The sequence below is a fragment of the Micromonospora sp. R311 genome (assembly GCF_056780015.1).
This window is the reverse complement of the sequence record NZ_JBSWCE010000024.1, coordinates 1-56,241: the sequence shown is the minus strand read 5'-3', so window position 1 is coordinate 56,241 and position 56,241 is coordinate 1. Positions and strand designations below refer to the sequence as shown.

The following is a 56,241-nucleotide window of genomic DNA, read 5'->3' as shown; positions in this document are numbered from 1 at the left end:
CAGGTGCGGCAGGACGGCCTGGCTGACCCAGAGCGCGCCGAAGAAGTTGAGGTCCAGCTGGGCGCGGGCCTGCTCCTCGGTGAACTCCTCCACCATGCCGGCGAAGAGTGCCCCGGCGTTGTTCACGACGATGTCGAGCCGGCCGAAGTGCCGAACCGCCTCGGAGACGGCGTCGAAGACCGCCGAGCGGTCGGTGACGTCGAGGCGCAGTGCCAGCAGGCGGTCCGGGTGCCGGGCGGCGAGGTCGTCGAGGGGCGAGACGTCGCGGGCCGCGCCGACCACCCGGTCGCCGGCGGCGAGCGCCGCCTCGGTGAACGCGCGGCCGAGGCCACGGCTGGCGCCGGTGATGAACCAGACCCGGGATGCGGCGGTGCCTGAGGCCTCCATGGGGGACTCCCTCCATTACGAGACGAACCGTCTCGTCTCGATTGTGAGGACGACGATACCCTGCCGCGCCGCATTGTCAAGACGGACCGTCTCGTCTCTCTTCCTGCTAGATTCGGTCCGTGCCCACGCAGAAGGTCGCTCCCGACGCCAGCCGTCGCAGCCAGGCGGCGCGGCGCGCCATCCTCGCCGCCGCCCTCGACCTCGTCAGCGAGCTGGGGTACGCGAAGCTCAGCATCGAGGGCATCGCCTCCGCCGCCGGCGTGGGCAAGCAGACGATCTACCGCTGGTGGCCGTCGAAGGGGGCCCTGCTCTTCGACGCCTTCCTCGCGCTCACCACCGAGGGGCAGGACGGCGGCGGGGCCCTACCCGACACCGGCGACCTGGCAGCCGATCTGAAGGCGGTGCTGCGGGCCACCGTCGAGGAACTCAACGACCCCCGCTACGACCAGCCCATGCGTGCCCTGCACACGGAGATCGTCCACGATCCCGCCCTGGCCGCCGCGTACGCGGAGCGGCTCGACGGGCCCGTGCGGGAGTTGAAGAAGGAGCGCCTGCGCGCCGCCCGGCGCGCGGGGCAACTGGCCGAGGACGTCGACCTCGACGTGGCCGTCGACCTGCTCTTCGGCCCGATCCTGAACCGGTGGCTCCAGCACACCGGCCCGCTCACCGGCGAGTACGCCGACCAGGTGGTGGAGACCGTGCTGCGCGGCCTCCGGCCCGCGCCGCCCGCCCGGTAGCTCGCCGCCGGCGATCGCGACCTGCCGGAGATCTCGCTGCCCGTCGGCACCGCCGGATCAGGGGCGGGGGGTCTCGCTGGCGACGGTCTGCTCGCGCGGCAGCGCGGCGGCCCGCAGCGCCCAGTCCAGCGCGTAGTCGGCGACCTCCTCCCAGCCCGGCTGTCCCACGGTGAAGTGCGACCGGCCCGCGAACTCGTGGTAGGCGGTCAGCGCCCGGGATTTCTGGTACAGCGCCGCGTTGGTGCGCACCACGCCGGGCGGCACCACGTGGTCGGCCCCGCCGGCGATCAGCAGCAGCGGCGCCCGGTCGGTGCGGCCGGTGTCCACCCGGGCCGCCGAGTTCGGGTCGAGGTTGGCGAACGCCCCCTCGAAGAGCACGTGCCCGGCGCCGGGCACCGCGTACCGCTGCCAGGCCCGGTCGGAGTCCTCGCGGCTGAGCGTGTTGCCGAAGGCGTAGTGGAAGTCGTCCGGGGTGAACGGCACCGCCCGGTGCCGGTTGGCCGGGTTGCGCAGGATCGAGAAGCCGGAGCGCAGCGTGCTCAGCGGCAGCTTGACCACCCCTTTCACCGGGGCGGGGTGGATGCCGACCGCCGCCGCGCCGAGGCCCCGGTCGACCAGCACCTGGGTGAACAGCCCGCCGAACGAGTGCCCCATGATGACCGGTCTGGTGGGCAGCGCCCGGATGAGCCGGTCGTAGTGGTCGACGATCTCCGCGATGTTCTGCTGCGCGATCGGGGTGGGATCCTCCCGCAGCCGCTCGACCTCGCCCTCCATGCCGGGCCAGGCCGGGGTGAGCACCCGCAGCCCCCGGGCGGCGTACCGGGCGGCCCACCGTTCCCAACTGCGCGAGGTCATCCAGAGGCCGTGGATGAGCACGACCGTGTCGACCGGTCCCTGCGGCGCGCTGGCCATGGCGTCCCTCCCGGGGTGTCGCGGCGTCCGGACCGCGGTTACCCGCCTGCTCGGGCGGGAATCCGCCGGCCGGTCAGGCGGTCGGCGGCGGGGCGGGCAGCTCGTCGACCACCACCACCTCGGTGCCGGCACGCACCTCCGCCAGCAGTTCCCGCTGGGCGCTGCGGGTCACCCGGATGCAGCCGTTGGTGGTGTTCTCGCCCAGTTCGCCGTCGTGGTACCAGCTGTGCAGGCCGATGTGCGCGCCGCGCAGGCCCGTCGGCACCGAGTCCGGGTCGTCCGGCACCGAGCCGAGGGCGAAGATGTCCACGCCGCCGTACACGTCCTGCGGCGGCGGGGTGCGGCCGAGGATGAAGGTGCGACCCAGCGGCGTCTCCTGGCCGCGCTGGCCGAGGCTGACCTCCCAGGACCGGATCGCCCGGCCGGCGCGGAACCAGGTGAGCCGGTGCGGCCGGCGCTCGACCACGATCTGGTCGCGCAGGGTGACCGTGGTGAAGCCGCCGGGCGGCAGCCAGGCGAGCTTGCGGTTGGCCGACGGAAGCAGCACCGCGGTCCAGCCGGCGCGGCGCTGGGCGATCGGCATGGTCAGCTCGACACCGTTGATGGTCGGGGCGAGGAAGGCCAGCGGCCGGCCGCCCGGCGCGTGGTAGGCGGCGATCCGGCGGGTCGGGTGCAGCCCCTCGGTCAGCGGGGTGGTGTCCATGGTGCCGGGATCGGTGGGGAAGCCGGCGGGCGCCGGGTCGTAGTCGACCACCGGCAGGTCGGCCGGCGCCGGCGCGGCGACCGGCACGGTCTCCTCCGGCGTCGGGCTCGGCTCCGCGCTGCTCGGTTCCGGCTGGTCCGGCGCCGCCTGCTCGACCGGGGGCGGCGCCGGCGACGGGGTCAGCGCCCAGCCGGTGGCCCCGGCGGTCGCCAGCAGCGCGCACGCCCCCACGGCCGTGGCCGACCGGCGGAGCCAACGGTACGAGGTGATTCGGTCAAACGGCACAAACAGACTGTAACCGCAGGACCCCCGTCCGGCCGGCAAATCCGGCCGGACGGGGTGCCCCGAGAGGCGCGGGTCAGCTCAGGCGGGCGCCGACATGGATGGCGACCGCGTCGTGGGCGGGGATGTCGGCCGCGAACCAGCCGTTGCCGTCCACGGTGATCACCGGCCCCGAGCAGGTGCCGCCGGCGAACGTGCCGTGGATGACGTCGCAGTAGCGGCCGGCCGGCAGCCCGGCGTGGTAGGAGCGGCCGGTGATCGCGTGGTCCTCGTCGTTGACCGTCAGGTAGCCCTTGCCGCTACGGCTGAACGCGATGTGGTTGTTGCCGTTGTCGTACCAGTTGGCGACCCCGGCGCCCTCGGTGGCGTTGCGGAAGCCGACCATGTTGGCGATCACCGGCCAGCGGTGCTCGCACTCCCAGCCGGAGTAACAGGCCACGTCGAGCGTCCGGCCGGAGCCGTCCTGCGGCGGGCCCTGGTCGCGCTGGCTGAAGGTGTAGCTGGACATCACCGTCGGCGAGCCGTACGGCCAGGCCAGCATGAACGCGTTGGCCAGCGCGTAGATGCCCCGGTCGCGGTAGGTCAGCACCCCGCCGACGTCGCGCTGGGTGTCGTGGTTGTCGACGAAGACGGCCGCCACGCCGGTGGGCAGGTGCCCCCAGCCCTCGCCGAAGTTGCGCAGGTAGGCGAGCCGTTCGGAGCGGAACACCCGGGCCAGGTCCTTGCCGTAGCGGAACTCGTGCACGTCGCCGTTGCCGGTGTACTCGGTCGGCTGGATCGGCTCCCCGGCGCCGTGGATCACCTCCTGCACCAGGTACGCCGGGCGGGAGAGCCGGCTGCGGATCGCGGCGATGTCGGCGGCCGGCATGTGCTTGCTGGCGTCCAGCCGGAAGCCGTCGACGCCGAGCGAGAGCAGGTCGTTGAGGTAACCGGCGAGCCGGCCCCGGACGTAGTCCGACTCGGTCCTCAGGTCGGCGAGGTTGACCAGCTCGCAGTTCTGCACCTCCCACCGGTCGCCGTAGTTGGCGATGTCGTCGCCGCCGTTGCGGCCGCAGTGGTGGAAGTCCTGGTGCTGGTAGATGCCCGGGTAGTCGTAGTGGCCGTACGACGAGCCGGCCCAGCCGGTGCCGCCGTTGTCCTGCCCGGACATGTGGTTGACGACCGCGTCGACGATCACCTTGACGCCGGCCGCGTGGCAGGCGTCCACCATGGCCTTGAACTGGGCGCGGGTGCCCTTGCGGGACTCGATCCGGTAGCTGACCGGCTGGTAGGCCAGCCACCACTGGGATCCGCGGACGTGTTCCTGCGGCGGCGAGACCTGGACCCAGCCGTAGCCCTTCGGGCCGAGCGTGGTCCGGCACTCGTTGGCCACCGAGGTCCAGTTCCATTCGAAGAGCTGGACGATCACCTTCTTGGCGCCGGCCGGGGCCGCGACGGCCGGGGGCGCCGTCACGGTGGTCGGGACGAGCATGCTCGCGATCACACCGAGGGCGAGCAGCGCCGGATGCCATCGACGTCGATGCATCGGAACTCCTGACGGGGGTGCGGGGGACGGGGTGATGGTGCGGGGGAAGACCTCTCAGCTGCCGGAATCTTGCAACTGAAGCTGAAAGATTTCGGAAAGATTACAAGCGGGTTGCAGTGGCTGTCAACGTATGGACATCGGTCACTGTCCGGTGGCGTGCCGTCCGGGTGGACCGCCGTTACACGCGCCCGGCCGCCGGACGGTTCGACATCGGGCCGGAATTTTTCCCGGGGCCGGTGATCCGACTGAGCCGTCCCTCCGTACTCGATGGGGGAGCAGGTCGGCCGGCGGTGCGCCGCCGCGAGACGATCGAGGAGCAGATGGCCCGGGTCAAGCAGAACCAGAAACCGGCCACCGTCCGGACCACCAGCACCAGCCGGGGCGTCCGCGCCCGGTCCCGGTCCACGGTGGCCGTGCTGACCGTGTCCGCGATCGCCGCGCTGTGGGCGGGCACGATGCTCACCGGCGCCGGCCAGACGGCGTACGCCTACGGCTTCTTCTTCACCGAGTTCTTCGCGGGGGTGATCGCCCTGGTGGCGATGAGCCTCACCGTGATGCTGGGGTTGCTCGCCACCGACCGGCTGGTGCTGCTGATCCGGCACCGGGTGCTGTTGCAGTCCGCGCACCGGGCCACCGGCATCCTCGCCGTCGCCGGGCTCTTCTTCCACGTGCTGACCAAGGTGGCCACCGGGCGGGCGGCCGGCACCGACGCCATCGTGCCGTTCGTCGGTGGCCGCGGGCTCTACGTCGGCCTCGGCACGGTGGCCGGGCTGCTCATGGTGAGCGTGCTCTGGACCGGCATCGTCCGGGCCCGGTTCGCCGGGGTCGGTCCGAAGTGGCTGTGGCGGACGTTGCACTCGACCGCGTACCTCTCCTGGCCGTTCGCCATCCTGCACGGGCTCAACGCCGGCCGGCCGGCCAAGCCCTGGGTGATGTTCAGCTACCTCGCCTGCCTGCTGCTGGTCGTGCTGGCGTTGCTGGTGCGGGTCTCGGTGACGGTCGGCCGGCGCAGCCGGGAGCGGCACCAGGCCGCCGCGCGGAACGAGGCGCTGGCCGCCCGGCCGGCCGACGACGGCAAGGGCCGTTCGCTGCTCGGCGGCCGTGCCCGCCGCCGCAGCGACGGCGACGAGCGGCGCGACGGCCGTTCCGGCCGGGAGAGCAGCTGGGCGGAGACCACCCTCGCCGGCTCGTGGACCGCGCCCGGCGCCACCCGGCGGGACCCCGAGCGGTTCACCGTGCCGGTGGTGCCCGAGCCGGGCTCGCTGCGGGAGCCGGTCCGCCCCGCGCGGCGTCGCCGCGACGAGGAGCAGGCGCCGGCCGCCCGGCGGCGTCGCACCGAGGAGCGGGAAGCGGTGGTGCGCCGCCGCGAGGAGGAGGAGCCGCCCGCGCGCCGGCGCCGGGAGGAGGAGCCGGAGCGGCGGCGGGCGACCCGCCGGGCCGAGGAGCCGGTGGCGGCGCGCGCCGAGCGGCCGTCCCGGCGCCGGGACGAGGAGCCGGTCCCGACCGGCCGGCGCCGCCGCGATGACGAGGAGGTCGGACGCTCCGCCCGCCGCTCCCGGCTCGACGCCGACGCCGGCGCCCGGTACTCCGCGCCGCCCCGGCGCCGGGCGGACGAGCCCGAGGAGCCGTGGGACAGCCCGCGTCGCTGGGAGACCGCCGAGCCGATCTCGGCCGGCCCGGTCTCCGCCGGCCCGGTCTCCGCCGGTCCGATCTCGGGCGGGTGGGTCTCGGGCAGCCCGATCTCCGCGGCGCCGCGCAGCGGCGGGGGCCGGCACAGCGCCGAGGACGACGCGCCGGAGGAGCCGGACTACTGGCGGCCGCCGGCCCGGTACGTCCCCGAGGAGGTCCCGGCCGACGACACCCCGACCCTGGTCGACCTCGCCTCCCGGCGAGCCCGCCGGGAGGCCAAGGAGAGCCGCCGCCGGCGCCGGGCCAGCGCCGACGCGGTGGACGGGGCGTACTGGGCCGGGCTGCGGGGTGAGGCGAAGTGATGCGGACGACCGTGCCCCCGGTGGCCTGTGTCGGCGAGCCCCGCCTCACCGCCGGTTTCGCCGAGTTCGGCCGGCTCGACCTGCTCGCCCACGAGGAGGTGCACGGGCCGATCGGGCCGATGGAACCGGCCAACCTGCTGCGACTCGCCGAGGGCATCCAGCTCAAGGGCAAGGGCGGCGCGGGCTTCCCGTTCGCCAAGAAGCTCCGCGCGGTGCTGGAGTCCTGCGAGCGGCAGGACCTCACCGCGGTGGTGGTGGTCAACGCCAGCGAGGGCGAGCCGGCCAGCTGGAAGGACAAGGTGCTGCTCACCCGGGCCCCGCACCTCATCCTCGACGGGGCCGCGCTGGCCGCGTACGCGCTGGACGCCGACGAGATCATCGTCGGGATCGCCGACGACGGGGTGGGCCGGGAGTCGCTGACCGAGGCGTTGCAGGAGCGGCGGATGCCGGTGCCGACCAGCGTCGTCACCGTGCCGCACCGGTTCATCTCCGGCGAGGGCGGTGCGCTGGTCAACGGGATCAACGGCCTGCCGCACATCCCGCCCGGCACCAAGAAGCGCTCCAGCGACTCCGGCGTCGGCGGGCTGCCCACGCTGCTCTCCAACGCCGAGACGTACGCCCAGCTCGCGATCGCGGCCCGGCTCGGCCCGTACGAGTACGCGGCGCTCGGCACCGACGACGAGCCGGGCACCGTGCTGCTGACCGTCACCGGCGCGGCGAAGCGGCCGGCGGTCGTGGAGTGCGCCGCCGGCACCCCGCTGCGGGAGATCCTCGACCTCTGCGAGGTGCCGAACGGCCCGGGCATCCTGATGGGCGGCTACCACGGCAAGTGGATCACCCAGGAGGCCGCCGACCGGGCGGACATCTCCCGCACGGGGCTAGCCGCGGTGGGTGGCACCCTCGGCGCCGGCATCATCGTCCCGCTCGGCGCGGACACCTGCCCGCTCGGCGAGGCCGCCCAGGTGGTCCGCTACCTGGCCGGCGAGTCCGCGGGGCAGTGCGGCCCGTGCAGGATGGGCCTGCCCGACCTGGCCCGCGCGGTCGACCTGGCGGTCTCCGGCAGCGCCCCGGTGGAGGTGGTCCGGGCGGCCGCCGGCACCGTGAAGGGGCGCGGGGCGTGCAGCCACCCGGACGGTACGGCCCGGTTCGCCCTCTCCGCGATGGAGGTCTTCGCCGAGGACCTGCGGCTGCACACCACCGGCGACGGTTGCGGCCGGCGGGTCAAGGGCGTGATGGGGTTGCCCGGCGCGCCCGACCCGAACCCGCAGCGGCTCACCCTCGACTGGTCGCGGTGCGACGGGCACGGGCTCTGCGCCCACGTGGTGCCCGACTTCATCCGGCTCGACGGCAACGGATACCCCGCCTTCCCGCCCACCCCCGTGCCCACCTGGCTGCGCGAGGGCGCGCTCAAGGCGGTCAAGGTCTGCCCCGAGCTGGCCCTGCGGCTGGCCAAGGCCGAGTAGCCCCCGAAGGGAGACCCGATGCGGACGCAGCGCCGGTCGGTCATGTCCGGGCGGTCATCCCGCCGCACCGCGCGCCGGGCGGCCGGCGCCGTCCTCCTGGTGGCTGTGCTGCTGGGCGCGGCGTCCTGCACCGGCGGGCCGGACCCGGCCGGTCCGGCCGAGGCGGCCGCGGCCACCGGCGGGACGGCGCCGTCGCCCGCCGCGTCGGGGTCGGCGCCGGTGCCGGAGACCCTGGCCTTCACCGCGACCACCCTGGACGGCACGGCGTTCTCCGGCGCGGCGCTGGCCGGCCGGCCGGTGGTGCTCTGGTTCTGGGCGCCGTGGTGCGCCACCTGCGCCAGCCAGGCCTGGACGGTCGCCGAGGTGGCCCCGAAGTACCGGGACTCGGTGGCCGTCGTCGGCGTGGCCGGGCTCGGCGAGCAGCGCGCCATGCGTGACTTCGTGACCGAGTTCGAGCTGGCCGGGACGCCGCAGCTGGACGACCGGGCCGGCGCGCTGTGGCGCCGCTTCGAGGTCGTCGAGCAGAGCACCTTCGTGATCATCGACCGGCACGGCACGGTCGTGCACCAGGGCTTCCTCGACGGCGAGGACCTGACCCGGCGGGTCGCCGCGCTGGCCGGCTGATGGTCACCCCGCTGCTGCTCGCGCTGACCGCGGGCATGCTCGGCGCGGTCAACCCGTGCGGCTTCGCGCTGCTGCCGGCGTACCTGTCGCTGCTGGTGGCCGGGGCCCCGGACACCCGGGGCGCGGTCGGCCGCGCGCTGACCGCCGCCGCCGCGCTGACCCTGGGGTACGTGCTGGTCTTCGGCGCGTTCGGGCTGGCGCTGGCCCCGCTCGCCGGCTGGCTGCGCCCCCGGCTGCCGTGGCTCACCGTCGGGCTCGGCCTGCTGCTGGTGGCCCTCGGCTGCTGGCTGCTCGCCGGCCGGCGGCTGCCCACCCCCCGCCCGCTGGCCCGGGCGCCCCGACTGACCCGGTCCTGGGCCGCCATGACGCTGTTCGGCATGGCGTCCGCGGTGGCGTCGCTGGGCTGCGCGATCGCGCCGTTCCTGGCCACCGTGGTGACCAGCCTTCAGGCCGGGTCCGCGCTGCGCGGGCTGGCGCTCTTCGGCGCGTACGCCCTCGGGATGGGCCTGGTGGTCGCGGTGGCCGCGCTCGGCGTGGCGCTGCTCCGCGGCCACCTGGTGGCCCGGCTGCGCGCGGCCGGCGCGCTGGTGCCCCGGCTCAGCGGCCTGGTGCTGCTGCTCGCCGGCGGCTACGTCGCCTGGTACGGCTGGTACGAGGTGCGCCTCGCCGCCGGCCGGCGCGACGCCTTCGGCGACCCCGTGGTGGCGGCTGCCGGCCGGGTGCAGCAGGCCCTGGTCGCCGTGCTCGACGCCGCCGGCCCGGCCTGGCTCGCCATGGCGCTGGTGGCGCTGCTGCTGATGCTCCGGCTCGCCGCCCGCACGGCGGCCCGGCACCGGGAAGCCCCGGCTGCCGTGGCGCCGGCCGCTCCGGTCGGCGACTGTCGGCCCGAGGGTGATACCTCACAGTCATCGATATGACTGTGAGGTATCACGCCGGGAGGCAGGGGTGTGCGCCCGGGCAGCCTGCCGGTCAGCGGACCGGGGTGAGGCGGTCGGTGCCCAGTCGGTCGCGCAGCACCTCGGGAACCAGCACCGAGCCGTCAGCCTGCTGGAACTGCTCCAGGATGGCCGGGAAGAGTCGGCTGGTGGCCAGCGCCGAGCCGTTGAGGGTGTGCACGAAGCGGGTCTGCTTGCCGCCCGGCTCCCGGTAGCGGATCGCCGCCCGGCGGGCCTGGTAGTCGCCGGCCCAGGAGACCGACGAGACCTCCTTGTACTTGCCGGTGCTCGGCATCCACACCTCGATGTCGAGGGTCTTCTTCATCGAGGCGCTGGCGTCGCCGGCCGCGAGCAGGCTGGTCTGGTGGTGCAGGCCCAGCCTCTCGACCAGGCTCTCCACGTGGCCGACCATCGCCGTGAGCGCGGCGTCGGCCTGCTCGGGCAGGGTGAACTGGAAGATCTCCACCTTGTTGAACTGGTGGCCGCGCACGGTGCCGCGCTCGTCGGAGTGCGAGCCGGCCGCCTCACGCCGGTAGCACGGGGTGTAGGCGAACGCCTTCAGCGGCAGCTTCGCGGTCTCCAGGATCTCGTCCTGGTAGGCGCCGAGGATCGCCGTCTCCGCGGTGGGTAGCAGGAACTGCCCGCGCGGGGCGGACTGCCGGTCCAGGTGGTAGACGTCGTCGTAGAACTTCGGGAACTGCCCGGCGGCGAAGCCGGCGCTGTCCAGCAGCAGGTGCGGCGGGAGCAGGAAGTCGTAGCCGGCCGTGATGTTCTGCTCGATCAGCCAGTTGAGCAGCGCCCACTCCAGCCGCGCGCCCAGGCCGGTGTACATCCAGAAGCCGGAACCGCCGAGCTTGACCCCGCGCTCGTGGTCGACCAGGCCGAGCGCGCGGCTCAGCTCCACGTGGTCGCGGACCTGCTCGATGGCCGGCGGCTCGCCGAAGGTCCGGACGACCCGGTTGGCCTCCTTGCCGCCCGGCACGACGTCGTCGGCGGGCAGGTTCGGCAGCTCGCTCATCCGGTCGCGCAGCCGGGCCTGCACCTCGTCCAGCTCGGACTCCAGCTCGGCGAGCTGCTTGCGGCCGGCCTCCGGGGCGGCGACCTCCGGCTCGCGGCCGGCCCGCTTCGCCTCCGCGTACGCCCGGGCCTCGGCCTTGCGGCGCTGGCGCTCGCCGTCGATCTCCGTGATCAGGCTGCGGCGCTGCTGGTCCAACCGCTGGATCTCGTCCAGCGCGCGGGTCACCTCGGCCGGGTCCAGCCGCTTGGCCAGCGCGGACGCCACCGCGTCCCGATCCTTCCGGATCAACTCCATGTCGAGCATGCTGCTCCGTACGCCTCCGTCCGGACGTCAGGTGGACCTCCAGATGCTACCGTCGCGGCCCCGCGCTCCCCGGGCGGGACCGGCGAGGGTCAGAGCCGGACCGGCATCAGGATGGAGAACGCGTCGGCGTCGTCCGGCCGGCGGAAGGCCAGCGGGGCGATCGGGCCGTCCAGCTCCAGCAGCAGCTGCCCCTGGCCGCCGGCGTCCAGCGCGTCGAGCAGGTAGCCGCCGTTGACCCCGATCCGGAACGCGTCCGGGTCGTCGGTCAGCTCGTCCGCGCCGAGCAGCCGCAGCCCGCCCCGGTCGTCCAACCCGAGCACCGTCACGGTCAGCTCGGCACCGTCGTGCTCGCGGCGCACCGTCGGGGCGGCCGCGTCGGTCAGCGCGGCCCGCAGGGCGGCCACGTCGACGGTCAGCCGGTGCGCCGGCGCGTCGTCCCGGGACGGCCGCACCAGCCGGCCGTAGTCCGGGAACTCGTACGGCAGGGCACTCGCCGCGACGCTCCGGCCGGCCACGGAGACCGAGACCGTCCCGGCGTCGACGGTCAGCCACGCCTCGGGGGTGACCCCCGCACCGGTGTCCAGCAGCGCGCGCACCTCGTCGACCAGGCCGACCGGGGCGAGCGCCCGCACCGGCGGGCCGTCCACCCGGCCCGGCACCCGGGCGACCGCCAGCCGGTGCCGATCGGTGGCGACCAGCCGGACCCCGTCCGACTCGAGGTCGAGCAGCACGCCGGCCAGCACCGGCAACTCGGGGTCGGCGCCGACGGCGAAGCGGACGGCGTCGACGGCGGCGGCCAGGTCGGCGCGGGACAGGACGAGACGGGTGGGCACGGCCTTCTCCTCGGGATCGATCAGCGTGCGGATCCGGGAGAGCTCGCGGCGGGCGTCGGCGAGCCCGTCCTCCAGCCGGCGCAAATGCGCGTCCAGCAGCCGGCGCACCGCGGCCGGCTCGGAGCGCAGCGCGAGGGCGATCTCGGCCACCGGCATGCCGACCCGGCGCAACCCGGCCACCAGCCGGGCCGGCGCGACCTGGTCGTCGGTGTACCAGCGGTAGCCGGTGACCGGGTCGACCAGCGCCGGGACCAGCACCCCGGCCGAGTCGTAGAACCGCAGGGCGCTCACCGTCAGGCCACTGGCCCGGGCCAGTTCGCCGATGCTGCGCAGGTCGCTCTCCACGGCCGGTGATCCTGTCGTCTCAACCAGGTCGAGGGTCAAGCCGCCGCCGCGCCGGGGGCGTCCAGCACGCGGAAGGTCAGCCCCGCCCGGGTCAGCCGGGCCAGCAGCGCGTCGCCCATGGCCGCCACCGGGGTGAGCTGGCCGGCGGCCGGCGGCAGGTCGTCCAGCGCCAGGCAGAGCGCCGACTCGGCGAGCATCTTGGCGGTCTCGTCGTAGCCCGGGTCGCCGCCGGCCACCTCGGTCAGCACCCGCCGGCCGCCGCCGGTGCCGACGAACCGGACCCGGAACCAGGACTTCGCCCGCTGCCGCGGCGTCGGCCCCTGGCCGGAGGCGAGCCGGCCGAGCAGCCAGCGCCGGGTCGGCGGCAGCTTCACCAGGGCGACCACGGCGCCCAGCCCGGCCGCGCCGGCCAGCACGGTGGGCAGCCGCCGCACCGCGGCGAAGTGCCGGTAGCGGAAGTCCGGGCCGTACTCCGGGCGGGCCGCGGCCGAGCGGCGGACCACCTGCGGGTCGATGGTGGGCAGCGGCACGGTCCAGACCCGCAGCTCCTTCGACCGGGCGAGCCGGCCGGGCACCGCGCGGACCCGGCGGTCGACCGGGCGCGGTTCGACCGCCCGGCGCGCCCGCGCCGCCCGGGACGCCTGGGCGGTACGGGAGAACGCGGTGAGCGCCGAGTGGTAGGTGCCGGCGGAGAACCGGCCGCTGACCCGGACGTAGCCGTCCACGGTGATCGGCCCGTCGGCGGGCAGTTGCTTGACGGTGTACCAGACGCCCAGGTCGTGCGGGACGGAGTCGAAACCGCAGGCGTGCACCAGCCGGGCCCCGGTGCGGACCGCCTCGGCGTGGTGGCGCAGGTACATCGAGTCGACGAACTCCGGCTCGCCGGTGATGTCCAGGTAGTCGGTGCCGGCCCGGGCGCAGGCGGCGACGAGCGGCTCGCCGTGGTGCACGTACGGGCCGACGTTGCTGGCCACCACCCGGGCGTTCTCCGCCACCGCGCGCAGCGACTCCGGATCGGTGACGTCGGCGGTGAGCAGCGGCAGCGCGGTCAGCGCCGGGTCGATGGCGGCGAGCCGGTCGCGGACCGCGGCCAGCCGGTCGGGGTTGCGCCCGGCCAGCGCCCAGCGCAGCCCCGGCGGCGCGTGCCGCGCCAGGTATTCCGCGGTCAACCCCCCGGTGAACCCGGTCGCCCCGAACAACACCACGTCGTACGTCCGCTCCGCCTCCACCCCCCGATCCTCCCACCCACCCCACCCGCTCTCGTTGATCATGAGGTTAGCGTCGCCGTCCGTCCCTTTTGTCGCCGCGAACCTCATGATCAACGGGGCGTGGGTTAGGGGGTGGGGTGGAGGATGGGGCGGAGGCAGCCGTGGGCGCGGGTGCGGAGCAGGGTGTAGGCCTCGGCGGCGCGGTCCAGCGGGAGGTGGTGGGTGCCCAGGTACTCGGTGCGCAGCTCGTCGCGGGCCATCCGGTCCAGCAGCATCGGGATGTAGCGCTGCCCGTGCTGGCGGGCGCCGCGCACGGTCAGCCCCTTGGCCGTCACCGCGCCGAGCGGGAACGTGTCGACGACGCCCGGGTACGCCCCGAGCACGAAGACCGTGCCGCCCTTGCGGCAGGCGTGCACCGCCTCGCGGACCGCCACCGGTCGCGGCGCCGCGCCGGTGAGGCGGTCGCCCAGTGAGCGGGTCCCGTCGGCCGTGCCGACCGCCTCGACGCAGACGTCCGGGCCCCGGCCGCCGCTGCGCTCCCGCAGCTCGGCGGCGACGTCGACGCGCTGGTAGTCGAGCGTCTCGGCGCCGGCGTGCCGCTCGGCCGCCCGCAACCGGTCCGGGTGCCGGTCGACGACGACCACCCGTTCCGCGCCGAGCAGCCGCGCCGCCCGCGCGGCGACCTGGCCGACCGCGCCGGCGCCCCAGACCGCCACCACGTCACCGGGGCGGACCCCGCCGAGCTCGGCGCCCATCCACCCGGCCGGCCCGGCGTCCGAGGCGAACAGGGCCCGGTCGTCGGTGACCGCCTCCGGCACGGCGAACGCCCCGACGTCGGCGTACGGCACCCGGACGTACTCGGCGTGGCTGCCGGCGAACCCGCCCTGGGCCCGGGGCTGGCCGAAGCAGCCCGCCACGGGGTGCCCCCAGGCCGCCTCGCCCGCGGCCGGGTCGGTGCTGCCGTTGTCGCAGCAGGAGTGCAGCTCGCGCCGGCAGTACCAGCAGCTGCCGCAGGAGACCGAGGAGCAGACCACCACCCGGTCGCCGACCCGGTGCCGGCGTACCTCGGGGCCGACCTCGACCACCTCGCCGACGAACTCGTGACCGGGGACCTCCCCGACGGCCGGCCCCCGCCCGGCGAGCAGCGGCAGGTCCGCGCCGCACACGGCGCTGCGCCGGACCCGGACGATCGCGTCGTGCCCGTTGCGCAGCTCCGGGTCGGGCACCTGCCGCACCGCCAGCTCGTCGGCGCCGACCCAGCAGAGCGCCCTCATTCCGGCGCCACCGCCGGACGGTCGACGGCGCCGCGGTCGGACCGCAGCACCTCGCCGGTCTCGGCGAGCTGCTTGACCTGTCGCAGCGCCTGCCGGACCAGCCGCCCCGGATCGTCCCCGACCAGGTGGGCGGCGAGCCCCGGCGGCGGCCCGCCGCCCGGACGCGGCCGGGCGGCGAGTTCGGTGCCCCGGTCGCCGGGGGCGGGACGTACCCGCACCTGCACCGCGCCGCCGAGCCGGCGCAGCGGCTCCGGCCACCGGCCGTCGGGGAGCACCTGGCCGGGTGGGCGGTCCACGGTCACCACCTGCCAGCGGGCGGGCCGCCGGTCGTCCTGGTCGGGCCAGCCGCCGGGACGCGGGGCGGCCAGCGCGCGTACCGCCGCCGCGCCGGCCGCCGCCGCGCCCAGGGCGACGCCGCCGCCGGCCAGCCGTGCGATCGGTCCCACCTGCCCCGCACCCCCTGTCCCGCCGGTCACCGCGGCCACTCCCGCCGCATCCGTGACGGGCGGCCGGTCACGCGCGGCCGGCCGCCCGCGTACGCCCAGGATGGGCCGGGGACGGGTGAAGCCGGCTCCCCCGGAAGGGGTGAACCGGCCCCGGCCGGGTAACCGGCCGCCGCAGGACCGGGGGAGTGGACGCGTCCGTGGGGGTGGGGCCGGATGCCGGAGGACCAGAGCCGAGCCGTGGTCGGATCCGCGGTGCGGGGCTCGGCCGGGACGCCGCTGCTGGCGTCCCGGCTGCGTCCCCCCGCGCTGCCCGACCCGGTGCTGCTGCGTCCCCGCCTGCTGCACGCGCTGGACGAGGGGACCGCCGGGCCGGTGACCCTGGTCTCCGCGCCGGCCGGCTGGGGCAAGACCACGCTGCTCGCCTCGTGGTGCCGGGCGGCCGGTGACGCCGGCCCGGACCGGGCGGAGGGCGGTCCGGTGACCGCGGCGGCCGAGGGGGCCCGGGAGACGCTGCCGCCGGGCGCGCCGCCGGGGGACTTCGGCGCGGCGGGGGACGGCGAGCCGGACGGGGAACCGCCCCGGGCGGCGTGGGTGTCGGTGGAGTCCGGCGACGACGGCGACCGCCTCTGGTCCTACCTGGCGGCGGCGCTGCGCGCGGCCACCGGCCCGGCCGACGAGCCGGAACCCCCGGTGCCCGACCGGCCGCCCCGCCCCGACCAGCTCGAACTGCTGGCCGCGGCGCTCGCCGCCCGGGACCGGCCGGTGCTGCTGGTGGTGGACGACCTGCACCGGATCGCCGACCCGGCCGCGCTGACCGGGCTGGAGTTCCTGCTCCGCCACGCCGGGGAGCGGCTGCGCCTGGTGGTCGGGGCGCGGGCCGGGGTGCCGCTGGCCGTGCACCGGTGGCGCCTGGCCGGGGAGCTGACCGAGCTCGGCCCGGACGAGCTGGCCTTCACCGGCGACGAGGTGGCCGACCTGCTCACCGCGCACGGGGTGGCGCTGCCGGTGGCCGGGGTGCGCCGGCTGCGCGAGCGGACCGGGGGCTGGCCGGCGGCGCTCCGGTTCGCCGCGCTGGCGCTGCGCGGGCAGCCGGACCCGGCGCGCTGGGTGGAGCAGTTCGGCGGCGACCAGCCGGACGTCGCCGGCTACCTGCATGAGGAGGTGCTCGCCGGGCTGGAACCCGAGGCCCGGGAGGTGCTGCGGCGGACCGCCGTGGCGGACGCGGTCTGCGCCGGCCTGGCCGACGCGCTCACCGGCCGGGCCGACACCGAGCCGACGCTGGCCGGCCTGGCCGGCGCGGGCGGGCCGCTGCGCCGCGACGACAGCCGCCCGCCGTGGTACCGCTGCCACCCGCTGCTGGCCGACCTGCTGCACGCCGAACTGGCCCGGCTACCCGCCGACGAGCTGCGGGACCTGCACCGCCGGGCGGCCGGCTGGTACGCCGACAACGGCCGGCCGGCCGACGGGCTCCGGCACGCGCTGGCCGCTCGCGACTGGGACCATGCCACCGAGCTGTTCGTGGATCGCTGGCCGGAGTTGGCCCCCTACGACCGGGAACCCCCGGCCGGGCCGGTGCCGGCCGAACCGCCGGCGGAGGCGGTGGCCCGCGACCCGGAGCTGGCGCTGGCCTGCGCCGCGGAGCGGGCGCACGCCGGGGACGCGGCGGCCGCCGCGGAGCGGCTGCGGCTCGCCGCCCAGCACGCGCCGGCGCTGCCCGCCCCGCGCCGGGACCGGTTCCTGCGCCTGGTCGCCGCACTGGAGCTGGCCCTGGCCCGGCTGGCCGGCGACCACCGGGAGGTACGCGCCGCCGCGGCCCGGCTGCTCGCCACCCGGACCGACACCGGGATGCCCGGCGCGGCACCCCGGGGCGACGCCGCCGAGGACGCCGACGTGCGGGCGGTGGCCGACACCGCCCTCGGCCTGGTGGACCTGGCCGAGGGGGACCTACGGGCGGCCGCGACCGGCTTCGAGCGGGCGCTGACGGCGGCCCGGGAGGCGGGACGGCTGCGCACCGAGTTGGTCTGCGCCAGCCGGTCGGCGCTGCTGCACGCGGTGCGGGGCGAGTTGCGGGCGGCCGAGGAGACCGCCCGGACGGCGCTGGCCCTGCCGCCCTGCCAGGGCTGGTCCTGCCGGCTGGACTGCGGACACGGGTACCTGGCGCTGGCGCTGGTGGCGCTGCACCGCGACCAGCCCGAGGAGGCCGAGGCGAACCTGGGGCTCGCCGCCCCGGCGACCGACGAGCCGACCGTGGCGGCGGTGGCCGCGCTGTGCCGGGCGTACCTGCGGCGGGACGCCGATGACCCGGGCGCCGGGCTGCGCCTGCTGGTCGAGGCCCGGGAGCGGCTGACCGACCTTCCCCGGGCCGCGGAGCTGACGCACTGGCTGCTGGCCGCCGAGGCGGACCTGCGCGGCGACCGGGGTGACCTGGACACCGCCCGCGAACTGCTGGCCGACCGGGTACGCGGGCCGGCGGAGCCGGTGCCGTCGCTGGCCGTGGCGCTGGCCCGGGTCGAGCTGCGCGCCGACGACCCGCGCGCCGCCGGGCACCTGCTGCCGGACTGGCAGGCGCCGCAGGCGTCCGACTGGCCGCTGCCGGTACGCCTCGACGCCGCCGTGCTCGACGCGGTGCTGGCCCGACGGGCCGGGGACGAGCGGCGGGCCGGCCGGCTCCTGGAGGCGGCGCTCGACCTGGCCGGGCCGGACGGCCACCGGCGGGTGTTCACCCGCGCCGAGCCCGGCGTGCGGGACCTGCTCGCCGCCCACCTCGACGCCGGCACCGCGCACTGGCCGACGGTCAGCGACCTGGTCCGGGGCGCCGACGAGCCGGCCGGGCGGGCACCGGCCGAACCGGCCGCGGCGAGCCTGGACGAGCCGCTGACCGAGCGGGAGCTGACCATCCTGCGCTACCTGCAGAGCATCCTGTCCAACGTGGAGATCGCCAGCGAGCTGTCCCTGTCGGTCAACACGGTGAAGACCCACGTCCGCAACATCTACCGCAAGCTCGACGCGACCCGCCGCCGCGAGGCGGTGCGCCGCGCCCGCGAACTCCGCCTGATCTGACCAGGCCACGTCGACCGGGAGCTCCGCGTCGGCCGGAGGGTTGCCGGTGACGCGGAGCTCCCGGTCGGCGGGAGGGGAGTGGCTCAGGGGTTGGCGGCCGCGTCGACGGCCGCGAGCAGGTCGGCGAGGTCGTAGCCGCCGTCGTGGCGGACCTCGTTGACGAAGAGGGTGGGCGTGGCGTTGACACCGCTGCGGATGCCGCTGACGAAGTCCGCCCGCACCCGGTCGCCGTGCGCCTGCCGCTCCACCTCGGCGCGGACCTCGTCGGTCGGCAGGCCGAGCTGCTCGATGCCGAGTGACAGGTGCACCGGGTCGAGCTGGTCCTGGTGCTCGTAGAGCCAGTCGTGCATGGCCCAGAACTGCCCGCGCCGGCCGGCCGCCTCGGTCGCCTCGGCGGCGCTCTCCGCGTACGGGTGCATGTTGGCGATGGGAAAGTGCCGGTAGACCAGCCGGACCGTGTCCGCCCGCTGGCGGAGCAGGTCGGCCAGGTTCCGGTACGCGGCTCCGCAGAACCGGCACTGGAAGTCGGCGTACTCGACGATGGTCACCGGTGCGTCCACCGGTCCACGGACGTGGTCGTGCTCGGTCACCGGGGTGCGCAGCCGGGCGGTGACCTGGAGTGGCGTGGTCATCCGACCCCCCGATCGCCGGCGGACCCGGACGCGCCGCGCCCGGGTCGGATCAGCCCGTTCGGCTCAGTCATGGCTCCCACGCTCGCCGCTGGGCGGGTGAGGGCGGCTCACCCGGGGCGGGTGGTTCCCGCCGGCCGGCGGAGCCCCCGGCGTCGGCCCGCGGGACCCGGGTGGCGCGCCGGCCGGTTCAGCCCAGCACGGGGGCCACCGCGATCCGGTTCTGCACCTCCCGGATGCCCGGCGCCGACCAGACGATCCGCTCCACCTCGGCGCGTTCGGGGATGGAGTGGACCAGCCCGCCGAGCAGCACCGTGTCGCCGTGCACCCGGACGGTGATCCGCTCCGCCTCGGTCGCCCGGTTGCGGGCCAGCGCGTCGACGATCCGCTCGGCCAGCACGTGCCCGTCCGGCCGGACGTCCGGGCGGACGGTGATCCCGTTGCTGACCCCGCGTACGCCGGTGAGCCGGGCGACCGCGCGTTCGGCGGCCCGGCGCTGATACTCCCACTCCACCTCGCCGTGCAGGGTCACCCAGCCGCTGGAGACGGTGACGTCGAGCCTGTCGAGCGGCACGAAGGCGTCCCACTCCAGCGCGTGGCCGGCCGCCGCGGCGAGGTCCGGATCGGCCCGCTCGGCGCCGGTGCCGATCTGCACCATCAGGTCGTTGGCGACCGCGCGGACCCGGGTGACCCGGTGCGCCGCCCGCTCGGCGGCCCACTTCTTGGCGTAGCTGTCCACCCGGCCGGTGAGCGTGACCACGCCCTCGGAGACGGTCACGCCGATCTCGTGCGGCTGTACCCGGGGCTCCCAGGTCAACTCGTCGAGAACGGCGGACTGGATGTCCTGGTCGGTACGGGTGATCGTGGTGATCGCCATCTGTCACTCCTCCCCGGAATGCGGCTGCGTACGTCACGCCGTCCCCGATCCTGCCGCCGCCGGGGATGAGACCCCCTCACCCGGCCCGGGCGACCCGGGAGCGGGCGGTCGGCCCCCGGCGCGGGCAGGGCGCACTGGGAGCGCTTCCATACAAGGGGTGGGATCGGTTAGGGTGAGCGCGTTCCTCGGGTGCGGGAGCCGTCGCGCCGAGCAGCGGAGCAGGGGCAGCTCCGTGTTCCGCACGTCGCTCGTCCCGGGCGCGCCACCGGTGCGCTCCGCGGCCGTCACCTGGAGAGGAACCGCAGATGCGGAGAAGTTTCACCGGCGCGGTGGTGTCCGCGCTGGCCGTCGCCGCGGCCGTGGTGGCGGTGCCGTTCACCGCCGCCGGCTCGGCGCCGGCAGCTGAGGCGTACAGCTGGAAGAACGTCCGGATCGACGGCGGCGGCTTCGTCCCCGGGATCGTCTTCAACCCCACCGAGAAGAACCTGATCTACGCGCGCACCGACATCGGCGGGCTGTACCGCTGGGAGCAGGGCAGCCAGTCGTGGACCCCGCTGCTGGACTGGGTCGGCGCCGACAGGTGGGGCTGGAACGGCGTGGTCAGCGTCGCCACCGACCCGGTGCAGACCAACCGGGTGTACGCGGCGGTGGGCATGTACACCAACGACTGGGACCCGAACAACGGCGCGATCCTGCGCTCGGCCGACAAGGGCGCCACCTGGCAGGTCACCGAGCTGCCGTTCAAGAACGGCGGGAACATGCCCGGCCGCGGCATGGGCGAGCGGCTGGCCGTGGACCCCAACGGGAACAGCATCGTCTACTACGCCGCCGAGGGCGGCAACGGCCTGTGGCGCAGCACCGACTTCGGGGCGACCTGGGCCAGGGTGGCCAACTTCCCCAACGTCGGCAACTACCGGGCCGACCCGAGCGACCCGAACGGCTACAACGGCCAGAACCAGGGCCTGACCTGGGTCAGCTTCGACAAGAGCACGGGTACGGCCGGCACCGCCACGCAGACCGTCTACGTCGGGGTGGCGGACAAGGAGAACCCGGTCTACCGCAGCACCGACGGCGGCGCCACCTGGGAGCGGATCCCCGGCCAGCCGACCGGCTACCTGGCGCACAAGGGCGTCGTCGACCCGGTGGGCGGCTTCCTCTACATCGCCACCAGCGACACCGGCGGCCCGTACGACGGCGGCAAGGGCGACGTCTGGAAGTTCACCCGGGCCACCGGCGCCTGGACCCGGATCAGCCCCGTCCCGTCCACCAGCACCGACGCCTACTTCGGCTACAGCGGCCTCACCATCGACCGGCAACGGCCGAACACCCTGATGGTCGCCACGCAGATCTCCTGGTGGCCGGACGCCATCTTCTGGCGCAGCACCGACGGCGGCGCCACCTGGAGCCGGATCTGGGAGTTCGGCAGCTATCCCGACCGGACCAAGCGCTACACCATGGACGTCAGCGCGGTGCCGTGGCTGACCTTCGGCAGCAACCCCGCCCCGCCGGAGGAGACGCCGAAGCTCGGCTGGATGAACGAGTCGGTCGAGATCGACCCGCACGACAGCAACCGCTTCATGTACGGCACCGGCGCGACCATCTACGGCAGCACCGACCTCACCAGGTGGGACAGCGGCGGCCAGCTCACCATCCGGCCGATGGTCAGGGGCCTGGAGGAGACCGCGGTGCTCGACCTGGTCAGCCCGCCCTCCGGGGCGTCGCTGGTCAGCGCGCTCGGCGACATCGGCGGCTTCCGGCACACCGACCTGGACGCGGTGCCGGCGATGATGTTCACCCAGCCCACCTTCACCAGCACCACCAGCCTGGACTACGCCGAGACGAAGCCGGCCGTGCTGGTGCGGGCCGGCAACTTCACCGACGCGGACCGCCCGAACGACAGCCACGTGGCGTTCTCCACCGACGGCGGGGCGAACTGGTTCCAGGGCACCGAGCCGGCCGGGATCGGCAACGGCGGCACGGTCGCCGCCGCGGCCGACGGCAGCCGCTTCGTGTGGGCCCCGGGCGACGCCGGCCAGCCGGTGCTGCACTCGGTCGGCTTCGGCACCTCCTGGACCCCGTCGACCGGCATCCCGGCCAACGCGACCATCGAGTCCGACCGGGTCAACCCGAACAGGTTCTACGGCTTCAGCGGTGGCCGGCTCTACGTCAGCACCGACGGCGGGGCGAGCTTCACCGCCTCGGCCGCCACCGGCCTGCCCGGTACCGGCACGGTGAAGTTCAAGGCGCTGCCCGGCCGGGAGGGCGAGCTGTGGCTGGCCGGCCAGGGCGGGCTCTGGCGCTCCACCGACGCCGGGGCCGGCTTCACCCGGCTGGGCACCGTGAGCACCGCGGGCAACGTCGGCTTCGGCAAGGCGGCGCCCGGGCGGACGTACCCGGCGGTGTACCTGTTCGGCACGGTCGACGGCCAGCACGGCGTCTTCCGCTCGGACGACACCGGCGCGAGCTGGGTACGGATCAACGACGACCGGCACCAGTACGGCAACGCGGGCGAGGCGCTGACCGGCGACCCCCGGGTCTACGGCCGGGTCTACCTCGGCACCAACGGCCGCGGCATCCTGGTCGCCGACCGGCTCGGCGGCACTCCCACCCCGACCCCGACCGGGCCGACGCCCACCCCGACCGGGCCGACGCCGACGCCCACCGGCCCGACCCCGACCCCGACCGGCCCGCCGCCGGCCGGCGGGTGTTCGGCCGCCTACCGGGTGACCGGCTCCTGGCCGGGCGGCTTCCAGGGCGAGGTGGCGGTCCGCAACCCGGGCACCGCCCCGATCGCCGGCTGGACGGTGGACTGGACGTTCCCGGACGGCCAGCGGATCACCCAGCTCTGGGGCGGTACGCACACCCAGACCGGGCCGACGGTCGCGGTGCGCGACGCCGGCTGGAACGGCGGGCTGGGCGCCGGCGCCAGCACCACCGTCGGCTTCCTCGGCAGCTGGACCGGCGCCAACGGTCCACCGGCGACGGTCACCTGCACCAGCCGCTGAACCGGCGGCGGGCGGCCCGGAGGCGGGCCGCCCGCCCGGGTGCGGCGCGGACTCCGGTCCGCCGGGGCCGCCTGAGGGGTCCGGCGCCCCGGCGGGCCGGGCCATAGGCTCGGTGGCCGGAACCGAGGGAAGGGGACAGGCCCATGAGTTCGATCAGGACGGCCTACCTGAACGCCGCGCGTTCGGCCGTCGCGCTGCTCGCCGAGCCCGCCGTCGCGGCCCGCTGGGACGAGCCGAGCGCGCTGGCCGAGTTCGGTGTCGGCGGGCTGGCGGGCCACCTCGCCGGCCAGCTGTTCCAGGTGACCACGGTGCTCGCCGAGCCGGTGCCCGCGGGCGAGCCGGTCGGGCTGCTCGACCACTACGCGCCGGCGAGGTGGATCGGGACGCCGCTGGACGACGAGATCAACGTCGGCATCCGGCGGGCCGGCGAGAGCGTCGCGGCGGACGGGCCGGCGGCCCTGGTCGACCGGGCCACCGGCACGCTGCGCGACCTGGCCGCAGCGCTGCCGGCGGAGCCGGCGGACCGGGTGGTGCACCTGGCCCGGGGGCCCTGGTCGCTCACCCTGGACGACTACCTCACCACCCGGCTGATGGAGATCGCGGTGCACTCCGACGACCTCGCGGTCAGCGTCGGCGTACCCACCCCGGAGCTGCCCGCCGAGGTGATCGACCCGGTGCTCTCCCTGCTGGCCCGGCTCGCGGTACGCCGGCACGGGCAGCCGGCGGTGCTGCGGGCGCTCAGCCGGGCCGAACGCGCGCCGGCCGACATCACCGCGTTCTGACCCACCGGCCGGCCCCCCTTCCGGTCTGCCGCGGGCGGCACCCCCGGACACGCGGCGGGCCCCGGTCGACCGGGTGGTCGACCGGGGCCCGTGAGACGCCCGTGCCGGCGGGCGGTCAGCCGTCCAGATTGACGGGGGAGTTCGGCCGGTCCACGTCGACGAACTCGACGTCGTCCATGGCCCGGTCCCGGCTGCCGGCCGCCCGGGCGGCGGTGCCGGCGGCCCAGCCGATCGCCGCGCCGGCCAGGGCGGCGGCGATCAGCAGCGACCAGGGCAGCGCCGGCCGGCGGCCGGCGAGCGCGTCGAAGGCGAGGGTCGCCCGACGCCGCGCCTCGTCCGCCGCGGAACCCACCAGTTCGCCGGCGCCGTCGGTCAGGCCGGAGCCGCGGCGGGCCGACCGGGCGGTGTCCCGGACGCTGTCCCCGGCGGAACTGACGGCGGAGACGAGGTGCTGCCAGGCATGGTCCGCGATCCGCTCCGGTTTGCTGCGGCGGTCCAGCAGGTTGGTTCCGAACATCGTGGTTACCTCCTCGGGGTGCCGAAGTCGGCCGGCCACTTCGGACTCCGGCGTCTGTCCGGCGCGTTACGGTTCGCCTTCATCCGCCAGTGCCCCGCCCGTGGCCGGTGCAAACCCGCGCCGACGACGGGTGCCGGATCCCGATCCGGGCGCCGTCAGCGCAGCACGACCACGGCCGCCGCGCCGCGGGCGAAGTCCTCGTCGTCGTCCTCGTCGTCATCGCCGCCACCACCGAACCCGCAGGCCAGTACGAGGGCCAGCAGCGCGCCGACCCCGGCCAACGCGGCAAGTCTCCTGAGCATCGATCGTCCTCTCCGTCGCAGTGGCCAACCTCCCCGCCGACTCTAGGTGCGGTGGGCAAGGCCCGGGGCGCAAGCGGGGGCGGTCCGGCGGGTCGGGATCCCCGCGACGGCGCGGGTGGCACGCCCGGGACTATTGCGTTCGGCCGGAGTGGCGCCGGCCCGTTACCCTGGGACGGCGACGCGTGGTCGTGCGCTGATCGTTGGGGAAATAGAATACGAAAAGTCCGGATAAGGGCGATTTGCTGTGTCCGGATCCGCGAATTGCTCATCCCGAGGGGTGGCGACCGAGGCCGTGAGAGGAATACTCTCGGTCGCGGCCCGCGTACTGATGAGGCGCCCGTCGGACGGGCGAGTGGAGGTGCTCGCGTGAGCCTGTCGATCGTGAAGTCGGTTCTGCCCGGTGGTGTCATCGAGATCGCCCCGCGGGGCGAGATCGACGTCGACACCGCGTACGAGGTGCGTGAGGCGATCGCCGAGGTGCTGGCCAAGGGGCACCCGACCCGCATCGAGCTCAACATGCGCCTGGTCACCTTCATCGACTCGGTCGGCATCAGCGCGATGGTCGCCGGCTTCCAGACCGCCGAGGTCAGTGGCGTCAAGCTGGTCGTCACCGAGCCCAGCCGGTTCGTGCACCGCCAGCTCTGGGTCACCGGCCTGCTCGGCCTCTTCGGCGCTCCGGAGCCCTACTACGCGGGCGCTCCCGCCCCGGAGGTCCTCCCCGGCGCCTGATCGCCGAGCGCCGGCACCCGGCCCGACCGCTGGCCGCCGGCACCGCGACTGAGCGTCGGCCGCCGGCACCCCGACTGAGCGTCGGCCGCCGGCACCCGGCCGGCCCCCGCGAGGGCATCGGACGACGACGTCAGGTGGTCGACGCGGCGTCGTCGAGGCCGGCGAGGTCCACGTCGGTCACCTCGGTGACCGCGCGGATCGCCGTCACCGAGGCGTACCCGTCGGCGAGCAGCGCCAGGTCGGTGCCGGGCTGCACCGCCTGCCCCGGCTCCTCCAGCGACGTCCGCACGTACCCGTGCCCGGACTCGGCCACCGTCATCTGCACCTGGCCGAAGCTGGCCAGCGACCCGCGGCGCACCCCGCGCAGCCGGTCGTGCGGCAGGTCCGGTGCGTTCACGTTGAGCACGCTCTCCACCGGCCCGGCGGTCAGCCGGGGGAGCAGGTCGAGGGCGACCCGGGCCGCGGTCGCCCAGTGCCGCTCGGCGTCGCGTACCCGGGCGGCGGCGGCCACCGCGGCGCCCCCGCTGGCGGCGGTCGCCTCCCCGGCGGAGAGCACGTCGAGCGAGACGGCCATCGCCCGGCAGCCGTTCGCGGCGGCGGTGAACGCGGCGCCGACGGTGCCCGAGTGCAGCACGGCGCGGCCGGCGTTGGCGCCCCGGTTGATGCCGGAGAGCACCACCGACGGCGGCGCCCCGAACGCGCCGTGCACGGCGATCAGCGCGATGAACCCGGGCGAGCCGCCGACCCCGAAGGCCGGCACCCCGGGCAACTCCGGCAACGGATGGTCGCGGACCACGACGTGTCCCTCGCGTTCCACCGCGGTCATCGCGGCGCTGGTGCCGCTCGCCTCCTCCAGCGGGGCGGCGACCACCACGTCCAGCCCCCGGTCCACCGCCGCCCGGGCCAGCGCCTGGATGCCGGGCGCGGCGATCCCGTCGTCGTTGGTCACCAGCACCCGCAGCGTCATCGCTCGGTCGCCCGCTCGGCCAGTTCGTCCGGGGTGGTCCGCTCCTGCGGCCGGCTGCCCGCCGGCACCAGCCGCACCCGGTCGACCAGGCCGGTGATCGAGTCCAGCCGGCCGGTGCCCAGGCCGTGCCGGGTGACGTTCAGCGCGCCGGCCGCCGCCCCGGTACGGATCGCGGTCCGCACGTCGCCGCCCCGGGCCACCACGGCGGCCACCCCGGCGGTCATCGAGTCGCCGGCGCCGCGCGGGTCGGCCGCCTGCAGCCGGGGCATCTCCACCTCGAACACCTCGCCGTCGACCAGGGCGAGGGCGGGCTGGTCGGCCCGGCTCACCACGACGTTCTCGGCGCCGCCGGCGTGCAGGTCGTACATCGCCCGGGTGAGCTGCTCCTCCTCGTCACCGGCGGCCCGGCCGTCGGCGATCAGTTCCTCGTGGCTGACCTTCAGGAAGAACACGCCGCTGTCCAGCACCGCGGCGAGGTGCTCGCCGGCCAGGTCGACCACCACCCGGCCGCCGTTGGCGCCGAGGTCGGCGGCGAAGCGCCGGTAGAGCTCGGCCGGCACCAGCGACGGCTCGTTCGGACCGCTCAGCACGCTCACCGGCGCGCGCAGCCCCTCGCCGAGCGCCAGGTTGTAGAGCTCGTCCAGCTCGTGACGGCTCAGCGGCTGCCCGGGCACGTCCACGATCTCCCGGCGGGCGCCGTCGCGGCGGTCGTGCACGTACCCGCCGCTGCCCGAGTCGCGGACCACCACCTTGAGGTCGACCCCCTCGCCGACCAGCAGCGGCTCCAGCACCTCGCCGATCTCACCGCCCAGCGCGGTGCAGAGCACCACGTCCACGCCGAGCGACATCACCATCCGGGCCTGCCAGACCCCCTGCCCGCCCGGGTGCAGGTGCAGCTCCGGCTGGTCGCTCGGCTGGTCGACGGTCACCGTCAGCCGGGGCGTGGGGGCGAAGACCATCACGTGGCCGCTCATCGGTGGCATCCCGGCATCATTCCGTCCTCCCTGGCCCGGCACGGCGGGTGATCCCGCACCAGCTGACCGTAGCCGCGACGCCGGCCGTCGTCCGCCGGTCCGGCCGGTGCCGGTCGGGGCGTTGCCAGGCGGACCCGGCGTGGGCGACGATCGTCCGACCAGTGACGGTGGGGAGACGGCGTGCTCAGGCAGGATTCCTTCAGCTACACCGTCCAGGCCCGCTGCCCGGTGGCGGAGGCGGCGGCGTTGCTCGCCGACCCGACCCGGCAGGCGGAGCTGCACCCGCTGATCGTCCGGGTCCGCCGGCTGCGGACCCGGCCCGGGGCCCGGGCCAGCTACGCGATCACCGATCGGCTGGCCGCCGGGCCGCTGCGATTCCCGGTCACCTACCGGGCGGACGTGCTGGTCGCCACCGCCGACGAGATCGTCACGATGGCGCGGCAGTGGCCGGCCACGACCGTGCGCAACCGCACCCGGTTGCGGGCCGAGCCGGACGGGGTCCGGATCGACGTGGAGATCACCCTGACCGCGCCGGCGCCGCTGTTCCGGTACGCCTTCGGCCAGGCCCGCTCCGCCCACCTCGGGCTGGCCGCCCGGTTGGGCGCGGTGCTCGACCGCGGCCCGGCCGACCCGCCGCCGGTCGGCTGAGCGGTGCAGCCGGGCCGCAACCGGGATCAGCGGGCCGCCGCCGCGGTCGGGCGGCGCGCGGCCGTGCGGGTGGCCCGCCGCAGCCGGCCCCACGGCTTGTACGTGGAGAGCACGGTCGCGACGATCAGCAGGCTGGTCGACACGGACGGGGCGACCACCAGGTCGATCCGTTCCCGCACCGGGAACGCCGCGCCGGCCTCCCCGGCGTGCCGCAGCGCCGGGGTGAGCACGAACAGCACCAGCCCGGTCATCACGGTGGTGAGCAGGAACTTGACCAGCACCCAGCGGTGCCGCAGCAGGCCCCACGGGGTGAGCAGGGCGCTGGCCACGCCGACCAGCCAGACGGCCACGCTCAGCGGGGCGAAGAGCACGGTGCCGACCAGCGCGGAGATCGGGTAGACGGCGGCCGGGTCGGCGCCGCGCAGCACGGCGACGCCGAGCGTCAGCAGGACCAGGTCGACGCCGAGCCAGCCGAGCGAGGTGACCAGGTGCAGGGTGAGCAGGGCCTTGCGGGCGGGAGGCGGAAGACGGCTCATACCCGACGATGCTGCCGCCGCGCCGGGCTCGGGTCGTCGGGCCGGCGACGACACCCGCGATACGTCCGGGGGCGTAGCCCGGGGCGTGCCGGCACCGCGTCCGGCGTACCCGGTGACCCGCCGTCGGGGCGGGTCACCGGTGCCGGGCGTCAGTACACCGACAGGTGCACGTGGTTGGTGTGGTCGCTGGACGGGTCGCCGCCCGCCCCGCTGTAGGACTTCCACCCGCTGCTGGGCAGCCAGATCTGCCGGTACCAGATCACGTAGAGCACGGCGAGCCGGTCGGAGTTCCGGATGAAGAACGCGGCCAGGTTGTTGCCGTACGTCTTGTCCCCGCCGGTGGCATCCCCGCCGAAGCCGCTCTTCTGCGCCGCGAAGTCGCAGGCCCGGCCCTTCGGGTGCTCGCCCGAGCCGCCGGAGCGGTAGCAGGAGACGTACCGGGTGAAGCCGGCTGCCTTGGCCTGGTTGAGCGCGTGCAGGGTGCGCGGGGTGATGCAGCCGTTGGCCGGGGTCGGGTCGTTGACGCTGCACGACTCGGCCGGCCAGGAGCCGTCGGAGTTGCGCGGGGCCGGCTTGGCCGTCGCGGTGGAGGTGCCCCGGTTGGAGGTGTCCCCGCCGGAGGCCTTCGCGTTGGCCACGGTCAGCGCCCGCTCGGCCTGCTCCTTGCGCTTGGCCATCAGGGTGACCTGCTTGCGCTGCTCGCGGATCTCGCCGTCCAGGGCGAGCTTGGTCCGGTTGGCCTCGTCACGGGTCTCCTGGAGGTCGCGCAGCACCCGGTCCTCGTTGGCCGCGACCGCGTCGAGCGCGGCGGCGCGGTCCATGAAGCCGTCCGGGGAGTTGCTGTTGAGCAGCGCGGACGCCACGCCGAGCCGCCCGGTGCGGTACGCCACACCGGCGATCTCGCCGACCTTGCTGCTGCGTTCGGTCAGCTCGCGCTCGGTGGCCTGGAGCTGGACGCCGAGTTGCTGTTGCCGCTTGACCGACTTGTCCAGCGCGGCCTTGGCGTCCAGGTAGCCCTTGCTGGCCGCCGCCAGCTGGGCGCGCAGGGCGGGGGTGCCGCCCTCCTCGTCCTGGCCGGGTGCGGCGGCGAGCAGGCCGGTGGCCGCCGGGGCGGCGCCGGCCGGTGCGGCGGGCGCGATGGCGCCGCCGAGCGCGAGGGTGATGACGATCAGTGCCGCCACCCGGGCGGCGGTGCGTCGTACAGGTGCCACTACTGGCATACACGTGTCCTTCCGTCAGCCGCCGACCGGGTTAGCTGACGGGTTCGGGACGGAAGATCCCTACCGCTGACGCGGATGCACCCCAGGAACATGGTTCCCCGGCTCGCCCCTGCGGGCGATTAGGCGGCGGCCACCGCCGGCACCGGTGCGTGCCGCCGGGCGGAGGCCGGAGCCGAGCCTACCGGTGCCCGTGTGACCAGTGCAGCGGAAGTGACTGACGGTGCGCACGTGGTCACCGAAAAATCGGGCATAGGGGAACAATACCCACGCAGATTTAAGGTTGTGCTCATTACCACTCAACCGACCCGCAGATCCCAGGGGACGCACCCGGCTCGATCTGCAACGTCGCGTGCTCGATCCGGAAGTCCTGCTGCAGCGCCGCGCGGGCGTCCGCGAGCACCCTGCCGACCTCCGCGCCGGGCGCCATGGTCAGGTGCGCCGAGGCCACCTCCATGCCGGAGGTCAGCGTCCAGACGTGCAGGTCGTGGACGCCGGCCACGCCGGGCACCGCGGCCAGCCGGTCGTGCACCGCGGTGACCTGGAGGTGCTCGGGCGCGGCCTGCACCAGGATGCGCAGCGCGGCCCGCCCCAGCCGCCAGGTGCGGGGCAGGATGAACAGGCCGATGGCGACGGCCACCAGCGGGTCGGCCCACCACCAGTCGGTCAGCGCGATCAGCAGCGCCGCCCCGATCACGCCGAGCGAGCCGAGCAGGTCGCCGAGCACCTCCAGGTACGCCCCCTGCAGGTTGATGCTCTCCCGGGCGCCGGAGCGGAGCAGCGCGAAGGCGGCCACGTTGGCGAGCAGGCCGAGGACGGCCACCGCCAGCATCGGGCCGGCCAGCACCTCCGGCGGGTGGCCGAACCGGCGGATCGCCTCTACCACCACGTAGACGGCGACGCCGGAGAGCAGCACGGCGTTGGCCAGCGCGGCCAGCACCTCGAGCCGGTAGAGCCCGAAGGTGCGCTGCGGGTCGCCGGCCGTGCGTCGGGAGGCGGTGATTGCGGCGAGGGCCATGCCGATGCCGAGCACGTCGGTGAACATGTGCCCGGCGTCGGAGAGCAGCGCCAGCGAGCCGGTGCGGAAGGCGGCCACCGCCTCCACCACCATCAGCGCGGTGAGCAGGCCGAACGCGGCCCAGAGCCGGCCCCGGTGGTGGTGGGCGGCGTGCACCGCCGACCCGTGCTGGTGGTCATGACCTGCCCCCACGCGAACACCCTCCGCCGCCCGTCCGGACCCGGTCAAATATATGCTCACATAGCTATGTATGCAACTGTTGGGCGGGCCGGCACGCCCCGCGGGCGGGCCGCCCCGGCCCTCAGCCGGTCGGGTCGATGGTGGTCAGCCGCTGGGTCGCCCGGGAGAGCGCCACGTAGAGCGTGCGTACCCCGGACCCCGGATCGGCCCGGACCTCGCTCGGCGCGACCAGCACCACCCCGTCGTACTCCATGCCCTTGGCCTCCAGGCTGGTCACCACCTGGAGCCGGGGAGCGCCCAGGCCACCCAGCCAGCCGGCGACCTCGGCCCGGCGCGGCACCGGCGTGATCACGCCGACGGTCCCCTCCACCTCGGCGAGCAGCGCGGAGGCCGCCTCCAGGACGGCGGTCTCCAGCTCCGCCGGCGGCACCACCAGCTCGACCGGGTCGACGCCGGTGGACCGGACCGCGGTGGGCAGCGGCAGGTCCGGGTAGAGCCGGCGGATCTCGGCCGCCGCCACCGCGAAGATCTCCGCCGAGTTGCGGTAGTTGGTGGTGAGCGTGAACTGGTGCCGCTTGCGCCGGCCGAGCGCCTGGTCCCGGGCCCGGGTCAGCTCCTCCGGGTCGCCGGTCCACGCGGTCTGCGCCGGGTCGCCGACCACCGTCCAGGACGCCAGCCGGCCGCGCCGGCCGATCATGCGCCACTGCATCGGCGAGACGTCCTGCGACTCGTCGACCACCACGTGGGCGTACTCCCGGTAGTCCTCCGGGCGCTGCCGGGTCGCCTCGCGGGCGGCCCGCTGCCGGTCGGCGAAGGTGCTCAGCTCGCGGACCCCGCCGGCCAGCTGGAACGGGTCCCGCTTGGCCCGGGCCGGGCGAACCGGCTTGCCGAGCAGCGCGTCCAGCTCGTCCAGGAGCGCGACGTCGGCGACGGTCAACCCCTCGGTCTCCAGCGTCCGGTACGCGGCCGTCAGCAGCCGGATCTCGCGGCCGGAGAGGATGCCACCGGCGTACCGGCGCAGCCGTTCCTCCTCGGCCAGCCAGCCGAGCACGTGCCGCGGGTGCAGCCGGGGCCACCAGGCCTTGAGGAACTCCCGGAACTCGGGGCGGTCGGCCAGCTCGTCCTCGAAGGCGCGCTGTTCGGGCAGCCGGCCGATGTGCAGCCGCCGGGCCTGCGCCCAGAGCGCGGCGAAGATGCCGTCGAAACCGGCCCGGCGCACCTCGTTGCGGCGGGCGCCCCGGGGCAGCGCGCGGTCCCGGATCGCGTCCAGCTCGGCGCGCTCCAGCCGGAGCAGTTCGCCCCGGTAGAGCAGCCGCAGCTCGCCCGGGCCGTCCGGCACCGCGTCCCGGACCGCCCGCTCCAGCACCCGGCGCATCCGCAGCGAGCCCTTCACCGCCGCCACCTCCGGCGGGTCGGTGCGGGTGGTGGCCATCCCGGGGAAGAGACTGCCCAGCGAGCGCAGGGTGGCGGTGTCCTCGCCGAGCGACGGCAGCACCGAGGCGATGTACTCCACGAAGACCGTGGACGGGCCGACCACCAGGATCCCGCCGCCGGCGTACCGGCTGCGGTCGGAGTAGAGCAGGTACGCGGCGCGGTGCAGGGCGACCGCCGTCTTGCCGGTGCCGGGACCGCCGGAGACCACGGTCACCCCGGAGCCGGGGGAGCGGATCGCCTCGTCCTGCTCCCGCTGGATGGTGGCCACGATGTCGCGCATCCCCCGGCCGGTGGCCTTGGAGAGCGTGGCGAGCAGCGCGCCGTCACCGACCACCGCCAGGTCGGCCGGCGCGGCGCCCGGATCGAGCAGGTCGTCCTCGATCCGGGTCACCCGCTCGCCGGACGACTGGATCATGCGGCGCCGCACCACGTTCAGCGGCTGCGCCGGGGTGGCCTGGTAGAACGCGGCGGCGGCCGGCGCCCGCCAGTCGACCACCAGCGTGGCGGCGTTCTCGTCCCGGATGCCGAGCCGCCCGACGTGCAGCACCTGCCGGTCGCGCAGGTCGAGCCGGCCGAAGACCAGTCCCTCGTGCTCGGCGTCCAGGACGTGCCGGCGCTGCGCGGCGTGGAAGACCATCGCGTCCCGTTCGACCAGCGCGCCGAAGTTGCCCACCCGGGCGAGCCGGTACCCCTCCTGTTCGGCGCGGACCGCGGACCGGCGCAGCTCGGCCAGTCGGGCGTACACCCGGTCGAGATGCCGCTGTTCGACGGCGATCTCCTGTTCCAGGGTGGTCTGGTCGGTCAACGCTCGAACTCCTCCGACGGCGGTGGGGCGGCCGCGACGGGCGCGGGGCCGCGCGCCGGGGCTGACCGGGTGAGGGTACGGCAGCGCCGCGACCGGCGGCGGAGGCCGGCGCGATCCGTGACCCCGGTGACCCCGGCCGGGCTCAGCCGACCTGGCCCGCCGGTGCCGCCGGCCGGCCGGTGACCTGACGGAGTACCCCGACCAGGGCGGCGTTGACCTCCTCGGGCCGTTCCATCATCAGCATGTGGCCGGCGCCGGGGCAGACGGTCAGCTCGGTGGCGGGCAGCGCCGCGGCGATCGACTCGGCGCACGGCGGCGGGGTGAGCCGGTCCCGGTCGCCCACCAGCGCGGCGGCCGGCAGGTCGCCGAGCGCGGCGAGGGTCTCCAGCCGGTGCTGCGCCCCGATCGAGGCGCGGAAGCCGCCGATCGAGCGCAGCGAGGCCCGCGCCACCGCCGAGGTGACCAGGCGGATGTCGGACGGGTCGCAGCGGTCGCCGAAGAGCATCCAGCGGATGCTGGGGCGCAGCGCGCGCAGCAGCGCCCGGGGCGCCCGCCAGGACCCGCAGCGGGCCAGCACGCCGGCCCCGGTGGTCTCGGCCAGCCGGATCAGCCGGGCGATCCGGGGGGAAAGGCCGTAGACGGTGTGTGTGTGCCCCTCGGCGGTGGTGGAGACGAAGACCAGCCCGGCGGTGCGGGCGGCGAAGTGCGCCGGGTGCCGGTGGGCGTACTCCATGATCGTCATGCCGCCCATCGAGTGCCCGACCAGCACCACCCGGCCGGCCGGGGTGACCTCGTCCAGCACCGCGGCCAGGTCGTCGCCGAGCTGGGCCAGGGTGGCCGTGGGCAGCGCCATGCAGCTGGACCGGCCGTGCCCGCGGGCGTCGTAGGTGACCACCCGCACCGGCTCGGCGACCGCGTCGCGCAGCGCGGCGAGCTGCCGGTGCCAGGCGCGCCCGTCCAGCGTCCAGCCGTGCAGGAGCACCACGGTGAGCTCGGCGTCGGCCGGCCCGGTGACCTCCACGTGCAGGCGTACGTCGTCGGGCAGGTGTACCTCCAGCTGCTCCGGCATCGCCACCTCCCCGGGCCGGACGGATCCGCAACACCGGGGATACCCGGTGGTAACACCGGCTACCCGCCATGACACCACGCCAACCGTGGTGGTGAGAAGATTCGCGACCCGGCACCGCCGGGCGGCCCGCCCGAGCAAGCTGGGGGCATGTGGTCAACGCCGGCCGGGGGCGGCGCCGGGCCGGGCCGGCCGGACGGGCGCCTGGCGGGCGGCACTCCCCGCGCCGCGCTGGCCGAGCTGCTCGCCGGGAACCGGCGGTTCGTCAGCGGCCAGCCGATCCACGGGCACGACGTGACCGCCGCCGCGGCCAGCGCCTCGGGCGACCAGCAGCCGTACGCGGTGGTGCTGGGCTGCATCGACTCGCGGGTGCCGCTGGAGGCGATCTTCGACCAGACCTTCGGCTCGATCTGTGTGATCCGCACCGGCGGGCACGTGCTGGACCGCGCGGTGCTGGGCTCGATCGAGTACGTGGTCGGCGAGCTGGGCGTACCGCTGGTGATGGTGCTCGGGCACGAGCGGTGCGGGGCGGTCGCCGCGGCCCTCGACGCGGTGCGCGGCGGGCGGCGGCCGGGCGGCTCGCTGGCCCACCTGGTCGACCAGATCGCCCCCGCGGTACGCGAGGTGGGTGCCGAGGGCCCGGGCGCGCACCCGATGGCGATCCGCCGGCACGTGCTCCGCACGGTGGCCGCGCTGCGCGCCGACGACCTGCTGGCCGCCCCGGTCGCCGCCGGCCGGGTCGACGTGGTCGGCGCCCTCTACGACCTCTCCACCGGCGAGGTGACCCCCGTTGCCCCCGACCCCGCCGCACCACCCGCTTGATCATGAGGTTGGCGGCGGTTTCCGAGTTCGACACCGCCGCCAACCTCATGATCAACGAGGCCGCCCCGAGGGGTGAGACGCGGAACCGCCCGTCGGGTGATCCCGACGGGCGGTTCCGGTTGGTGCTCGGGGGAGGGCTCAGCCCTCGAAGACGCCGGCCTCGACGAGGCGCTTCTCGGTGGCGTCCCAGCCGTCGCCCGGGTGCGCGGCGTTGAGGCTGTTCAGCTCGGCCCGGATCTTGGCGGCGTGACCGGCGGCGGCCAGCACCCGGATCTCCTCGATGAAGGCCTCGGAGTCGGTGCGCAGGTGCGCGGTCTTGCCGTTGGTCAGGTTCCGCACGTAGGCGTGCTTGCCGCCGTTGAGCGGGATGACGTACTTGAACTCGCCCAGCACGCTGAGGGCGCCACCCTGGCCAGCCTGGCCGGCCCGGACGGACGCGCGCGCGGTCTTAGAGGTGTTGCTCGCCACGGAGGTACTCCTTGCAAGACGTACGGGAGGACGAAACGTCCGGGGGCTGTGCGGGTGATGCCCGGAAGGAGCCTCGGCCCGCGAAGATGTGCGCGGCACAGGCCGCCGATGGAACTGTACACGACCACGATCCCTGGCTGGTCATCGCGTTCGTGAGGCTCAACCTCGGTCACCCGTCCGGCTATTCCGGCGGCGAATTTTCCGATTCCCTGGCGCACCATCCGTCACACCAGTCATCATGTGTTCCAGTAGCCACTCGGAACGGCGAGGTCGTAGGGGAAGACGCACCTCGCACTCCGGGAGGTCACCGTGCCAACGCGTGGCGTCGTATACGTCCACTCGACCCCGCTCGCCGTGTGCTCACACGTCGAGTGGGCGATCGCGCGCGTCCTTGCCGCGCCGGTCAACCTGCAGTGGACGGCTCAGCCCGTCGATCCCGGCGCCCGCCGGGCCGAGTGCGGGTGGACCGGTCGTCCGGGGACGGGCGCCGAGCTGGCTGCTGCCCTCCGGCAGTGGCCCATGATCCGTTTCGAGGTGACCGAGGAACCGAGTCCCGGTGCCGACGGCGAGCGCTTCATGTACGTGCCGGGCCGGGGACTGTTCCGGGCCACGGTCGGCGCGGCCGGCGACATCCAGCTCGGCGAGGACCGGCTGCGCAGCATCATGGCCGGCGCGCGGGCGCCGGAGGCGCTGGCGCACGCGCTCGACAAGGCCGTCGGCACCGCCTGGGACGCCGAACTGGAGCCCTACCGGTACGCCGGGGACGGCGCGCCGGTGACCCTGCTCACCCGGGTCGGCTGAGCGCCGCTCGCGGGCCGGGCCCCGCCGCCGCGTGGCGGCGGCCAGCCGGTCGGCGCGCGTAGGGTCGGGTTGCCCCGATAAGCGTCGAACTGGTGGGATGGCTCGCGTGTCGATATCTCCGCGACGTGCCGGCGTCGCGCTCGCCGCACTGACCGCACTGCTCCTCTCCGGCTGTGCCGACAAGCCGGAGCGCCCGCGCCCCACACCGGCGGCGAGCGGCTCCTCGCCGGCGGCGGCACCCGCCACCGTCCCCGCCGGCGACCCGGCCGCCCGGGCGGCCGCCCTGGTCGGCACGCTCGCCGACGAGGACCTCGTCGGCCAGGTGCTGATGCCCTACGCGTACGGGGACGCCGCGACGAAGGTCTCGCCCGGTTCGGCGGCCGGCAACCGGGCGCTGGCCGGGGTGGACACCCCGGCCGAGATGATCGCGAAGTACCGCCTCGGCGGGCTGATCCTGGTCGGCTTCAGCGCCGACGACCCGACCAGCGGCAACCAGGAGACCACCAACGTCGACAACCCGCGGCAGGTCCGCGAGCTGACCACCGGGCTGCGCGCCGCCGCCGGCGAGCTGCCCACCGGCGCGGCGCCGTTCCTGATCGGCACCGACCAGGAGTACGGCGTGGTCACCCGGATCACCGACGGGGTCACCCTGCTGCCCAGCGCGCTGGCCGCCGGCGCGGCCGGCGACCCGGCGCTGACCGAGGCCGCCTGGCGGGCCGCCGGCAGCGAACTCGCCGCGATGGGCGTCAACCTGGACTTCGCCCCGGTCGCCGACGTGCTCGCCACCCGCAGCACGGTGATCGGCTCCCGGTCGTTCGGCGCCGATCCGAAGCGGGCGGCGGCGCAGGTCGGCGGCGCGGTGCGCGGCCTGCAGGGCGCGGGCGTGGCGGCCACCGTCAAGCACTTCCCCGGGCACGGCCACAGCGCCGCCGACTCGCACAAGGACCTGCCGGCGCTGAGCCAGTCCCGGGCGGCGCTGGCCGCCGGGGCGTGGCCGCCGTTCACCGCCGGCATCGAGGCGGGCGCGATGGCCGTGATGTCCGCCCACCTGGACGTGCGCTCGGTCGACCCGGGCACGCCGGCCACCTTCTCGCGGACACTGCTCACCGACGTGCTCCGCGGTCAGCTCGGCTTCCAGGGCGTGGTGATCACCGACGGGATGAACATGGCGCCGGCCAAGCGCTGGTCGCCGGGGGAGGCCGCGGTGCGGGCGCTGCTCGCCGGCAACGACCTGATCCTGATGCCGCCGCACGTCGGCCAGGCGTACGACGGGCTGCTCGGCGCGCTCCGCAACGGTTCGCTGCCCCGGGCCCGGCTGGTCGAGGCGGTCACCCGGGTGCTGACCATGAAGTTCAAGCTGGCCGACCGCCCTGCGCCGGAGCTGTCCACGCTGGCCGCCCCGGCGCACCTGGAGGCGGCGCAGCGGCTGGCCGCGGCGGCGGTCACCGTGCTGCGCGGCCCCTGCGGAGGTGCCGTCCGCGGCCCGGTGACCGTCACCTCCTCCGGCGGCCGGGACCACACCCGGGCGGCGCTCAGCGAGGCGCTGACCGCGGCCGGGATGAAGGTGGTGCCGACCGGCGGGACGGTGGTGCACCTGGTCGGCTACGGCGACGGCGCCGGCGACCTGCGCGCCGACGCCGCCGTCACGGTCGCCATGGACACCCCGTACGTGCTGGGAAGCGCGAAGTCGCCGACGCTGCTGGCCACCTACTCGTCCAGCCGGGCGTCGATGACCGCGCTCGCCGGGGTGCTGGCCGGCAAGGAGCGGCCGGGCGGCCGGTCCCCGGTGCCGGTGCCCGGCCTGCCCGCCACCACCTGCGGCACCTGACCGGTCAGTCGCGGTTGATCCGCGCCGACTGCTTCACCAGCTGGTACGCCGGCAGCAGGTCCTCCGGGTCCGGGGCGTCCAGGCTCAGCACGATCGGGCCGTAGAGGGATGCCAACGCGACGGCCCGGTCCAGGTCGCCGTCCTCGGTGTAGCTCGCCTCGACGGCGTCCAGCGTGCCGGCCCGCAGGCGCCGGTACTCCACGCCCGTCGCCTTCGGCGAGTACGCGCCGACGAAGTGCTTCAGGTGCTCCTCGGCGCCGCCGGCAACCCCGTTGACGCGCCACACCCGCAGGAACCCGATGTCGCCGGCCGGCCGGGAGTTGAGCTCGCACAGCAGCGTGGCCTTGCCGACGGTTGGCTCGCCGAACTCGGCCGAGCCCTTCACGGCCTCGACCTTCCACCTCGCCGGCAGCGAGAAGGTGATCGGCAGCGCGCAGGGCGTCCCCTTCCTGCCGACGGTGGTGCCGGCCGGGGCGGCGGCGACCTCGTCGTGCCAGGGCGGCCCGGGGACCACCGGCGAGGCGGTGGCGCTCGGTGACGCCGACGGCGAGCCGGCGGCCGACGGCCGCTCCTCGTCGTCGCCGCAGCCGGCGAGCAGGCCGATCATGAGCACCGCCAGCACGGCGGCACGGTTACGTCGTTCCATGGTGTCCATTCCCCGTCGATGATCTCGAGCCGGCCCATCAAAGCGGCCCGGGCGCGCGGCGTCAAACCGGTTCGCGTCCCGCCCGAAAGGTGTGGAATCCGGGAAAACGGGAAGGCCGAGCCCCTCGGTGATCCGTGCGTGCGTGCCGTCGGCTGGAGGGACATGGGCCCCAGGACCTTCGTGGTGGTCGGTGGCACCAGCGGGCTGGGACTCTCGACGGCCCGGCTGCTCGCCGACGACCACGACCACCGGGTGGCCGTCTCCGGCGAGCGCGTGCTGTGTGCGGACGGGCGATGGTGACGGTCGGCGGCGGGACCGCCGCCGAGCCGAGCGTCTCGGCGTGGACGCCGCTGCGCACCGCGGCCTACCGCAGCCTCTGGTTCGCGTTGCTCGGCGCCAACATCGGCACCTGGATGCAGACGGTCGGCGCGCAGTGGCTGCTGATCCACGAGTCGAACGCCTCGACGTTGGTCGCCCTGGTGCAGACGGCCGGCCTGCTGCCGGTGCTGCTGCTGGCGTTGCCGGCCGGCGCGCTCGCCGACGCCCTGGACCGCCGGCACCTGCTGATCTCGGTGCAGCTGTTCCTGGTCGCGGTGGCCGTGGCGCTGACGCTGCTCACCGCGACCGACCGGATGCCGCCGGCGTTGCTGCTCACCCTGACCTTCGCCTTCGGGGTGGGGCAGGCGCTCACCCTGCCGGCCTGGGCGGCGGTGATTCCCGAGCTGGTGCCGCGCGAGCAGTTGCGGGCGGCGTCCGCGCTCGGGGCGATCAGCTTCAACGTGGCCCGGGCGGTCGGGCCCGCCGCGGCCGGCGTCCTGATCGCCCGGGTGGGCGCCGCCCCGGTCTTCGCCCTCAACGCCGTGGCCTTCCTGGTCTGCGCGCTCACGCTGGCGCGGTGGCGGCCGGCCAACGCCCGGGCCGTCGAGGTGCCGGAGCGGTTCACCGCCGCGCTGCGCGCCGGCGGCCGGTACGTGCGGCACTCGCCCGTCGTCCGCCGGCTGCTGCGGCGGGCCCTGGTCTTCGTGGTGCCGGCCAGCGCGCTGTGGGCGTTGCTGCCGGTGGTGGCCAACCGGCGGCTCGGCCTGGACGCCAGCGGGTACGGCCTGCTGCTGGCCGCCCTCGGCGTCGGCGCGATCGTCGGTGGCCTGCTGCTGTCGTGGGTCCGTACCCGGATGTCGGCGAACCAGTTCCTGCTGGTGGCCGGGGCCGTCTACGGCGCCACGCTGATCGTGGTGGCGTCGGTCCAGGTGCTGCCGGTGGTGCTCGTCGCCCTGCTGCCGGCCGGGTTCGCCTGGGTGACGGTGCTCGCCAACGTCAACGCCGAGATCCAGCTCTTCCTGCCCGGCTGGGTACGGGCTCGCGGCCTGGCCGTCTTCCAGGTGGTGCAAGGGGGCGGGCAGGCCGTCGGCGCGTTCGTCTGGGGCCTGGTGGCCGACCTCGGCGGCCTGGTCGGCGCGCTCGTCGCGGCCGGTGTGCTGATGCTGCTGGGCGCGGTGACCAGCCAGGTCTGGCCGCTTCCCGAGCTGCGTGGGGTGACGAAGGACCCCACCACCTACCTGCCGCCGCTGGAACTCGCCCACGAACCGGACCCCCGGGTGGGCCCGGTGCTGGTGGTGGTGACCTACACCGTCCGGCCGGAGCGGCAGCGGGAGTTCATCCGGGCGATGGACCCGGTCCGCGGTTCGCGGCAGCGCACCGGCGCGATGCGGTGGGGGCTGTTCCGCGAGGGCGAGTCGCACGACCGCATCGCCGAGGTCTATCTGGTGCCGTCCTGGGACGAGCACCTGCGCCAGCACGGGGGCCGGCTGACCGGTGCCGACCAGGAAGCCGAGACCCGCGCCCAGGAACTCGCCGAAGGCCCACCCGAGGTGCACCACCTGCTGCCGGCCGCCGCCGGCCCGGCGATGAGCGACAACCGGGAGGTGTCCTGAGCGCGGGCCGGGCCCCACCCGCGAGGGTGACCGCGACGGCTCAGCCGGCCGCGCGGAGCGCGGCCACCAGCCACTCCACCGCCGGCACCGCGGGCTCGAACGGCGGCCGCCGGTTGAGCACCCCGATCAGCTGCCAGTAGCGCTCCACCCGCCGGTCGGTGAAGGCGGCGATGGCGTCGGCCAACGCCCGGCGCTGCTCCGGGGTGAGCGTCGGGTCCACCAGCTCGTCGAGCACCGCCCGACCCTCCGGGGAGGCCGGGTCCGTCCCGGCGGCCAGCGCCGCGCGCGCCAGCTCGAGCTTCGCCATCGGCTCCGGCGGCGGCACCGGCACGTCGGTCGCCCCGGCCACCGCCATCTGGCGTACCCGGCGGCGGAAGTCCGGGTCGGCCACCAGCTCCGCCAGTTCCAGCCAGGCGTCCACCTCCTCGTCGGTGGGCTCGTCGGGCAGGTCCGCGGGCAGCGCCCGCATGGCCTGCGCCAGCCCGGCCGCGGGGCCGTCGACGCCGGCGAACACCTCGGCCACGAAGTCGTCGATGATCTGCTGCCGCTCCCGGGCGGAGAGCCGGGCCAGGTCGTTCACGAGTCTCAACTCCTCGGTCGTACCGCCACGTCGGGTGACCGACCGCAGCACCGCCCGGCGCAGCCGCAACGTCCGGATCTCCGCGTCCAGCGCCCGGACGTGTGCCTGCGCCACGTCCCGGACGGTGCGCTGCCGGTCCACGATCCGGCGCGCGTCGTCCAGGCCGATCCCCAGCTCGCGCAGGGTGCGCAGCAGCTCCAGCCGGGCCACGGCGGCCGCGTCGTAGAGCCGGTAGCCGCCCGGCGAGCGGCCGGTCGGCGGCAGCAGGTCGAGGTCGGACCAGAAGCGGATGGTCCGGACCGACAGGCCGGTCCGGCGGGCGAGCTGCCCGATGGTGAACAGTGCGGTGCGGTCGTCCACGCCGGTCAGCCTCCTGTCTCCAGCCGCTGGAGAGTCAACACCTACCGCCGGGGCAACGAGCGCACCGCCCGCCAGCACCCGCCCAACCGGGGTTGAGCGACGCGAGGGACCCGCGCTCGGCGAGCGCGGGCCCCTCGACCGTCCGGATGACTACAGCGGGATGTTGCCGTGCGCGCCCCGGGCGGCCGGGGCCGCGGCGAGCGCCTCGGCGATCCGGCGACGGGTCTCCGCCGGCTTGATCACGTCGTCCACCACGCCGATCTCCAGCGCGCGGTTGACCCCGCCGGCCACCCGGATCTGCTCCTCGATCAGCTGGGCGCGCAGCGCCTCCCGCTCCTCGACCGGGGTGGCGGCCAGCCTCTTGCGGTGCAGGATGTTCACCGCCGCGCTGGCGCCCATCACCGCGACCTCCGCGCTCGGCCAGGCGAAGACCGCGGTCGCGCCGAGCGAGCGCGAGTTCATCGCGATGTACGCGCCGCCGTACGCCTTGCGGGTCACCAGGGTCACCCGCGGCACCACCGCCTCGGCGAAGGCGTGCAGCAGCTTCGCGCCGCGCCGGACCACGCCGTCCCACTCCTGACCCAGGCCGGGCAGGTAGCCGGGAACGTCGACCAGCACGATCAGCGGTACGCCGAGCGAGTCGCACATCCGCACGAACCGGGCCGCCTTCTCGGCGCTGGACGCGTCGAGGCACCCGCCCAGCCGCAGCGGGTTGTTGGCGATCACGCCGACCGTCCGGCCGGCGAACCGGCCGAGCGTGGTGACGACGTTCGGCGCCCACTTGGCGTGCAGCTCCACGCCGGGGGCGTCGAGCAGCGCCTTGACCACCGGCTTGACGTCGTACGCCCGGTTGGCCTCGGCCGGCATCTTCGCGGCCAGGTCGTGGCCCTCCTCGCCCCCGGCCGGCACGTCGTCGGGGGAGAGCCGGCCCTGGCGGCCCAGCAGTGCGGCCAGCTTGCGCGACTCGGCCAGCGCCTCCTCGTCGTCGGCGCAGGTCACGTGGACCACGCCGGAGCGCCGACCGTGCGGCTCTGGGCCGCCGAGGCGCTCCATGTCGACCTGCTCGCCGGTGACGCTGCGGACCACCTCGGGACCGGTCACGAAGATCCGGCCCGCGCCGCTCATCACCACGATGTCGGTCAGCGCCGGCCCGTACGCCGCGCCGCCGGCCGCCGGCCCGAGCACCACCGAGATCTGCGGCACCCGGCCGGACGCCCGGACCATCGCGGCGAAGACCTGACCGACCGCGTCGAGCGCGACCACGCCCTCGGCCAGCCGGGCCCCGCCGGAGTGCCAGAGGCCGAGCACCGGGACCCGCTCCCGGACGGCGGTGTCGATCGCGTCGACGACGTGCCGGCACCCGTCGCTGCCCATCGCGCCGCCCATCCTCGTGGCGTCGGTGGCGAACGCGATCGCCGGCGTACCGTCGATCTCACCCCGCGCCCAGATCGCGCCGGAGGTGTCCCGCGGCGAGGCCAGGCGCAGCGAGCCGGCGTCGAAGAGCGCCCGCAGCCGGACCTCGGGGTCGCGGTGGTCCACTGTCGGGGTGCCGGCGCTGACGGCGGTGCTGGTCACATGAGCCTCCAAGGCTGTGCTCTCAGGCCCGCGTGAAGACGAGAGCCACGTTGTGGCCGCCGAAGCCGAACGCGTTGTTCAGCGCGGCCGGGATCTCCATGTGGCGCGCCTTGTGTGCGGCCACCTCCATGGTGAGCCCGTCGTCGGGTTCGTCGAGGTTGATGGTCGGAGGAACGACACCGTCGCGGATGGCCAGGATGGTGGCGATCGACTCCAGCGCCCCGGCCGCGCCGAGCAGGTGGCCGGTCATCGACTTGGTCGCGGCCAGCACCGGGTGGTCGCCGAGCGCCTGGTGCAGCGCGCCGATCTCCAGCATGTCGCCGACCGGCGTCGAGGTGGCGTGGGCGTTGACGTGCACGATGTCGCGCTTGGCCACGCCGGCGTCGGCGATGGCCTTCGCGATCGCCCGGATCGCACCCTCGCCCTCGGCGTGCGGCTGCACGATGTCGTACGCGTCGGAGGTGATGCCGGAGCCGGCGAGGCGGGCGTACACCCTGGCCCCCCGGGCGGCGGCGTGCTCGGCCCGCTCCAGGACGACCACCCCGGCGCCCTCGCCCAGCACGAAGCCGTCCCGGCCCTTGTCCCAGGGGCGGGAGGCGCGCTCCGGCTCGTCGTTGCGGGTCGACATGGCCCGCATCGAGGCGAACCCGGCGATCGGCAGCGGGTGGATGACCGCCTCGGTGCCGCCGGCCACCACCACGTCGGCGCGGCCGGCGCGGATGATGTCCAGGCCCAGCGCGATCGCCTCGGCGCCGGTCGCGCAGGCGCTGGCCACCGAGTGCACGCCGGCCTTGGCGCCGAGTTCCAGCCCGACCCAGGCGGCCGGGCCGTTCGGCATCAGCATCGGCACGGTGTGCGGCGACACCCGGCGCGGCCCGGACGACTCGAGGATGTCGTCCTGGGCGAGCAGGGTGGTGGCACCGCCGATGCCGGAGCCGACGCTGACCGCCAGCCGCTCCGGGTCCAGCCCGGAGTCGGCCAGGCCGGCGTCCGCCCAGGCCTGCTGCGCCGCGATGAGGGCGATCGCCTCGGACCGGTCCAGCCGGCGCAGCCTGACCCGATCCAGCACCTCGGAGGGCTCCACCGCCAGCTGGGCGGCGATCCGGACCGGCAGTTGCCCGGCCCACTCCTGGGTGAGCGCACTCACCCCGGAGCGGCCGGCGAGCATGGCGTCCCAGGTCGACGCGACGTCCCCGCCGAGCGGGGTCGTCGCGCCGAGCCCGGTGACGACGACGTCGGGGCGACTCATGATCAGGACTGCGCCTCGATGTAGCTGACGGCGTCCCCGACGGTCTTCAGGTTCTGCACCTCGTTGTCCGGGATCTTGACGCCGAACTTCTCCTCGGCCGCCACCACGACCTCCACCATGGAGAGCGAGTCGACGTCCAGGTCGTCGGTGAAGGACTTCCCCTCGGCCACGTCGTCCGGGTTCACCCCGGCAACCTCTTCGAGGATCTCGGCGAGGCCGGCGGTGATCTCGTCACGGGTCATTGCGGTTGGTTCCTCTCATCGGGGGTTCACTCGACGGGCGGCGACGCCGGCCGTCTCTCCGGCGCTGGCGCGCCGGAGGGGTCTTCAGGGGCAGCGGACGACCTGACCGGCGTAGGTCAGGCCGCCGCCGAAGCCGAACAGCAGCACCGGGGCGCCGGAGGGCACCTCGCGCCGCTCGACCAGCTTGGACAGGGCCAGCGGCACGCTCGCCGCGGACGTGTTGCCGGACTCGACGATGTCCTTGGCGATGATCGCGTCGGGGATGTTCAGCCGCTTGGCGATGCCGTCGATGATCCGGGCGTTGGCCTGGTGCGGCACGAACGCGGCCAGCTCCGAGGGCGCCACCCCGGCGCGCTCGCAGGCCTGCAGGGCCAGCGGGGCGAGCGCGGTGGTGGCCCAGCGGAACACCGACTGCCCCTCCTGCGCGATGTAGGGCCGCCAGCCCTCGATCCGGACCGCGTCGCCCTTCTCCGGCACCGAGCCCCAGACCACCGGGCCGACCCCGGCCGGTTCGTCGTCGGCGGTGGCGGTGACCACCGCGGCGCCCGCGCCGTCGCCGAAGATGATGCAGGTGGAGCGGTCGGTCCAGTCGGTGAAGTCGGAGAGCTTCTCGGCGCCGATGACGATGGCGTTGCGGCTGGCGCCGGCCCGGATCGCGTGGTCGACGGTGCCCAGCGCGTACGCGAAGCCGGAGCAGGCGGTGTTGATGTCGTACGCCCCGGGCGCGGTGATGCCGAGCTTGGCGGCGACCCGGCAGGCCACGTTCGGGCTGCGGTCCACCGACGTGCAGGTGGCCACCACGACCAGGTCGATGTCGGCGGCGGTCAGCCCGGAGTTGGCCAGCGCCTTGCCGGCGGCGGCCGCGGCCATGTCGGCCACCGTCTCGCCGTCGGCGATCCGCCGGGTGACGATCCCGACCCGGTCCCGGATCCACTCGTCGCTGGTCTCCACCAGCTGGGCGATCTCGTCGTTGGTCACCACCCGGGAGGGCTGGTAGTGGCCCAGGGCGACGATGCGGCTTCCGGCCATCAGTGCTTGCCTTTCGTTCGCGACTGCGGGACTCGCAAAATCGGCTCGTTCCTCGCGCTCACAGGTGCTGCCCGCCGATGCGGGCGAGCGGCTGGCCCGGGGCGACCGGGTCGTCGTGGTGGGCGAGCCACTCGGTGAGCAGGCCGCTGTCGTGGGCGGTCACCTCGAGCGGCCCCTGCCGGGTGGCCACCCGGCCGATGACCTGGCCGGCGCGGAGCGTCTCACCCTCGGCGAGGCCCTCGGCGGGCTCGAAGGTGCCGGCCGAGGGGGCCACCACCACCCGGAAGGAGATGGTCGGCTCGTGGCTCGGCGACATGCCGTGCCGGGCGATGAGGTCCCGGGCGGCGGGCAGGTCGTCCGGGGTGTTCAGGGTGACGATCTCCGGTGCGCCGGCGCCCTTGAGCTCCCGCTTGACCAGGCCGGCCAGGGTGCCGGCCGGGGGCAGCTCGAGCACCCCGGTCACCCCGAGGTCGGCCAGCGTCCGCATGCACAGGTCCCAGCGCACCGGCGCGGTGACCTGGCGGACGAGTCGCTGCACCATCTCCCGGCCGTGGTTGACCGCGGCGCCGTCGAGGTTGGACAGCAGGATCCGGCCCGGGTCGGCCGGGGTGATCCCGGCGGCCACCGCGGCCAGCGCCGACTCGGCCGGCGCCATGTACGGGGTGTGGAACGCCCCGGCCACCTGCAGCCGGATGATCCGGGTCTTCGCCGGCGGCTCGGCGGCGAGCTTGTCCAGGTTGTCCAGCGCGCCGGCGGCGACGATCTGGCCGGCGCCGTTGCGGTTGGCCGGGTGCAGCCCGTGCGCGGCGATGGCGGCGAGCACCTCGTCCGGGTCGCCGCCCAGCACCGCGGCCATCCCGGTGGGCTCCAGCGCGCACGCGGCGGCCATCTCGCGGCCCCGCACCCCGGCCAGGGTGATCGCCGCCTCCGCCGGGAGCACCCCGGCCAGCGCCGCCGCGCCCAGCTCGCCGACGCTGTGCCCGGCGGTGAGCGTGACGTCGTACATCGGCAGGTGCTCGGCGGCGAGCAGCGCCGCCGCGACCAGCAGCGGCTGGGTGCGGGCGGTGTCCTTGATCTCGTCGGCGTCGGCGGCGGTGCCCAGGTGCACCAGGTCGACCCCGGCCAGCGCCGACCACCAGCGCAGGCGGGCCTCGGCGCCGGGCAGGTCGAGCCAGGGAGTCAGGAAGCCGGGTTTCTGGGAACCCTGGCCGGGTGAAAGTACGGCGAGCACGTCTAAAGACTCTCCCGGATACGCGTGGGTAGCGCTGTGCCGACTGCCACCAAACCGCACTAGGACCTTTGGAGGGATCCTACAAAGATCGGCGGTGATCATCACCTGTCTGTGATGTTTTACTGGCGGCTGGGGTCATTGTCTGGCTTGGGACCACCGGGACCACTGGGTCGAGCCGGCCCACGGTCAGCGCCACCCGGAGCGCGAACGCGTCCCGCGGCGCGAGCGGCGAGAAGCCGGTCACCTCGGCGATCCGCCGCAACCGGTAGCGCACCGTGTTCGGGTGCACGAAGAGGGCCCGGGCCGCGCTCTCCAGCGTCCCGCCGGCGGCGAAGAAGGCGTCCAGCGTCTCCAGCAGCTCGCCCCCGGCGCGCACCAGCGTCGCGTACACGTCGTGGCGCAGCCGCCGGCGCGCCTCCGCGTCCCCGGCCAGCGCCCGTTCCGGCAGCAGGTCGCCCGCCGGCACCGGCCGGGGCGCGGTCGGCCAGGCGGGCGCGGCGCGGAAACCGGCCAGCGCCGCCCGGGCCGACTCGGTGGCCTCGTCCAGGCTCGGCACCGCCGGGCCGACCACCACCGGCCCGTCCCCGAACGCGCTGAGCAGCTTCCCGGTGGCGGCGAGCGGGTCCGCGACGCCGCCGAGCACGATCACCAGCCGGTCGCCGTGCACCCCGCCGATCACCTCCGCGCCGATCCGTCGGGCCTGCCGGTAGACGGTGTGCAGCACGGCGGAGACCTCGCCGCCGGGGGAGCGGCCGACCGCCACCGCCACCGGCGGCGCGTCCGACCAGCCGAGCGCGGCGGCCCGGCTGGCCAGCACGTCCGGTGAGTCGCCGCGCAGCAGCGCGTCCACCAGCAGCGCCTGCAACCGGGCGTCCCAGGCGCCGCGGGACTCGGCGGCCCGGGCGTACACCCGGGCGGCGGCGAAGGCGATCTCGCGGGAGAAGCGCAGCACCGCCTCGCGCAGCTGCTGCTCCTCGCCCTCCGCGGCCAGGTGGGCGACCTGCTCCTCGACCACGTCGATGGTCACCTTGATCAGCGCGACGGTCTGCTGGAGGCTGATCGACCGGGCCAACGCCTGCGGCGCGGCGGCGAACACCTCGTCGGAGACCTCCTGGGTGCTGTCCGCGGTGCCGCCGCCGTCGCGCAGCCACTGCACCAGCGAGCGGGCGCCGGCCTGGGCCACCAGCATCACCCAGGAGCGCTGGTCGGCGGGGAGGGCGCGGAACCAGGGCAGGGTCTCGTCCATCCGGGCCACACTGGCGGTGGCCAGCGCCCCCGCCGCGCGTTCGATCCGGCGCAGCGTGGCTGACAGCTGAATCCCGGCCGGCTCGCTCACCGCTCCAGCCTGACATGCCCTGACCTGGACATCCACGCGGGGCGGCCGGCCGGCGTCGCGGCGGCACCCGCCCTGGGGCGGTGGCGGGCCGGCCCACCCGGGCGGCGCCGATGTCGATCTCGTCGGGCTCCGACCCGGGTACGCGCTGCACACCGCGTCGGTCCCGGACAGTACGGTGACAGGGCACGTCGGGGCCAAGGCCGGCGGGCGACGGCGAGCGTGAGGAGACCGGGATGGCGCACGGGGAGGCCGACCACGGCTGCGCCCAGGGCGAGCCCTGCCGGCCGGGTCACCACGAGCAGCAGCCGATGGCCAAGCACCACCGCCGACTGGCCGGCGGGCTGCCGGCCGGGCCGACCGAGCCGACCCGTCCGCCCGAGTGGGCCGACGAGGACCCGCCGGTCCCCCGGCAGCGCGCCGCCGAGCCGGTCCCGCCCGGTGAGCTGGAGCCGGCCGAGGTGCGTGGCTGCCGCAGCGACCTGCCCGGCTGGGCCGGCGGGCACCGGCACGGCCCGGTTCGCCCGCCCCGGCGCGCGATCCGCCGGCAGCGGCCGCCGCACCGCTGGTGCTGACCACGCGGGTGCCGCCCGGCGGTTAGCGTGGTGGTCGTGAAGGCGATCGCCATCGACGCGTACGGGCCGGCTGACCTGCTCGCCGTGCGCGACCTGCCCGAGCCGCCGGTCGGCCCGGACACGGTCCTGGTCCGGGTGCGCGCCGCCGGGGTGAACCCGGTCGACTGGAAGGTGCGCGAGGGGCACCTGGCCGGCGCCTTCCCCAGCCACTTCCCGCTGGTGCCGGGGTGGGACGCGGCCGGTGTGGTGGCCGCGGTGGGCCCCGCGGTGACCGGGTTCGCCGTGGGCGACGAGGTGATCGGGTACGTCCGGCGCGACGACGTCCAACACGGCACGTACGCCGAACTGGTGCCGGCGCCGGAGCGGACGCTGGCCGACAAGCCGGTGCTGGCGTCCTGGGCGCAGGCCGCCGGGCTGCCGCTCGCCGGGCTCACCGCCTACCAGGCCCTCCAGTCGGTCCGCACCGCCAGCGGGGACACGGTGCTGGTGCACGGCGCGGCCGGCGGCGTCGGCCATCTGGCCGTACAGCTCGCCCGGGCCCTCGGCGCCGGCAAGGTGATCGGCACCGCGGGCCCGGCCAACCACGACTTCGTCCGGTCGCTGGGCGCGGAGCCGGTCAGCTACGGCAACGGGCTGCTCGACCGGATCCGCGCGGTGGCCCCGGACGGCGTGGACGTGGCGCTCGACCTGTTCGGCGGCGAGGCGTTGAACGTCTCGGCCCAGCTGCTGGCCCGACCGGGCCGGCTGGTCTCCACGGCCGATCCGGAACACGTCACCCGGCTGGGCGGCGGCTATCTTTTCGTCAAGCCGTCGACGGCCGACCTGAGCCTGCTCGCCGGGCTGGTCGACGCCGGCCGGCTCACCGTCCACGTCGAACGGACGTTCCCGCTGGCCCAGGCCGCGGACGCGCACCGGCTGGTGGAGGCCGGCCACGTCCGGGGCAAGGTGGTGCTGGAACTCTGACCCGGCGGGCACCGGGCCGGTGGGTGCGCGGTGGCTCAGCGGGTGCGTCGCCGGATCAGCAGCGCGATGCCGGCGAGGCCGAGGGTGATCACCAGCACCACCGCGACGTTGAGCAGCAGCAGGCGCTGCAACTCGCCGAGCGCCTCGTCGATGTCCCGGGCCGGGTTGAGCGCGTCCTCGGGGATGACCCGCTCGCCGCCGCCGACGCCGCCGCTGACCGTGTCGAGCTCGCGCTCCAGCGGCACCCCGGCCGTGCGCAGCGTCTCGGACATGGAAAGCCGGCCGAGGAACCAGCCCGCGCTGGTCTTGCGGGAGTCCGGCTGCTTGGCCGGCCGGAAGACCCGCGGCCCGCCCGTGGCCTTCGGGTAGAGGTCGTACGTCTGCTTCGGCGTGTCGCCGGCGAGCACCACGATCGTGTACTTCGGACCGAGGTCGGCCGGCTTCGGGGCGGTCGCCAGCCCGGTGCGGGGGAGGAAGTTGACCTGGTCGATGATGGCGACCACGTGCTGCGGGTGGGAGTCGGCGTGCAACCGCAGCGGCTCGGTCAGCCCGTCCCCGGTGATCTCCACCCCGGCGGGCGGTGGCTTCGGGGCGGCCGTCGCCGGCGTCGCGGCGGCCACCGCGACCAGCGCCACCGTCAACCCACCCACCAGTTTGGCGACCAGTCGCCTCATCCGTCGGACCATCGCCGCCTCCTCGCCCCGTTCGATGGATGGCTTTGCTGCAGGTCACGCGCGTGGTTGGTGGACGGAGGTGACCATGGCCACAGGCCGGGACCCACCTCAGAGACTCCGCGGAACGTCGCTCGGTTGCAGCTGGTGGAACAGTATTTGGAACTATCTGCGATCCCGGCTCGACTAACGTGCGGCAGCCGTTGATCAGCGGGCGGATCGTACCTTTGCGGAGGGTCTCATGGGGGGCAGGGTCGCACGTGTGGCGCGTACCTGGCCAGCGGTGTTCGGCGTGGCGCTCGGCGTGTCGTTGCTGCCGGCGGCGCCGGCAGCCGCGCACAACTCGCTGACCGGCAGCGATCCGCGCGACGGCGCCCGGGTGGCGGCCGCGCCGGCCCGGATCGAACTGCGGTTCCTGGCGAAGCCGGACCCGGCTACGACGAAGATCACAATCACCGGCCCGGACAACGTGGCCGCACTGGGTGGCGCGCCGACGTTCACCGGCAACCGGGTGGGCCTGCCGTTCAAGCCCGGCAGGGCCGGGCTCTACATCGTCGGCTACCGGCTGGCCTCCAGCGACGGGCACCCGGTCTCCGGCGAGGTGCGGTTCACCCTCACCACCGGCACCCCCGCCGACCCGTCCGCCGCGCCGTCGGCGGCCGGCACCGGCCCGGCGGGGTCGGTCCCGACCGCATCGCCGTCGGCCGGGTCGGGTTCAGCCGCGCCCGGGCCGGACGGCGGCAGCCCGACGGTGGCCGTGCCAACGGCCGGGCGGGGCGACGACTCCGACTCGCGGGGTTGGCTCTGGGGGCTCGGCGGTCTGGTGCTGCTCGCCGCCCTCGTCACGGGTCTCCTGCTCCGCCGCCGGTCGGCCCGGGGCTGACACCGGACCGAACCGAGCGGCCGGCCGGGCCCGGCGCGCGGCGCGCGGCGCGCGGCGTTCGACCGTCGTCGGCGGAGCCGGCGCGCGTCGCCACAGCGCGATGCGGTGGCCGGCGGCGGGCGCCGCCCCGCCGGGGTGCTTGGAAGTCGGCCGTCGCCGCCCCTCGCCGGGGTCCTTGGGAGGCGGCCCTCGCCGCCCCTCGCCGGGGCCCCTGGAAGTCGGCCCTCGCCGCCCCCTCCACACGTCCTTTGCTCTGCTTCAACGGGCGCAACAGTCAGCGAGGCCCGGCGTTGCGTGGGTTGAAGCAGAGCAAAGGACGCGGTGGGGTGCCCCACCCGCCGGTGGTTGGACCACCGACGGGTGGCTGACAGACCTCAGACCAGGCGGACCCGGGCGGCGCGCAGCCGGGTGAGGGTGCGCTCGCGGCCGAGCACCTCCAGCGACTCGAAGAGCGGCAGCCCGACCGTCCGGCCGGTGACCGCGACCCGGACCGGGGCCTGCGCCTTGCCGAGCTTGAGCCCGCGCTCCGCGCCGACCGCCTCCAGGGCGGCCTTGAGCGACTCGGCGTCCCAGGACTCCAGCGCCCCGAACGCCGCCATCGCCGCGTCCAGCAGCTCCGCCGAACCCTCCTTCATCGCCTTGGCCCAGGCCGCCTCGTCGATCAGCGGCGAGGCGACGAAGAGGAAGTCGACGTTCGGCACGATCTCGCTGAGCACCGCGATCCGGGTCTGCGCCAGCGGAGCCACTGCGGCGAACGCCGCGGCGTCGAACTCCGCCGGCTGCCACGGCGGTGGCGCGATGGTGCCGGTGCCGGTCAGCCAGGGCTGGCAGGCCTCGACGAAGTCCTCGATCGGCAGCGCCCGGATGTACTCCCCGTTGAACGCGCGCAGCTTCTTCTCGTCGAAGAACGCCGGCGAGGGGTTGACCTCCTCCAGCCGGAACTCCTCCTCGATCACCGACCAGGGCACGATCTCCCGGTCGCCGGAGGGCGCCCAGCCGAGCAGCATCAGGTAGTTGCGCATCGCGGCGGCGAGGTAGCCCTCGTCCCGGTACGCCTCCAGGGCGACCTTGTCGCGGCGCTTGGAGAGCTTCTGCCGCTTCTCGTTGACCACCACCGGCACGTGCGCCCAGGTCGGTGGCTTGACCCCGAGGGCGTCCCAGAGCAGCTGCTGCTTCGGGGTGTTCGGCAGGTGCTCCTCGGCCCGGATCACGTGGGTGATCCCCATCGTCATGTCGTCCACGACGTTGGCCAGCAGGAACACCGGCGAGCCGTCGCCGCGGGCGATGACGAAGTCCTCGATCAGCTTGTTCTCGAAGGTGGGCTCGCCGCGGATCAGGTCGACCACCACGGTCTCGCCCTCGTCCGGCGTACGGAAGCGCAGCGCCCGACCCTCGCCCGGGCCCAGGCCGCGGTCGCGGCAGAAGCCGTCGTAGCCCTGGTACTGCGAGCCGGTGCGGGCCTGCACCGCCTCCCGCGTGCAGTCGCAGTAGTACGCCCGGCCGGACTCGTGGAGCCGCGCCGCGGCGGCGCGGTGCTCGCCGGCGTACTGGGACTGGAAGTAGGGGCCCTCGTAGCTGCCGCGCTCGATGCCGATCCAGTCCAGCGCGGAGAGGATGCCCTCGGTCCACTCCGGCTTGTTCCGCGCCGCGTCGGTGTCCTCGATGCGGAGCACGAACACCCCGCCCTGCTGCTTGGCGTAGATCCAGTTCTGCAGGGCCGAGCGGGCGCCGCCGACGTGGAACATACCGGTCGGGGAGGGGGCGAAGCGTACACGTACCGTCACGTCCTCCAGCCTACGGCGGCGCGCGACCGGATTCGGCCAGGGGTGCGGGTCAGGGCACCGAGCGGATCTTCAACACCAGCCCGCTGCCCAGCACGGTGACCGCCGCGGTGACCGCGTAGAGCGTCGGATAACCGCCCAGATGCACCACGAGCGGCGCGGAGAGCGCCGGGCCGAGCACCTGCGGGGCGGAGTTGGCGATGTTGATCACCCCGAGGTCCTTGGCCCGGTCGGTGGCCCGGGGCAGCACCTGGGTGATCAGCGCGGCGTCCACCGACAGGTAGACGCCGTAGCCGGCGCCGAGCAGCAGCGCGGCGACCACCGCCATCGGCCAGACCGGCGCGACGGCGAGCAGCAGCGCGGCGACCGCCATGATCCCGCCGGAGGCGATCACGAAGACCTTCCGCCGCCCGGAGCGGTCGGAGAGCCGCCCGGCCAGCACCGCGGTGGCGGCCATCCCGGCCGTGTAGAGCAGGATCAGCACCAGCAGGCCGCCCTCGGGGTCGGCCAGCCGCACCTGGTCGGTGAGGAAGTAGAGCAGGTAGAGGGTGCCGAGGGCGTTGCCGAGCTGGACCAGGAACCGGGTGATCCAGGCCCAGCCGAAGTCCGGGTACCGGCGCGGCGAGACCCACATCGAGGCGAGCAGGGCGCGCCAGCGCAGCGCCGGGCGGTGCGCGCGGGGCAGCGGGTCGTCGGTGGTGGCCAGGGTGAACGGCAGCGCCAGCAGCAGCACCGCCGCGGCGATCGCCAGGTAGCCGGCGGCGTTGCCGGTCACCACGGCGGTCACCAGCACCACCCCGAGCACCAGCCCGAGCGCCTGCGGGATGCCCACCCACCCGGAGACCCCGCCGCGCTGGGCGACCGGCACCCGGTCCGGCACGGCGGCGGTGAGGCTGGCCAGCATCGCGTTGAAGCAGACCTGCGCGGCGACCCAGCCCAGCGCCACTCCGAGCACGGTGCGCTGCTGGGCCAGCAGCACCAGGGCCGCGGCGCCGAGCAGCGCCCCGCCGGCGGTCCAGACGTGCCGGCGGCCGACCTCGCGGCCGGCCAGCCGCAGGCAGGTCCGGTCGGACAGCGCGCCGGCGAGCGGGTTGGCGAGCACCGCGGCGAGCGCGCCGAGGCCGGTGACCAGCGCGAGCACGGCCTCCTTGTCGCCCGGCGCGATCCGCTCCACCTGCTGCGGCAGCAGCACCTGGATCGGGGTGAAGAAGGCCATCCAGACGCCGAGGTTGGCCGCGAAGATCAGTGCGATCCAGCCCCGCCGGACCGGGACGGTCGGCTCGGCGAGCGCCGCCGGCAGCGAGGTCGGCGTCGGGTCGACGGTGGTCACCGCAGCGGCGCCCGGCGGGAGGCCGCGATCAGGTCGCGGAACCAGGCGTACGAGGACTTCGGGGTGCGGACCTGGGTGTCGAAGTCGACGTGCACCAGCCCGAAGCGCTTGGTGAAGCCCTCGGCCCACTCCCAGTTGTCGAGCAGCGACCAGACGAAGTAGCCGCGGACGTCCACGCCGTCGGCGATGGCGGCCCGTACCGCGCGCAGGTGCCCGTCGAGGTAGGCGATCCGCTCCGGGTCGGGCACCCGTCCGGTGGCGTCCGGGGCGTCGTCGTACGCACAGCCGCTCTCGGTGATCTCGATCGGCGGCAGGTCGTCGCGGTATGTGTCCCGCAGCCAGCCGAGCAGCTCGCGCAGCCCGTCCGGAGCGACCGGCCAGTCGAAGGCGGTCCGCGGGTAGCCCTCCAGCGGCACCAGGTCGAACGGCAGCGGGGAGCCCTCCTCCGGCGCGCGCACCGCGGTCGGGTTGTAGTAGTTCACCCCGAGCACGTCGATCGGCGCGGCGATCACCGCCAGGTCACCGTCGCGCACCACGGCCTCGTCGAAGTCCTGCCCGGCGGGGTAGCCCCGGCCCAGCAGCGGATCCGTGAAGAGCCGGTTGTGCAGCGCCTCGTACCCGGCCGCGGCCGCCCGGTCGGCGTCGCGGTCGCCGGCGACCCGGACCGGGGAGTAGTTGTTGGCGATGGCGACCGGGCTGGTGGTGCGGGCGCACAGCGCGCCGACCGCGAGACCGTGGCCGAGTAGTTGGTGGTGGGCGACCGGGAAGGCGTCGAAGAGCAGCATCCGCCCGGGCGCGTGCACGCCCATGCCGTGGCCGAGGCTCATGTGGACGAAGGGCTCGTTGAGGGTGATCCAGAGCCGGACCCGGTCGCCGAGCCGGGCGGCGGTCAGGTCGGCGTACTCGGCGAAGCGGTGCGCGGTCTCCCGGTTGAGCCAGCCGCCGGCGTCCTCGAGGGGCTGCGGCAGATCCCAGTGGAACAGGGTGGCGACCGGGTCGATGCCCCGGGCCAGCAGGTCGTCGACCAGCCGGTCGTAGAAGTCCAGCCCGGCCGGGTTGGCCGGGCCGGTGCCCCGGGGCTGGATTCGGGGCCAGGCGAGCGAGAAGCGGTACGCGGAGACGCCGAGCCCCGCCATCAGCTCGACGTCCTCGGCGTGCCGGTGGTAGTGGTCGCAGGCCACGTCGCCGGTGCTGCCGTCGACGATCCGGCCGGGGGAGTGCGCGAAGGTGTCCCAGATGGACGGCCCGCGGCCGTCCGCGCCGACGCCGCCCTCGATCTGGTAGGCCGAGGTGGAAACGCCCCAGCGGAAGCCGGCGGGGAAGTCGGGCATCGGTGCGGTCGGCATGCGCCCTCCCGGTGAACGCGAAACGTGTTCGGGACTTTAGGGCGCGGTCGACGAATACGCCATAGGTGCTCGTCGCTCAGGACGCAATGGTTTTCGGCGTGTCTTTTCCGAACCCGTCCAGGTAAGTCCGAATTTGCGCATAGAGTGCCGATATCGTGGGATGTCCTCACTGGAGGAAGACGGAAATGATCCTCGTGGAACGCAGTGCGCACGTGGCGGCGCCGGTGGAAGCGGTCTGGGACGTCGTGCAGCGGGCCGAGCAGCTGCCGGCCTGGCTGGCGGGGGTCCGCGCGGCCGAGGTGCTCTCGGGAGAGGGATTCGGACGGCGGCAGCTGGTCCAGGCCGGGCGTGGCGCGGCGCATGAGGCCGAGGTGATCGCCTACCAGGAGCCGACCCTGATCGGCTGGCGGGAACGCGCCAAGGGCGCCGGCGCCCGGGCGGAGGCGCGCACCGAGATCTACGTCCAGCTCACTCCCGACGAGGAGGAGGGCGGGACGATCGTGCGGCTCATCGTCGTACGCTGGCCGGCCGGTCCGGTCAAGGCCGCCCTGCTCCGGCTCGGCCTGCGTCGGGTCGGCGCCGACCTGGAGGACTCGCTCGCCCGGCTGACCGATCTGGCCGCCGTCGGCTGACCGGGCTCGTCCTGGCGCCACCCGCGACGGCGGTGGCCCGGGTCCCCGCCAGGGACACCGGACCACCGCCGGATCGCGCTCGCTCCCGCCCGACGCCGGTCGCGGGACGACGAAAGGGCCCGGCGCGGGTGCGCCGGGCCCTTCGCGTCGTACGACCTAGACGAGTAGTTCCGATGTCAGGGGTCGATGTCTGGGTATGAAGAGAGGGCATCCAGGATCATGTTGTGACGCAA

51 protein-coding genes, 1 pseudogene and 1 riboswitch (1 of these 53 only partly in view) are annotated in these 56,241 nt (G+C 75.2%); of the genes and pseudogenes, 19 read left to right on the top strand and 33 right to left on the bottom strand.

The features are described 5' to 3' along the window. Window positions 1-387: the 5' portion of an SDR family oxidoreductase gene (locus AC1WTP_RS20910; protein ID WP_481650948.1), read on the bottom strand. Its footprint begins 480 nt before the window's first position; 387 of the gene's 867 nt are visible here — the first part of the coding sequence; its start codon is at window positions 385-387; its stop codon lies off the left edge, out of view. A 119-nt stretch (window positions 388-506) separates the two neighbouring features. On the opposite strand from AC1WTP_RS20910, the gene AC1WTP_RS20905 reads away from it, so the two are divergent. Then, window positions 507-1,124, top strand: coding sequence for a TetR/AcrR family transcriptional regulator (locus tag AC1WTP_RS20905; RefSeq protein ID WP_481650947.1), 618 nt, complete (start codon window positions 507-509; stop codon window positions 1,122-1,124). Window positions 1,125-1,181: 57 nt separating this feature from the next. On the opposite strand, the gene AC1WTP_RS20900 is transcribed toward AC1WTP_RS20905, so the two are convergent. The 3 genes from AC1WTP_RS20900 to AC1WTP_RS20890 all read right to left on the bottom strand — a co-directional run bounded on the left by AC1WTP_RS20900 (window position 1,182) and on the right by AC1WTP_RS20890 (window position 4,546). Further along, window positions 1,182-2,036, bottom strand: coding sequence for an alpha/beta hydrolase (locus AC1WTP_RS20900; protein ID WP_481650946.1), 855 nt, complete (start codon window positions 2,034-2,036; stop codon window positions 1,182-1,184). Window positions 2,037-2,109: 73 nt separating this feature from the next. Beyond that, window positions 2,110-3,024, bottom strand: coding sequence for a L,D-transpeptidase (locus tag AC1WTP_RS20895; protein ID WP_481650945.1), 915 nt, complete (start codon window positions 3,022-3,024; stop codon window positions 2,110-2,112). Between the two features lie 73 nt (window positions 3,025-3,097). Then, on the bottom strand, window positions 3,098-4,546 hold the full coding sequence (locus AC1WTP_RS20890; RefSeq protein ID WP_481650944.1) for an alpha-amylase: 1,449 nt from the start codon (window positions 4,544-4,546) through the stop codon (window positions 3,098-3,100). A 290-nt stretch (window positions 4,547-4,836) separates the two neighbouring features. On the opposite strand from AC1WTP_RS20890, the gene AC1WTP_RS20885 reads away from it, so the two are divergent. Genes AC1WTP_RS20885 through AC1WTP_RS20870 form a run of 4 tightly spaced genes read left to right on the top strand, consistent with a single transcriptional unit; the run spans window position 4,837 to window position 9,541 of the window. Next, window positions 4,837-6,537 carry a ferric reductase-like transmembrane domain-containing protein gene (locus AC1WTP_RS20885; RefSeq protein ID WP_481650943.1) on the top strand — a complete coding sequence of 567 codons (1,701 nt, stop codon included), beginning with the start codon at window positions 4,837-4,839 and terminating at the stop codon, window positions 6,535-6,537. Continuing rightward, entirely contained in the window at window positions 6,534-8,000 is a 1,467-nt protein-coding gene (locus AC1WTP_RS20880) for an NADH-ubiquinone oxidoreductase-F iron-sulfur binding region domain-containing protein (protein WP_481650942.1), read from the top strand. Before AC1WTP_RS20885 ends, AC1WTP_RS20880 begins: the two co-directional genes overlap by 4 nt. 18 nt (window positions 8,001-8,018) lie before the next feature. Then, the gene (locus AC1WTP_RS20875; RefSeq protein ID WP_481650941.1) at window positions 8,019-8,624 is read left to right on the top strand and encodes a redoxin domain-containing protein; all 606 of its coding nucleotides are present in this window, start codon (window positions 8,019-8,021) and stop codon (window positions 8,622-8,624) included. Beyond that, on the top strand, window positions 8,624-9,541 hold the full coding sequence (locus tag AC1WTP_RS20870) for a cytochrome c biogenesis CcdA family protein (protein ID WP_481650940.1): 918 nt from the start codon (window positions 8,624-8,626) through the stop codon (window positions 9,539-9,541). Before AC1WTP_RS20875 ends, AC1WTP_RS20870 begins: the two co-directional genes overlap by 1 nt. Before the next feature lie 52 nt (window positions 9,542-9,593). On the opposite strand, the gene serS is transcribed toward AC1WTP_RS20870, so the two are convergent. The 5 genes from serS to AC1WTP_RS20845 all read right to left on the bottom strand — a co-directional run bounded on the left by serS (window position 9,594) and on the right by AC1WTP_RS20845 (window position 14,977). Further along, window positions 9,594-10,880, bottom strand: coding sequence for a serine--tRNA ligase (gene serS, locus AC1WTP_RS20865; protein WP_481650939.1), 1,287 nt, complete (start codon window positions 10,878-10,880; stop codon window positions 9,594-9,596). A gap of 89 nt (window positions 10,881-10,969) precedes the next feature. After that, window positions 10,970-12,046 carry a DNA polymerase III subunit beta family protein gene (locus AC1WTP_RS20860; protein ID WP_481651004.1) on the bottom strand — a complete coding sequence of 359 codons (1,077 nt, stop codon included), beginning with the start codon at window positions 12,044-12,046 and terminating at the stop codon, window positions 10,970-10,972. Window positions 12,047-12,093: 47 nt separating this feature from the next. Next, window positions 12,094-13,287: a saccharopine dehydrogenase family protein gene (locus AC1WTP_RS20855; RefSeq protein ID WP_481651003.1), complete on the bottom strand. Its 1,194-nt coding sequence runs from the start codon at window positions 13,285-13,287 to the stop codon at window positions 12,094-12,096. 104 nt (window positions 13,288-13,391) lie between these two features. Beyond that, on the bottom strand, window positions 13,392-14,540 hold the full coding sequence (locus tag AC1WTP_RS20850) for an alcohol dehydrogenase catalytic domain-containing protein (RefSeq protein ID WP_481650938.1): 1,149 nt from the start codon (window positions 14,538-14,540) through the stop codon (window positions 13,392-13,394). Next, window positions 14,537-14,977 carry a hypothetical protein gene (locus AC1WTP_RS20845; protein WP_481651002.1) on the bottom strand — a complete coding sequence of 147 codons (441 nt, stop codon included), beginning with the start codon at window positions 14,975-14,977 and terminating at the stop codon, window positions 14,537-14,539. Before AC1WTP_RS20845 ends, AC1WTP_RS20850 begins: the two co-directional genes overlap by 4 nt. Before the next feature lie 148 nt (window positions 14,978-15,125). On the opposite strand from AC1WTP_RS20845, the pseudogene AC1WTP_RS20840 reads away from it, so the two are divergent. Further along, window positions 15,126-18,046, top strand: a pseudogene (locus AC1WTP_RS20840) (winged helix-turn-helix domain-containing protein). An 83-nt stretch (window positions 18,047-18,129) separates the two neighbouring features. Here the strand turns inward: AC1WTP_RS20840 and AC1WTP_RS20835 are convergent. Continuing rightward, window positions 18,130-18,678, bottom strand: a complete 549-nt coding sequence (locus AC1WTP_RS20835; RefSeq protein WP_481650937.1) for a DsbA family protein — start codon at window positions 18,676-18,678, stop codon at window positions 18,130-18,132. 187 nt (window positions 18,679-18,865) lie between these two features. Next, a complete protein-coding gene (locus AC1WTP_RS20830) occupies window positions 18,866-19,552 on the bottom strand; it encodes a BON domain-containing protein (protein ID WP_481650936.1) in 687 nt (228 codons plus the stop codon). A 305-nt stretch (window positions 19,553-19,857) separates the two neighbouring features. Between AC1WTP_RS20830 and AC1WTP_RS20825 the strand changes: the two genes are divergently transcribed. Together AC1WTP_RS20825 and AC1WTP_RS20820 are read left to right on the top strand one after the other, a co-directional pair. Beyond that, window positions 19,858-22,557 (top strand): cellulose binding domain-containing protein, encoded by a 2,700-nt coding sequence (locus tag AC1WTP_RS20825; RefSeq protein WP_481650935.1) that lies wholly within the window; start codon window positions 19,858-19,860, stop codon window positions 22,555-22,557. 143 nt (window positions 22,558-22,700) lie between these two features. After that, window positions 22,701-23,339, top strand: a complete 639-nt coding sequence (locus AC1WTP_RS20820) for a maleylpyruvate isomerase N-terminal domain-containing protein (protein ID WP_481650934.1) — start codon at window positions 22,701-22,703, stop codon at window positions 23,337-23,339. A 115-nt stretch (window positions 23,340-23,454) separates the two neighbouring features. Here AC1WTP_RS20820 and AC1WTP_RS20815 read toward each other — a convergent pair whose 3' ends face one another. Both AC1WTP_RS20815 and AC1WTP_RS20810 read right to left on the bottom strand, forming a co-directional pair. Continuing rightward, window positions 23,455-23,856, bottom strand: a complete 402-nt coding sequence (locus tag AC1WTP_RS20815) for a hypothetical protein (RefSeq protein ID WP_481650933.1) — start codon at window positions 23,854-23,856, stop codon at window positions 23,455-23,457. Between the two features lie 155 nt (window positions 23,857-24,011). Then, window positions 24,012-24,158, bottom strand: coding sequence for a hypothetical protein (locus tag AC1WTP_RS20810; protein ID WP_481650932.1), 147 nt, complete (start codon window positions 24,156-24,158; stop codon window positions 24,012-24,014). Window positions 24,159-24,524: 366 nt separating this feature from the next. On the opposite strand from AC1WTP_RS20810, the gene AC1WTP_RS20805 reads away from it, so the two are divergent. After that, on the top strand, window positions 24,525-24,887 hold the full coding sequence (locus AC1WTP_RS20805) for an STAS domain-containing protein (RefSeq protein WP_447136833.1): 363 nt from the start codon (window positions 24,525-24,527) through the stop codon (window positions 24,885-24,887). Between the two features lie 130 nt (window positions 24,888-25,017). Here the strand turns inward: AC1WTP_RS20805 and surE are convergent, their stop codons facing one another. Continuing rightward, a complete protein-coding gene (gene surE, locus AC1WTP_RS20800) occupies window positions 25,018-25,854 on the bottom strand; it encodes a 5'/3'-nucleotidase SurE (RefSeq protein WP_481650931.1) in 837 nt (278 codons plus the stop codon). Then, on the bottom strand, window positions 25,851-26,828 hold the full coding sequence (locus AC1WTP_RS20795; protein ID WP_481650930.1) for a 1-phosphofructokinase family hexose kinase: 978 nt from the start codon (window positions 26,826-26,828) through the stop codon (window positions 25,851-25,853). Before AC1WTP_RS20795 ends, surE begins: the two co-directional genes overlap by 4 nt. Window positions 26,829-27,008: 180 nt before the next feature. Here AC1WTP_RS20795 and AC1WTP_RS20790 point away from each other — a divergent pair, with 180 nt between their 5' ends. Beyond that, window positions 27,009-27,476 carry an SRPBCC family protein gene (locus AC1WTP_RS20790; protein WP_481650929.1) on the top strand — a complete coding sequence of 156 codons (468 nt, stop codon included), beginning with the start codon at window positions 27,009-27,011 and terminating at the stop codon, window positions 27,474-27,476. Between the two features lie 26 nt (window positions 27,477-27,502). Here the strand turns inward: AC1WTP_RS20790 and AC1WTP_RS20785 are convergent, their stop codons facing one another. The 5 genes from AC1WTP_RS20785 to AC1WTP_RS20765 form a co-directional block, all read right to left on the bottom strand. Then, window positions 27,503-28,012, bottom strand: a complete 510-nt coding sequence (locus AC1WTP_RS20785; protein ID WP_481650928.1) for a hypothetical protein — start codon at window positions 28,010-28,012, stop codon at window positions 27,503-27,505. 149 nt (window positions 28,013-28,161) lie between these two features. Continuing rightward, window positions 28,162-29,223: a coiled-coil domain-containing protein gene (locus AC1WTP_RS20780; protein WP_481651001.1), complete on the bottom strand. Its 1,062-nt coding sequence runs from the start codon at window positions 29,221-29,223 to the stop codon at window positions 28,162-28,164. 13 nt (window positions 29,224-29,236) lie between these two features. Beyond that, window positions 29,237-29,368, bottom strand: a riboswitch (cyclic di-AMP (ydaO/yuaA leader). A 153-nt stretch (window positions 29,369-29,521) separates the two neighbouring features. After that, window positions 29,522-30,439, bottom strand: a complete 918-nt coding sequence (locus tag AC1WTP_RS20775) for a cation diffusion facilitator family transporter (RefSeq protein ID WP_481650927.1) — start codon at window positions 30,437-30,439, stop codon at window positions 29,522-29,524. A gap of 109 nt (window positions 30,440-30,548) precedes the next feature. After that, on the bottom strand, window positions 30,549-32,666 hold the full coding sequence (locus tag AC1WTP_RS20770) for a HelD family protein (protein ID WP_481650926.1): 2,118 nt from the start codon (window positions 32,664-32,666) through the stop codon (window positions 30,549-30,551). A 142-nt stretch (window positions 32,667-32,808) separates the two neighbouring features. Further along, window positions 32,809-33,735 (bottom strand): alpha/beta fold hydrolase, encoded by a 927-nt coding sequence (locus AC1WTP_RS20765; RefSeq protein ID WP_481650925.1) that lies wholly within the window; start codon window positions 33,733-33,735, stop codon window positions 32,809-32,811. 147 nt (window positions 33,736-33,882) lie between these two features. On the opposite strand from AC1WTP_RS20765, the gene AC1WTP_RS20760 reads away from it, so the two are divergent. After that, entirely contained in the window at window positions 33,883-34,554 is a 672-nt protein-coding gene (locus AC1WTP_RS20760; protein ID WP_481650924.1) for a carbonic anhydrase, read from the top strand. Window positions 34,555-34,692: 138 nt separating this feature from the next. Here AC1WTP_RS20760 and AC1WTP_RS20755 read toward each other — a convergent pair whose 3' ends face one another. Further along, window positions 34,693-35,022 carry a hypothetical protein gene (locus AC1WTP_RS20755; RefSeq protein ID WP_481650923.1) on the bottom strand — a complete coding sequence of 110 codons (330 nt, stop codon included), beginning with the start codon at window positions 35,020-35,022 and terminating at the stop codon, window positions 34,693-34,695. Window positions 35,023-35,331: 309 nt separating this feature from the next. Between AC1WTP_RS20755 and AC1WTP_RS20750 the strand changes: the two genes are divergently transcribed. Both AC1WTP_RS20750 and AC1WTP_RS20745 read left to right on the top strand, forming a co-directional pair. After that, on the top strand, window positions 35,332-35,823 hold the full coding sequence (locus AC1WTP_RS20750; RefSeq protein ID WP_481650922.1) for a DUF3145 domain-containing protein: 492 nt from the start codon (window positions 35,332-35,334) through the stop codon (window positions 35,821-35,823). 97 nt (window positions 35,824-35,920) lie between these two features. After that, window positions 35,921-37,651, top strand: a complete 1,731-nt coding sequence (locus AC1WTP_RS20745; protein ID WP_481650921.1) for a glycoside hydrolase family 3 protein — start codon at window positions 35,921-35,923, stop codon at window positions 37,649-37,651. Window positions 37,652-37,655: 4 nt separating this feature from the next. Here the strand turns inward: AC1WTP_RS20745 and AC1WTP_RS20740 are convergent, their stop codons facing one another. Continuing rightward, window positions 37,656-38,297: a lipoprotein gene (locus AC1WTP_RS20740; RefSeq protein WP_481650920.1), complete on the bottom strand. Its 642-nt coding sequence runs from the start codon at window positions 38,295-38,297 to the stop codon at window positions 37,656-37,658. Between the two features lie 162 nt (window positions 38,298-38,459). Between AC1WTP_RS20740 and AC1WTP_RS20735 the strand changes: the two genes are divergently transcribed. Both AC1WTP_RS20735 and AC1WTP_RS20730 read left to right on the top strand, forming a co-directional pair. Then, a complete protein-coding gene (locus AC1WTP_RS20735; RefSeq protein ID WP_481650919.1) occupies window positions 38,460-38,597 on the top strand; it encodes a hypothetical protein in 138 nt (45 codons plus the stop codon). Further along, window positions 38,591-40,228 carry an MFS transporter gene (locus AC1WTP_RS20730; protein WP_481650918.1) on the top strand — a complete coding sequence of 546 codons (1,638 nt, stop codon included), beginning with the start codon at window positions 38,591-38,593 and terminating at the stop codon, window positions 40,226-40,228. The genes AC1WTP_RS20735 and AC1WTP_RS20730 overlap by 7 nt, the downstream gene beginning before the upstream one ends. 40 nt (window positions 40,229-40,268) lie before the next feature. On the opposite strand, the gene AC1WTP_RS20725 is transcribed toward AC1WTP_RS20730, so the two are convergent. The 7 genes from AC1WTP_RS20725 to AC1WTP_RS20695 form a co-directional block, all read right to left on the bottom strand. Continuing rightward, complete coding sequence (locus tag AC1WTP_RS20725) at window positions 40,269-41,168, bottom strand: helix-turn-helix domain-containing protein (protein ID WP_481650917.1); 900 nt, start codon at window positions 41,166-41,168, stop codon at window positions 40,269-40,271. Between the two features lie 150 nt (window positions 41,169-41,318). Next, window positions 41,319-42,743, bottom strand: coding sequence for an acyl-CoA carboxylase subunit beta (locus AC1WTP_RS20720; RefSeq protein WP_481650916.1), 1,425 nt, complete (start codon window positions 42,741-42,743; stop codon window positions 41,319-41,321). A 22-nt stretch (window positions 42,744-42,765) separates the two neighbouring features. Then, window positions 42,766-43,992: a beta-ketoacyl-ACP synthase II gene (fabF, locus tag AC1WTP_RS20715; RefSeq protein ID WP_481650915.1), complete on the bottom strand. Its 1,227-nt coding sequence runs from the start codon at window positions 43,990-43,992 to the stop codon at window positions 42,766-42,768. A gap of 2 nt (window positions 43,993-43,994) precedes the next feature. Next, window positions 43,995-44,234, bottom strand: coding sequence for an acyl carrier protein (locus AC1WTP_RS20710; protein WP_007072348.1), 240 nt, complete (start codon window positions 44,232-44,234; stop codon window positions 43,995-43,997). A gap of 84 nt (window positions 44,235-44,318) precedes the next feature. Further along, window positions 44,319-45,263 (bottom strand): beta-ketoacyl-ACP synthase III, encoded by a 945-nt coding sequence (locus tag AC1WTP_RS20705; protein ID WP_481650914.1) that lies wholly within the window; start codon window positions 45,261-45,263, stop codon window positions 44,319-44,321. Between the two features lie 58 nt (window positions 45,264-45,321). After that, a complete protein-coding gene (locus AC1WTP_RS20700; protein ID WP_481650913.1) occupies window positions 45,322-46,494 on the bottom strand; it encodes an acyltransferase domain-containing protein in 1,173 nt (390 codons plus the stop codon). Between the two features lie 79 nt (window positions 46,495-46,573). Then, window positions 46,574-47,866, bottom strand: a complete 1,293-nt coding sequence (locus tag AC1WTP_RS20695; protein ID WP_481650912.1) for a PucR family transcriptional regulator — start codon at window positions 47,864-47,866, stop codon at window positions 46,574-46,576. Window positions 47,867-48,063: 197 nt separating this feature from the next. Here AC1WTP_RS20695 and AC1WTP_RS20690 point away from each other — a divergent pair, with 197 nt between their 5' ends. Both AC1WTP_RS20690 and AC1WTP_RS20685 read left to right on the top strand, forming a co-directional pair. After that, on the top strand, window positions 48,064-48,402 hold the full coding sequence (locus AC1WTP_RS20690) for a hypothetical protein (protein ID WP_481650911.1): 339 nt from the start codon (window positions 48,064-48,066) through the stop codon (window positions 48,400-48,402). A gap of 36 nt (window positions 48,403-48,438) precedes the next feature. After that, a complete protein-coding gene (locus AC1WTP_RS20685) occupies window positions 48,439-49,365 on the top strand; it encodes an NADP-dependent oxidoreductase (RefSeq protein WP_481650910.1) in 927 nt (308 codons plus the stop codon). Between the two features lie 35 nt (window positions 49,366-49,400). Here AC1WTP_RS20685 and AC1WTP_RS20680 read toward each other — a convergent pair whose 3' ends face one another. Further along, window positions 49,401-50,051 (bottom strand): hypothetical protein, encoded by a 651-nt coding sequence (locus AC1WTP_RS20680; protein WP_481650909.1) that lies wholly within the window; start codon window positions 50,049-50,051, stop codon window positions 49,401-49,403. Window positions 50,052-50,298: 247 nt separating this feature from the next. On the opposite strand from AC1WTP_RS20680, the gene AC1WTP_RS20675 reads away from it, so the two are divergent. Beyond that, window positions 50,299-50,919, top strand: coding sequence for a copper resistance CopC family protein (locus tag AC1WTP_RS20675; protein ID WP_481650908.1), 621 nt, complete (start codon window positions 50,299-50,301; stop codon window positions 50,917-50,919). Between the two features lie 374 nt (window positions 50,920-51,293). Here the strand turns inward: AC1WTP_RS20675 and gltX are convergent, their stop codons facing one another. The 3 genes from gltX to AC1WTP_RS20660 are packed head-to-tail and all read right to left on the bottom strand — an operon-like array spanning window position 51,294 to window position 55,376. After that, the gene (gene gltX, locus AC1WTP_RS20670; RefSeq protein WP_481650907.1) at window positions 51,294-52,703 is read right to left on the bottom strand and encodes a glutamate--tRNA ligase; all 1,410 of its coding nucleotides are present in this window, start codon (window positions 52,701-52,703) and stop codon (window positions 51,294-51,296) included. Window positions 52,704-52,752: 49 nt separating this feature from the next. Further along, entirely contained in the window at window positions 52,753-54,030 is a 1,278-nt protein-coding gene (locus AC1WTP_RS20665; RefSeq protein ID WP_481650906.1) for an MFS transporter, read from the bottom strand. Then, complete coding sequence (locus tag AC1WTP_RS20660; RefSeq protein WP_481650905.1) at window positions 54,027-55,376, bottom strand: GH1 family beta-glucosidase; 1,350 nt, start codon at window positions 55,374-55,376, stop codon at window positions 54,027-54,029. Before AC1WTP_RS20660 ends, AC1WTP_RS20665 begins: the two co-directional genes overlap by 4 nt. 185 nt (window positions 55,377-55,561) lie before the next feature. On the opposite strand from AC1WTP_RS20660, the gene AC1WTP_RS20655 reads away from it, so the two are divergent. After that, complete coding sequence (locus tag AC1WTP_RS20655; protein WP_013735272.1) at window positions 55,562-56,008, top strand: SRPBCC family protein; 447 nt, start codon at window positions 55,562-55,564, stop codon at window positions 56,006-56,008. Window positions 56,009-56,241: the final 233 nt, after the last annotated feature.

Bases quoted from the DNA above. Each gene is read 5' to 3' on its own strand.
- AC1WTP_RS20900 (WP_481650946.1), bottom strand. From the start codon at position 2,036: ATGGCCAGCGCGCCGCAGGGACCGGTCGACACGGTCGTGCTCATCCAC.
- AC1WTP_RS20655 (WP_013735272.1), top strand. From the start codon at position 55,562: ATGATCCTCGTGGAACGCAGTGCGCACGTGGCGGCGCCGGTGGAAGCG.
- fabF (WP_481650915.1), bottom strand. From the start codon at position 43,992: ATGAGTCGCCCCGACGTCGTCGTCACCGGGCTCGGCGCGACGACCCCG.
- surE (WP_481650931.1), bottom strand. From the start codon at position 25,854: ATGACGCTGCGGGTGCTGGTGACCAACGACGACGGGATCGCCGCGCCC.
- AC1WTP_RS20850 (WP_481650938.1), bottom strand. From the start codon at position 14,540: ATGAGGGCGCTCTGCTGGGTCGGCGCCGACGAGCTGGCGGTGCGGCAG.
- AC1WTP_RS20735 (WP_481650919.1), top strand. From the start codon at position 38,460: ATGGGCCCCAGGACCTTCGTGGTGGTCGGTGGCACCAGCGGGCTGGGA.
- AC1WTP_RS20705 (WP_481650914.1), bottom strand. From the start codon at position 45,263: ATGGCCGGAAGCCGCATCGTCGCCCTGGGCCACTACCAGCCCTCCCGG.
- AC1WTP_RS20710 (WP_007072348.1), bottom strand. From the start codon at position 44,234: ATGACCCGTGACGAGATCACCGCCGGCCTCGCCGAGATCCTCGAAGAG.
- AC1WTP_RS20660 (WP_481650905.1), bottom strand. From the start codon at position 55,376: ATGCCGACCGCACCGATGCCCGACTTCCCCGCCGGCTTCCGCTGGGGC.
- AC1WTP_RS20875 (WP_481650941.1), top strand. From the start codon at position 8,019: ATGCGGACGCAGCGCCGGTCGGTCATGTCCGGGCGGTCATCCCGCCGC.
- AC1WTP_RS20765 (WP_481650925.1), bottom strand. From the start codon at position 33,735: ATGCCGGAGCAGCTGGAGGTACACCTGCCCGACGACGTACGCCTGCAC.
- AC1WTP_RS20830 (WP_481650936.1), bottom strand. From the start codon at position 19,552: ATGGCGATCACCACGATCACCCGTACCGACCAGGACATCCAGTCCGCC.
- serS (WP_481650939.1), bottom strand. From the start codon at position 10,880: ATGCTCGACATGGAGTTGATCCGGAAGGATCGGGACGCGGTGGCGTCC.
- AC1WTP_RS20810 (WP_481650932.1), bottom strand. From the start codon at position 24,158: ATGCTCAGGAGACTTGCCGCGTTGGCCGGGGTCGGCGCGCTGCTGGCC.
- AC1WTP_RS20890 (WP_481650944.1), bottom strand. From the start codon at position 4,546: ATGCATCGACGTCGATGGCATCCGGCGCTGCTCGCCCTCGGTGTGATC.
- AC1WTP_RS20745 (WP_481650921.1), top strand. From the start codon at position 35,921: ATGGCTCGCGTGTCGATATCTCCGCGACGTGCCGGCGTCGCGCTCGCC.
- AC1WTP_RS20680 (WP_481650909.1), bottom strand. From the start codon at position 50,051: ATGGTCCGACGGATGAGGCGACTGGTCGCCAAACTGGTGGGTGGGTTG.
- AC1WTP_RS20815 (WP_481650933.1), bottom strand. From the start codon at position 23,856: ATGTTCGGAACCAACCTGCTGGACCGCCGCAGCAAACCGGAGCGGATC.
- AC1WTP_RS20740 (WP_481650920.1), bottom strand. From the start codon at position 38,297: ATGGAACGACGTAACCGTGCCGCCGTGCTGGCGGTGCTCATGATCGGC.
- AC1WTP_RS20870 (WP_481650940.1), top strand. From the start codon at position 8,624: ATGGTCACCCCGCTGCTGCTCGCGCTGACCGCGGGCATGCTCGGCGCG.
- AC1WTP_RS20795 (WP_481650930.1), bottom strand. From the start codon at position 26,828: ATGAGCGGCCACGTGATGGTCTTCGCCCCCACGCCCCGGCTGACGGTG.
- AC1WTP_RS20825 (WP_481650935.1), top strand. From the start codon at position 19,858: ATGCGGAGAAGTTTCACCGGCGCGGTGGTGTCCGCGCTGGCCGTCGCC.
- AC1WTP_RS20785 (WP_481650928.1), bottom strand. From the start codon at position 28,012: ATGAGCCGTCTTCCGCCTCCCGCCCGCAAGGCCCTGCTCACCCTGCAC.
- AC1WTP_RS20730 (WP_481650918.1), top strand. From the start codon at position 38,591: ATGGTGACGGTCGGCGGCGGGACCGCCGCCGAGCCGAGCGTCTCGGCG.
- AC1WTP_RS20690 (WP_481650911.1), top strand. From the start codon at position 48,064: ATGGCGCACGGGGAGGCCGACCACGGCTGCGCCCAGGGCGAGCCCTGC.
- AC1WTP_RS20835 (WP_481650937.1), bottom strand. From the start codon at position 18,678: ATGACCACGCCACTCCAGGTCACCGCCCGGCTGCGCACCCCGGTGACC.
- AC1WTP_RS20760 (WP_481650924.1), top strand. From the start codon at position 33,883: ATGTGGTCAACGCCGGCCGGGGGCGGCGCCGGGCCGGGCCGGCCGGAC.
- AC1WTP_RS20820 (WP_481650934.1), top strand. From the start codon at position 22,701: ATGAGTTCGATCAGGACGGCCTACCTGAACGCCGCGCGTTCGGCCGTC.